Origin of the sequence: Zunongwangia sp. HGR-M22 (assembly GCF_027594425.1) — a bacterium.
Taxonomy (GTDB): domain Bacteria; phylum Bacteroidota; class Bacteroidia; order Flavobacteriales; family Flavobacteriaceae; genus Zunongwangia.
Genome location: NZ_CP115159.1, coordinates 2,352,128 through 2,409,798, shown reverse-complemented (window position 1 = coordinate 2,409,798; position 57,671 = coordinate 2,352,128). Strand labels below are relative to the sequence as shown.

53 protein-coding genes (2 of these 53 running past the window's edge) are annotated in these 57,671 nt (G+C 34.3%); 27 read left to right on the top strand and 26 right to left on the bottom strand.

The window, feature by feature from the left end:
• The 13 genes from hisB to PBT91_RS10490 form a co-directional block, all read left to right on the top strand.
• Positions 1 to 799, top strand: partial view of a bifunctional histidinol-phosphatase/imidazoleglycerol-phosphate dehydratase HisB gene (gene hisB, locus PBT91_RS10550; protein ID WP_270058430.1) — the 3' portion only. Its footprint begins 341 nt before the window's first position; 799 of the gene's 1,140 nt are visible here — the last part of the coding sequence; the start codon falls outside the window, past its left edge; its stop codon occupies positions 797 to 799.
• Positions 800 to 892: 93 nt separating this feature from the next.
• Positions 893 to 1,486 (top strand): imidazole glycerol phosphate synthase subunit HisH, encoded by a 594-nt coding sequence (gene hisH, locus PBT91_RS10545; protein ID WP_270058429.1) that lies wholly within the window; start codon positions 893 to 895, stop codon positions 1,484 to 1,486.
• A gap of 43 nt (positions 1,487 to 1,529) precedes the next feature.
• On the top strand, positions 1,530 to 1,877 hold the full coding sequence (locus PBT91_RS10540; protein WP_270058428.1) for a four helix bundle protein: 348 nt from the start codon (positions 1,530 to 1,532) through the stop codon (positions 1,875 to 1,877).
• A 42-nt stretch (positions 1,878 to 1,919) separates the two neighbouring features.
• A complete protein-coding gene (hisA, locus tag PBT91_RS10535) occupies positions 1,920 to 2,651 on the top strand; it encodes a 1-(5-phosphoribosyl)-5-[(5-phosphoribosylamino)methylideneamino]imidazole-4-carboxamide isomerase (RefSeq protein ID WP_270058427.1) in 732 nt (243 codons plus the stop codon).
• A gap of 538 nt (positions 2,652 to 3,189) precedes the next feature.
• Positions 3,190 to 3,945, top strand: coding sequence for an imidazole glycerol phosphate synthase subunit HisF (hisF, locus tag PBT91_RS10530; protein ID WP_270058426.1), 756 nt, complete (start codon positions 3,190 to 3,192; stop codon positions 3,943 to 3,945).
• 10 nt (positions 3,946 to 3,955) lie between these two features.
• Positions 3,956 to 4,573 (top strand): bifunctional phosphoribosyl-AMP cyclohydrolase/phosphoribosyl-ATP diphosphatase HisIE, encoded by a 618-nt coding sequence (hisIE, locus tag PBT91_RS10525; protein WP_270058425.1) that lies wholly within the window; start codon positions 3,956 to 3,958, stop codon positions 4,571 to 4,573.
• Complete coding sequence (locus tag PBT91_RS10520; protein WP_270058424.1) at positions 4,574 to 5,209, top strand: thiamine diphosphokinase; 636 nt, start codon at positions 4,574 to 4,576, stop codon at positions 5,207 to 5,209.
• Positions 5,210 to 5,452: 243 nt separating this feature from the next.
• The gene (locus PBT91_RS10515) at positions 5,453 to 5,995 is read left to right on the top strand and encodes an RNA polymerase sigma factor (protein ID WP_270058423.1); all 543 of its coding nucleotides are present in this window, start codon (positions 5,453 to 5,455) and stop codon (positions 5,993 to 5,995) included.
• Between the two features lie 73 nt (positions 5,996 to 6,068).
• A complete protein-coding gene (locus PBT91_RS10510) occupies positions 6,069 to 7,121 on the top strand; it encodes a FecR family protein (protein WP_270058422.1) in 1,053 nt (350 codons plus the stop codon).
• A 145-nt stretch (positions 7,122 to 7,266) separates the two neighbouring features.
• Positions 7,267 to 10,830 carry a SusC/RagA family TonB-linked outer membrane protein gene (locus PBT91_RS10505; protein WP_270058421.1) on the top strand — a complete coding sequence of 1,188 codons (3,564 nt, stop codon included), beginning with the start codon at positions 7,267 to 7,269 and terminating at the stop codon, positions 10,828 to 10,830.
• 9 nt (positions 10,831 to 10,839) lie between these two features.
• Positions 10,840 to 12,195 carry a RagB/SusD family nutrient uptake outer membrane protein gene (locus tag PBT91_RS10500; protein WP_270058420.1) on the top strand — a complete coding sequence of 452 codons (1,356 nt, stop codon included), beginning with the start codon at positions 10,840 to 10,842 and terminating at the stop codon, positions 12,193 to 12,195.
• A gap of 16 nt (positions 12,196 to 12,211) precedes the next feature.
• Entirely contained in the window at positions 12,212 to 14,260 is a 2,049-nt protein-coding gene (locus PBT91_RS10495) for a TlpA family protein disulfide reductase (RefSeq protein ID WP_270058419.1), read from the top strand.
• 4 nt (positions 14,261 to 14,264) lie between these two features.
• Positions 14,265 to 16,862 carry an alpha/beta hydrolase family protein gene (locus PBT91_RS10490; RefSeq protein ID WP_270058418.1) on the top strand — a complete coding sequence of 866 codons (2,598 nt, stop codon included), beginning with the start codon at positions 14,265 to 14,267 and terminating at the stop codon, positions 16,860 to 16,862.
• A gap of 101 nt (positions 16,863 to 16,963) precedes the next feature.
• Here the strand turns inward: PBT91_RS10490 and PBT91_RS10485 are convergent, their stop codons facing one another.
• The 4 genes from PBT91_RS10485 to PBT91_RS10470 all read right to left on the bottom strand — a co-directional run bounded on the left by PBT91_RS10485 (position 16,964) and on the right by PBT91_RS10470 (position 20,605).
• Entirely contained in the window at positions 16,964 to 17,869 is a 906-nt protein-coding gene (locus PBT91_RS10485; protein WP_270058417.1) for a pirin family protein, read from the bottom strand.
• A gap of 60 nt (positions 17,870 to 17,929) precedes the next feature.
• Complete coding sequence (locus PBT91_RS10480; protein ID WP_270058416.1) at positions 17,930 to 18,673, bottom strand: NYN domain-containing protein; 744 nt, start codon at positions 18,671 to 18,673, stop codon at positions 17,930 to 17,932.
• 129 nt (positions 18,674 to 18,802) lie between these two features.
• A complete protein-coding gene (locus PBT91_RS10475) occupies positions 18,803 to 19,675 on the bottom strand; it encodes a cation diffusion facilitator family transporter (protein ID WP_270058415.1) in 873 nt (290 codons plus the stop codon).
• 63 nt (positions 19,676 to 19,738) lie between these two features.
• Positions 19,739 to 20,605, bottom strand: coding sequence for a DUF1853 family protein (locus tag PBT91_RS10470; RefSeq protein WP_270058414.1), 867 nt, complete (start codon positions 20,603 to 20,605; stop codon positions 19,739 to 19,741).
• A gap of 246 nt (positions 20,606 to 20,851) precedes the next feature.
• Between PBT91_RS10470 and PBT91_RS10465 the strand changes: the two genes are divergently transcribed.
• Genes PBT91_RS10465 through truA form a run of 3 tightly spaced genes read left to right on the top strand, consistent with a single transcriptional unit; the run spans position 20,852 to position 22,376 of the window.
• The gene (locus tag PBT91_RS10465) at positions 20,852 to 21,268 is read left to right on the top strand and encodes a hypothetical protein (RefSeq protein WP_270058413.1); all 417 of its coding nucleotides are present in this window, start codon (positions 20,852 to 20,854) and stop codon (positions 21,266 to 21,268) included.
• Positions 21,269 to 21,273: 5 nt separating this feature from the next.
• Entirely contained in the window at positions 21,274 to 21,528 is a 255-nt protein-coding gene (locus PBT91_RS10460) for a hypothetical protein (protein WP_270058412.1), read from the top strand.
• 59 nt (positions 21,529 to 21,587) lie between these two features.
• Positions 21,588 to 22,376, top strand: coding sequence for a tRNA pseudouridine(38-40) synthase TruA (gene truA, locus PBT91_RS10455; protein WP_270058411.1), 789 nt, complete (start codon positions 21,588 to 21,590; stop codon positions 22,374 to 22,376).
• 6 nt (positions 22,377 to 22,382) lie between these two features.
• On the opposite strand, the gene recQ is transcribed toward truA, so the two are convergent.
• A complete protein-coding gene (recQ, locus tag PBT91_RS10450; protein ID WP_270058410.1) occupies positions 22,383 to 24,491 on the bottom strand; it encodes a DNA helicase RecQ in 2,109 nt (702 codons plus the stop codon).
• A gap of 98 nt (positions 24,492 to 24,589) precedes the next feature.
• On the opposite strand from recQ, the gene corA reads away from it, so the two are divergent.
• From corA to PBT91_RS10435, 3 genes are all read left to right on the top strand, one after another.
• Positions 24,590 to 25,678 carry a magnesium/cobalt transporter CorA gene (corA, locus tag PBT91_RS10445; protein ID WP_270058409.1) on the top strand — a complete coding sequence of 363 codons (1,089 nt, stop codon included), beginning with the start codon at positions 24,590 to 24,592 and terminating at the stop codon, positions 25,676 to 25,678.
• A gap of 41 nt (positions 25,679 to 25,719) precedes the next feature.
• Positions 25,720 to 26,892 carry a lactonase family protein gene (locus tag PBT91_RS10440; protein ID WP_270058408.1) on the top strand — a complete coding sequence of 391 codons (1,173 nt, stop codon included), beginning with the start codon at positions 25,720 to 25,722 and terminating at the stop codon, positions 26,890 to 26,892.
• 970 nt (positions 26,893 to 27,862) lie between these two features.
• Positions 27,863 to 28,300, top strand: a complete 438-nt coding sequence (locus tag PBT91_RS10435; protein ID WP_270058407.1) for a cold-shock protein — start codon at positions 27,863 to 27,865, stop codon at positions 28,298 to 28,300.
• 284 nt (positions 28,301 to 28,584) lie between these two features.
• On the opposite strand, the gene PBT91_RS10430 is transcribed toward PBT91_RS10435, so the two are convergent.
• The 6 genes from PBT91_RS10430 to PBT91_RS10405 all read right to left on the bottom strand — a co-directional run bounded on the left by PBT91_RS10430 (position 28,585) and on the right by PBT91_RS10405 (position 38,607).
• A complete protein-coding gene (locus PBT91_RS10430; protein WP_270058406.1) occupies positions 28,585 to 30,666 on the bottom strand; it encodes a glycoside hydrolase domain-containing protein in 2,082 nt (693 codons plus the stop codon).
• Positions 30,667 to 30,669: 3 nt separating this feature from the next.
• Positions 30,670 to 31,911: a YdcF family protein gene (locus PBT91_RS10425; protein ID WP_270058405.1), complete on the bottom strand. Its 1,242-nt coding sequence runs from the start codon at positions 31,909 to 31,911 to the stop codon at positions 30,670 to 30,672.
• A 61-nt stretch (positions 31,912 to 31,972) separates the two neighbouring features.
• Complete coding sequence (locus tag PBT91_RS10420; protein WP_270058404.1) at positions 31,973 to 33,637, bottom strand: RagB/SusD family nutrient uptake outer membrane protein; 1,665 nt, start codon at positions 33,635 to 33,637, stop codon at positions 31,973 to 31,975.
• A gap of 11 nt (positions 33,638 to 33,648) precedes the next feature.
• Positions 33,649 to 37,023 (bottom strand): SusC/RagA family TonB-linked outer membrane protein, encoded by a 3,375-nt coding sequence (locus PBT91_RS10415; RefSeq protein ID WP_270058403.1) that lies wholly within the window; start codon positions 37,021 to 37,023, stop codon positions 33,649 to 33,651.
• A 29-nt stretch (positions 37,024 to 37,052) separates the two neighbouring features.
• Positions 37,053 to 37,655, bottom strand: a complete 603-nt coding sequence (locus PBT91_RS10410; RefSeq protein ID WP_270058402.1) for an RNA polymerase sigma factor — start codon at positions 37,653 to 37,655, stop codon at positions 37,053 to 37,055.
• Positions 37,645 to 38,607, bottom strand: a complete 963-nt coding sequence (locus PBT91_RS10405) for a FecR family protein (RefSeq protein WP_270058401.1) — start codon at positions 38,605 to 38,607, stop codon at positions 37,645 to 37,647. The genes PBT91_RS10410 and PBT91_RS10405 overlap by 11 nt, the downstream gene beginning before the upstream one ends.
• Positions 38,608 to 40,043: 1,436 nt before the next feature.
• Between PBT91_RS10405 and PBT91_RS10400 the strand changes: the two genes are divergently transcribed.
• Together PBT91_RS10400 and PBT91_RS10395 are read left to right on the top strand one after the other, a co-directional pair.
• Positions 40,044 to 41,042, top strand: coding sequence for an IS110 family transposase (locus tag PBT91_RS10400; RefSeq protein ID WP_270058314.1), 999 nt, complete (start codon positions 40,044 to 40,046; stop codon positions 41,040 to 41,042).
• A gap of 111 nt (positions 41,043 to 41,153) precedes the next feature.
• Positions 41,154 to 42,125: an IS110 family transposase gene (locus tag PBT91_RS10395; RefSeq protein ID WP_270058400.1), complete on the top strand. Its 972-nt coding sequence runs from the start codon at positions 41,154 to 41,156 to the stop codon at positions 42,123 to 42,125.
• A gap of 99 nt (positions 42,126 to 42,224) precedes the next feature.
• On the opposite strand, the gene PBT91_RS10390 is transcribed toward PBT91_RS10395, so the two are convergent.
• Both PBT91_RS10390 and PBT91_RS10385 read right to left on the bottom strand, forming a co-directional pair.
• Positions 42,225 to 42,812, bottom strand: coding sequence for a hypothetical protein (locus tag PBT91_RS10390; protein WP_270058399.1), 588 nt, complete (start codon positions 42,810 to 42,812; stop codon positions 42,225 to 42,227).
• Positions 42,813 to 43,111: 299 nt separating this feature from the next.
• On the bottom strand, positions 43,112 to 43,372 hold the full coding sequence (locus tag PBT91_RS10385) for a hypothetical protein (protein WP_270061490.1): 261 nt from the start codon (positions 43,370 to 43,372) through the stop codon (positions 43,112 to 43,114).
• A gap of 27 nt (positions 43,373 to 43,399) precedes the next feature.
• On the opposite strand from PBT91_RS10385, the gene PBT91_RS10380 reads away from it, so the two are divergent.
• Together PBT91_RS10380 and PBT91_RS10375 are read left to right on the top strand one after the other, a co-directional pair.
• A complete protein-coding gene (locus PBT91_RS10380) occupies positions 43,400 to 43,945 on the top strand; it encodes a tyrosine-type recombinase/integrase (protein WP_270061448.1) in 546 nt (181 codons plus the stop codon).
• Positions 43,945 to 45,075 carry an IS91 family transposase gene (locus tag PBT91_RS10375; RefSeq protein ID WP_443089620.1) on the top strand — a complete coding sequence of 377 codons (1,131 nt, stop codon included), beginning with the start codon at positions 43,945 to 43,947 and terminating at the stop codon, positions 45,073 to 45,075. The genes PBT91_RS10380 and PBT91_RS10375 overlap by 1 nt, the downstream gene beginning before the upstream one ends.
• Before the next feature lie 249 nt (positions 45,076 to 45,324).
• On the opposite strand, the gene PBT91_RS10370 is transcribed toward PBT91_RS10375, so the two are convergent.
• From PBT91_RS10370 to PBT91_RS10315, 12 genes are all read right to left on the bottom strand, one after another.
• Positions 45,325 to 45,675 carry a RidA family protein gene (locus PBT91_RS10370; RefSeq protein ID WP_270058398.1) on the bottom strand — a complete coding sequence of 117 codons (351 nt, stop codon included), beginning with the start codon at positions 45,673 to 45,675 and terminating at the stop codon, positions 45,325 to 45,327.
• 81 nt (positions 45,676 to 45,756) lie between these two features.
• A complete protein-coding gene (locus PBT91_RS10365; protein ID WP_270058397.1) occupies positions 45,757 to 46,446 on the bottom strand; it encodes a helix-turn-helix transcriptional regulator in 690 nt (229 codons plus the stop codon).
• Between the two features lie 177 nt (positions 46,447 to 46,623).
• Positions 46,624 to 47,421 carry an SDR family oxidoreductase gene (locus PBT91_RS10360; protein WP_270058396.1) on the bottom strand — a complete coding sequence of 266 codons (798 nt, stop codon included), beginning with the start codon at positions 47,419 to 47,421 and terminating at the stop codon, positions 46,624 to 46,626.
• A gap of 92 nt (positions 47,422 to 47,513) precedes the next feature.
• Complete coding sequence (locus PBT91_RS10355; RefSeq protein ID WP_270058395.1) at positions 47,514 to 48,413, bottom strand: helix-turn-helix domain-containing protein; 900 nt, start codon at positions 48,411 to 48,413, stop codon at positions 47,514 to 47,516.
• 183 nt (positions 48,414 to 48,596) lie between these two features.
• The gene (locus PBT91_RS10350; RefSeq protein WP_270058394.1) at positions 48,597 to 49,568 is read right to left on the bottom strand and encodes an aldo/keto reductase; all 972 of its coding nucleotides are present in this window, start codon (positions 49,566 to 49,568) and stop codon (positions 48,597 to 48,599) included.
• A gap of 79 nt (positions 49,569 to 49,647) precedes the next feature.
• A complete protein-coding gene (locus tag PBT91_RS10345; RefSeq protein ID WP_270058393.1) occupies positions 49,648 to 50,217 on the bottom strand; it encodes a Crp/Fnr family transcriptional regulator in 570 nt (189 codons plus the stop codon).
• Positions 50,218 to 50,384: 167 nt separating this feature from the next.
• A complete protein-coding gene (locus tag PBT91_RS10340; RefSeq protein WP_270058392.1) occupies positions 50,385 to 50,699 on the bottom strand; it encodes a DUF3817 domain-containing protein in 315 nt (104 codons plus the stop codon).
• Positions 50,700 to 50,710: 11 nt separating this feature from the next.
• Positions 50,711 to 51,175, bottom strand: a complete 465-nt coding sequence (locus PBT91_RS10335) for a hypothetical protein (protein ID WP_270058391.1) — start codon at positions 51,173 to 51,175, stop codon at positions 50,711 to 50,713.
• Between the two features lie 56 nt (positions 51,176 to 51,231).
• Complete coding sequence (locus PBT91_RS10330; RefSeq protein WP_270058390.1) at positions 51,232 to 51,819, bottom strand: TetR/AcrR family transcriptional regulator; 588 nt, start codon at positions 51,817 to 51,819, stop codon at positions 51,232 to 51,234.
• A gap of 235 nt (positions 51,820 to 52,054) precedes the next feature.
• A complete protein-coding gene (locus PBT91_RS10325; RefSeq protein ID WP_270058389.1) occupies positions 52,055 to 52,402 on the bottom strand; it encodes a rhodanese-like domain-containing protein in 348 nt (115 codons plus the stop codon).
• A 266-nt stretch (positions 52,403 to 52,668) separates the two neighbouring features.
• Positions 52,669 to 53,571 (bottom strand): helix-turn-helix domain-containing protein, encoded by a 903-nt coding sequence (locus PBT91_RS10320; protein WP_270061454.1) that lies wholly within the window; start codon positions 53,569 to 53,571, stop codon positions 52,669 to 52,671.
• A gap of 12 nt (positions 53,572 to 53,583) precedes the next feature.
• Positions 53,584 to 54,348, bottom strand: a complete 765-nt coding sequence (locus tag PBT91_RS10315; RefSeq protein WP_270058388.1) for an SDR family oxidoreductase — start codon at positions 54,346 to 54,348, stop codon at positions 53,584 to 53,586.
• Between the two features lie 206 nt (positions 54,349 to 54,554).
• On the opposite strand from PBT91_RS10315, the gene PBT91_RS10310 reads away from it, so the two are divergent.
• Complete coding sequence (locus PBT91_RS10310) at positions 54,555 to 54,989, top strand: NAD-dependent epimerase/dehydratase family protein (protein WP_270058387.1); 435 nt, start codon at positions 54,555 to 54,557, stop codon at positions 54,987 to 54,989.
• Here PBT91_RS10310 and PBT91_RS10305 read toward each other — a convergent pair.
• Positions 54,975 to 55,607 carry a LysE family translocator gene (locus PBT91_RS10305; protein WP_270058386.1) on the bottom strand — a complete coding sequence of 211 codons (633 nt, stop codon included), beginning with the start codon at positions 55,605 to 55,607 and terminating at the stop codon, positions 54,975 to 54,977. The genes PBT91_RS10310 and PBT91_RS10305 overlap by 15 nt on opposite strands.
• Before the next feature lie 103 nt (positions 55,608 to 55,710).
• Between PBT91_RS10305 and PBT91_RS10300 the strand changes: the two genes are divergently transcribed.
• The 3 genes from PBT91_RS10300 to PBT91_RS10290 form a co-directional block, all read left to right on the top strand.
• Positions 55,711 to 56,586, top strand: coding sequence for a LysR substrate-binding domain-containing protein (locus tag PBT91_RS10300; RefSeq protein ID WP_270058385.1), 876 nt, complete (start codon positions 55,711 to 55,713; stop codon positions 56,584 to 56,586).
• Between the two features lie 452 nt (positions 56,587 to 57,038).
• Positions 57,039 to 57,398, top strand: coding sequence for a VOC family protein (locus PBT91_RS10295; protein WP_270058384.1), 360 nt, complete (start codon positions 57,039 to 57,041; stop codon positions 57,396 to 57,398).
• A gap of 235 nt (positions 57,399 to 57,633) precedes the next feature.
• On the top strand, positions 57,634 to 57,671 hold the beginning of the coding sequence (locus tag PBT91_RS10290; protein WP_270058383.1) for a MarR family winged helix-turn-helix transcriptional regulator. It continues 424 nt past the right edge of the window; 38 of the gene's 462 nt are visible here — the first part of the coding sequence; its start codon is at positions 57,634 to 57,636; the stop codon falls past the right edge of the window.

The window sequence follows — 57,671 nt, the reverse complement described above, 5'->3', positions numbered from 1 at the left end:
TTTGAATGCTGATAGCTACGATATGGCAAACTCGATTATGATTGGTGATCGGATGACGGATATTGAATTTGCTTATAATTTCGGCGGAAAAGGAATTTTTATCGATACCCACGAAGATTTAGCGACCGATGAATTGAAAAATGATGTTGCAAAGCTGAAAGAAACCATTGCACTGAAAACTTCAAGCTGGAAGGATATTTATGAATTTTTGAAACTGAAAGATCGTACAGCAGAAATCGCCAGAAAAACGAATGAAACGGATATTCAGATCAAACTGAATCTTGACGGAACCGGGAAATCTGAAATTTCTACAGGAATTTCATTTTTTGATCATATGTTAGATCAAATCGCGCGCCACGGTCAAATGGATTTAGAGATAAAAGTAAATGGCGATTTAGAAGTTGATGAACACCACACGATCGAAGATACCGCAATCGCTTTGGGCGAAATCTATACAAAAGCTTTGGGCAACAAATTAGGAATCGAGCGATATGGCTTTTGTTTGCCAATGGACGATTGTTTAGCGCAAGTAGCGATCGATTTTGGTGGTCGAAATTGGTTAGTTTGGGAAGCCGATTTTAAACGTGAAATGGTAGGTAAAATGCCAACAGAAATGTTCTATCATTTCTTTAAATCCTTTACCGATGGGGCTAAAGCCAATCTAAATGTAAAAGCTGAAGGCACTAATGAGCATCATAAAATCGAAGCCATTTTTAAGGCCTTTGCTAAAGCGATTAAAATGGCGGTAAAAAGAGATACCGAAAAAATGATTTTACCATCAACAAAAGGAATGCTTTAATAATATTGGGAATTGGGTATAGAGTATAAAGTAGTTAGTATGTAAATTCTATTCTTTACTCAATACTAACTACTAATTATCAACTACTAAAAAATGAAAATAGCAATTATAGATTACGGCGCAGGGAATATTCAGAGTATCAAATTCGCCATAAAAAGGCTTGGATTTGAAGCTGTGCTTACAGATGATGCTGAAGAAATTAAATCGGCAGACAAGGTGATTTTTCCTGGAGTAGGAGAGGCGAGTAGTGCGATGAAGATGCTAAAGTCAACCGGACTCGATAAAGTAATTCCGCAGCTAAAACAACCGGTTTTAGGCATTTGCCTTGGGATGCAATTAATGTGCGAATATTGTGAAGAAGGAGATACTCCAGGATTATCGATTTTTGATGCTAAAGTTGTTAAATTTGATAATACGGTTAAAGTACCTCAAATTGGATGGAATCAGATTTATGATCTACAATCAGATCTGTTTGAAGGTGTGAAGGAAAAAGAATATGTGTATTTAGTACATAGTTTTTACGTAAAAGAATGTGAGGAAACAATTTGTTCTACACGGTACGGAGTCGAATATACTTCAGCAATAAAAAAGAATAATTTCTACGGAGTACAATTTCACCCGGAAAAAAGCAGTAAAGCCGGAGAAAAGATTTTGGAGAACTTTTTGAAGTTAGAATTACGAAGTTAGAAGTACGGAATAGGATTCTTGAATTAGGAAAACAAAAAATATCATGTATGATTTAAAAGAAAGAACTAAAAAGTTTGCTATTGATGTTTGGTCGTTGTGTTCCAATATACCTAAAAATAGAGAGTTCGATGCTTATGTGAGGCAGCTTATTAGATGTTCTAGTTCTGTTGGTGCAAATTATAGAGCTGCCAGAAGAGCTAAATCTAACGCAGATTTCATAAATAAATTAAAAATTGTGGAAGAGGAAGCTGATGAGTCGATGTACTTTTTAGAATTACTGCAAATAGTTTATCCTAAGGAAATGAGTAAAATAAAAGAGTTGCACACAGAAGCTAATGAATTAGTAGCTATAATTGTGTCTTCGATAAACAGGGCAAGAAAAAATAAATAAAATGTGTAAATCTAACTTCCAACTTCTAAATTCTAACTTTAAATGCGTTTAATACCAGCAATAGATATAATTGACGGAAAGTGTGTAAGACTTTCTAAAGGTGATTATAACACCAAAAAAGTATATAATGAAAATCCGCTCGAGGTTGCAAAATCTTTTGAAGCTCACGGTATCGAGTATCTTCATTTAGTAGATCTTGATGGTGCAAAATCGAAGCATATCGTAAACCATAAAATTTTAGAAACGATCGCTTTAAAGACCAATTTGAAAATTGATTTTGGTGGCGGATTAAAAACCGATAAAGATCTTGAAATCGCTTTTGAATGCGGAGCAAAACAAATTACCGGTGGTAGTATTGCCGTAAAAGATCCGGAGACTTTTAAAAGCTGGTTGAAAAAATTTGGTTCACAAAAGATCATTTTAGGTGCTGATGCCAATAACGAAAAAGTAGCCGTTAGCGGTTGGCAGGAAGAGTCAGATAAAGAATTGATTCCGTTTATTGCTGAATATCAAAAAGAGGGAGTAAAGTATGTGATTTGTACCGATATTTCTAAAGACGGAATGTTGCAAGGACCTGCTTTCGATCTTTACGATCGTATTTTATCCGAAAATCCTGAAATCAATCTAACTGCTTCTGGAGGAATATCGAAATTCGATGAATTATTAGAACTTTCTGATTTAGGTTGTGAAGGGACTATTATTGGTAAAGCGATTTATGAAGGAAGAATCAGCTTAAAGCAATTAGAAAACTATATTCTAAATGACGGACAATAGAGAATAATTTGATAATGCGATGATGTGCTAATTTGGTAATGAAAATAAGTGAACCAAGAATCAGGGTTTATTTTGAATGCTAAATGTTGAAAACGATTAAAGTGAATTTTCTATATACTTAAAAGCCGGCCTATCGAAAATTGTTCGTTAAATTCGAAGTGAAAGAAGCGTTGAAATTTTAGGCTGTTTGAGCGTAGCGAGTTCCTAAAATTTAGCTTCAGAACGAAGAATTTAGATCAAGTTTCGTAAGCCTAGCCTTTTTTGTTTCTTTTTTCGGCAATGGAAAAAAGAAAGAGGTATCGTTAAGTAATTAAAATTAATCAATTGAAATAGGTTATTTGGTAATTTGGAGAAGGCGTGATGTAAGTTAAGTAATTATTTAATGCTAAATCTTAAATTCAAAAAGCTACAAGTGAGATCCCGGATCAAGTCCGTGATGGCAGAAGCTAAAAAAATTTAATTTTAAAAACTAAAAGATGATAGCTGATAGCCAAAAAAACTGTAAACCCTTAAACGTATACTGTAAACTAAAACAAAGATGCTTACAAAAAGAATAATCCCCTGTTTAGATATAAAAGACGGAAGAACTGTTAAAGGTGTTAATTTCGTTGATCTAAGAGACGCTGGTGATCCGGTAGAATTGGCCGCCAAGTATGCTGAAACCGGCGCAGATGAGCTTGTATTTCTGGATATTTCAGCGACAGAAGAACGTCGTAAAACTTTAGCGAATCTTGTTTTGCGAGTGGCAGAAAAGGTAAATATTCCATTTACGGTGGGCGGCGGAATTTCTTCCGTAGAAGATGTCGATATTTTATTGAAGAATGGTGCAGATAAGGTTTCAGTAAACTCTTCCGCAGTAAAAAATCCTAATCTTATTAACGAGCTTTCTCAAAAATTTGGCGCGCAATGTATTACTGTAGCTATCGATGCAAAACAGGTAATGGGGCAGTGGATCGTTCATTTGGTTGGTGGTAAAGTTCCAACCGAACTCGATCTTTTTGAATGGGCCAAGGAAGTAGAACAGCGCGGTGCAGGGGAAATTTTGTTTACATCGATGAATAATGACGGTACTAAAGATGGTTTTGCTAATATTGCACTTAAGAAATTATCTGAAGATCTAAATATCCCGATCATTGCTTCGGGCGGTGCCGGTAATATTCAGCATTTTGTAGACACATTTAAAGAAGGAAAGGCCGATGCAGCTTTGGCAGCAAGTGTTTTTCATTTTAAAGAAATAGAAATTCCGGATCTTAAAAAAGAACTGGCAAATCAGGGAATTCCGGTAAGAATATAAAATTATAAAGATGAATATCGATTTTGATAAAAATAACGACGGATTAGTACCCGCAATCATTCAGGATGCAACCACCAAAAAGGTCTTGATGTTGGGGTACATGAATGAAGAAGCTTATCTAAAAACCAACGAAACAAAAAAAGTTACTTTTTATAGTCGTACTAAAAACCGTTTGTGGACCAAAGGTGAAGAAAGTGGAAACTTTTTGCACCTGGTTTCTATAAAAAATGATTGCGATAATGATACGCTTTTGGTAATGGTGAATCCGCAAGGTCCAACATGTCATAAAGGAACCGATACCTGTTGGGGCGAAAAAAATGAAGCTTCTTTTGGATTTTTATCCGATTTAGAAGGGGTTATTGCGCAACGTAAAAAAATGAGTGAAGTAGAGCCTGAATTGCGTAAAGACAAGGATTCGTATGTAGTATCACTTTTTGATAAAGGGATGAATAAAATCGCTCAAAAAGTAGGGGAAGAAGCTGTTGAGGTGGTAATTGAGGCTAAGGATAACGACGAAAATCTTTTCCTTAACGAAAGTGCAGATTTGCTGTTTCATTATTTAATTCTTTTAAAAGCCAAAGGCTACGAATTAAAAGATGTGGTGAAAGTTTTAGAAGAACGCCACTAGATGAAGTTAGATCGGCAAACTTATAAAACCCAAGCGGAAGTTGTTTTATTTATAAACGGACAGTTTCCAAAACAAATTCCTGTTTTAGACAGTTTCAAAAAGATTTATTGCACCGATGGAGCTTATCAAAAACTTACCGCATTAAAAATACAGCCTGATGTTGTTTCCGGTGATTTTGATTCTGTAGATCGCGAGGCAATTGCTTCATCGGTTACTGTTTTGGAAACGCCAGATCAAAATGCGACCGATTTCGAAAAGATTTTAAAAATTATTATCGAAGAAGGCTATAAAAGTGTTGCAGTTTATGGTTGCAGCGGTTTAGAACAGGATCATTTTTTAGGGAATCTTAATTCGATGCTGAAGCATAAAGATGAAATTGAAATTCGCTGTTTTGATGATTTTGGCTTTTATTTTTTTGCTGAAAAGAATATCGAAATTATCGATTTTCAGGATGAAATTATTTCACTATTTCCATTTCCTGAAGCCAAAAATATATATTCTGAAGGGGTGAAATATCCCTTACATGATGAAGATTTAAGCATAACTACCAGAATTGGAACCCGAAATACAATTACCGAGAGTACTGCCCGTATTCGTTTTAAAAGTGGAAATTTGTTAGTGTTTGTACAGTCTTAGAATCAATCTTCAATACAAACAATCAAGTTCAAAAAGTTTTATAATAATCACCGGGTGTGAAAAATGTAATCAATAAAATTAGTGTTTTTCTATATAACTAGAGCTGATATTTTTTTATGTGTAATTTCAGGTTTTAAAATTGATAATTTATTAATATTTGCTTTAAATTAATTTGTAAGCTTTACCGTATATCTAAAATTTTTAGATTTGCTTTTTATTAACATAATTTTATAAGAGTAGTTCATGGAGGGTGAACCGGATAAAAATCATATTTTATGGAAGCAAATTAAAAAGGGTAACTTAGAGGCTTTCCAAAAGTTATATGATGACTATTCCGGCACTTTAATTTCTTTCGCACTCCAATATACCACAGATAAGAGCCTTGTTGAAGATGCTTTACAAGATGTATTTGTAAATTTGTATAAGTACAGAAAGAAACTTGGAAGTATTTCAAATTTAAGAAATTACCTATTTACGGCGATACGGCGAGAAATCTACAAAAAGCTTCAGCAGAATAGCAGGGTTTATAATATAGAAGAAGGGCGACTTTTTGATGATGAACCATCATTAGAGGATAAGATTATTAGTGATGAAATCCTTTTAGAACAAAAAATAAGATTAGCCAAAACGCTCACAACACTTTCCGATAAACAACAAAGAGCATTGTTTCTGCGCTTCAATGAAAATCGTTCTTACGAGGAAATAGCTGCTATTTTAGATATTTCTATAGAATCTTCTAGAACTTTGATATATAGATGTTTAAAGGAAATTAGAAAAAAAATTTAAAAAAAAGTTATTTTTTTTGTCTATACTTTCACTTTGGGCTTCTCTATTAGTTTAGAAATGCAAAAAGATAGTTTTGAATATTAATTTCGATAAAATTTCGCAACAAAATCTGCAAAAATCAAAAGATAATATCTTTAAAAAGATTGATTTGTTGCGAAAAGAAGAAAGGCGATTACTTCGTAGAAAACGTATTTATTCTGGTGTAGCCGCTAGTGTTGTTTTTTTGATTGTTACCGGACTATTATATGACTTCAAAACTACAAGTGTATCAGCATTAGACGAGTTTGTAGAAACAAGTATTCCGGAATCTTTAAGTAATGATAAAGTAGAATTGATTTTATCATCTAATGAAAAAGTGGAATTGGAAGACAGCACAAAAATTACTTATAGTGCATCTGGAAATTCTGTACGCTTATCTTCAAGAGCTCAGGTTTCAGAAATTAATACTGAAAATAAAATTTCTTTTAATACTCTAACAGTTCCTTACGGTAAGAATACAGAGATACAACTGGCTGATGGTTCTAAAGTTTGGTTAAATGCGGGTTCTAAATTAATCTATCCTAATAAGTTTGATGGAGATCATAGGGAGGTTTATCTTGAAGGTGAAGCCATATTTGACGTTTCCCACAGCGATAAAAAACCTTTTTTAGTAAAAACCAAAGCTTGTGTCGTAGAAGTATTAGGAACGTTGTTTGACGTTAAAAGCTATAAGGAAGATGATGTTGTTGAAACTACTTTGGCTAGAGGGAAAGTAAGAGTTAGTTATTTAGAGGAAGGTATTTTTGGGAATAAAAAAATTCAGGAAGATTTAAGCCCAGGTAACAAAGCGATTTTTTATAAAGGTAAAACAGGCTTTGATCTAGAGACTGCAGATGTTTCAGCAACCATGTCTTGGCGAGATGGATATATTGTATTTAAGAGCGAACCATTAGATGAAATTCTTGATAAATTATCTCGCTATTATAATGTGAAATTTTATACGAGCGGAATTATTAACGAAGATGCAAGATATTCTGGTTCATTTTATTTAAATGATGATATCTTGAATGTAACTAAAATTCTAACAAGTATAACAGATCATTACTGTTATTTGGATGCTGAAAATCAAACAATAATTATTGAATAAACTATTAACTTTTAAAATTTCTAGCGTATGCAGTGAATTTAACTATTCTTTTCTTTAAAATAAAAAAACCAAAAGATGCGCCAACATCCTTTGGTTGTATAAATCTGTAATTGAGCTCCAATTACGCTTAAATCAAAACAAAATTATGAATAAAAAACATGATAGTAGCGCTTTATTGCCAAAAAAGTGCACTAAGGGATTGTGTTTAAAATTCCTGAAATTATCTCTTTTTATATGCTTAGCAGTAACTTCTACTTTTAATATGTATGCTAAGCAATTTCAAGGCCCTATAGCAATTAACGTTAAAAATGTAAGCTTAGCTAATTTTATAAGCGAATTGGAAGCTAAGAGCGATTATGTTTTTTTGTATGATGATAAAGTTAATAGCTCAGCTGCACCAATTACCATAAATATTAGTGCGCCATTAGAAAGTATTCTTAAGCAGGCATTTAAATCATCTAATATTACGTATAATATCATCGATAATCAGGTGGTTATTAAGTACAAGGAAGCGCCACAGCAAAAAATGTATACTGTTAAGGGAACTGTTACAGATGAATATGGCATTCCTTTGCTTGGTGTTAATATTTTAATTGACGGTACAAATAACTGGGGATTAAGTAAGGAAAATGGAGAATTTTCATTGGAAATCTTTCCTGATGACATCCTAATATTTAGATATCTGGGATTTGAATCGCAGAAAATAGCTGTAGATGGTAAAAAAAGATTAGATGTCGTATTGAAGCAGGATATTACACAATTGGGGCAGGTCGAGTTAGTGGCTTCAAATGGATATACAAAAATTCCTAAAGAACAAACTACTGGTGCTTTAAACGTGATGACTAATGAAGAAATAGAGGAAATACCTACTGTAGATCTTAATCAGCGCTTAGAAGGAAAAATCCCAGGCCTTAAAGTAGACCCTAGAACAGGCGCTTTGAGTATACGAGGTTTAACCAGTTATAACGGTAATAATTCACCATTGATAGTGATTGACGGTTTTCCAATGCCTTTAGAAGATTTTAAACTTAGTAAAAGAGGAGTTTCAGGTAGTTCCATTTTAAGTTACTTAAATCCAGAGGATATAGAAACAATTACAGTATTAAAAGATGCATCTGCCGCTGCAATCTGGGGATCCAGAGCTGCAAACGGTGTAATCGTAATCACTACCAAACAAGGAAAATCTTCAGACCCAACGGTAAGTATAAGTTCTACAATTACCTACGGGGAGAAGATAGATTTGGATAAATTACGGGTAATGAATGCTGCACAGTATGTAGATTTTGAAACTGATTTAATCGAAAAGGGCTATTTGTTAGACAATAGTACTAATTGGCAATCTGAAAACCCAAGTGCTGCACAAAACGCGATCTTCCAATTCCAACGAGGAGAGATTACCGCAAGCCAGCGTGACAATATTTTACAAAACCTTTCCGGTAGAAATAATCTTAGCCAAATTAATGAATATTTGTTACAAAACTCGTTTACACAGCAGTATGATATTTCAGTCTCAGGCGGTAATAAACGTAATACTTATTTTATTTCAGCAGGATATAATGAAGATGATGCAACGATGAAGTCTAATGAATCTAATTCTTATAATGTTACGGTAAATAACACGTTTCAATTAAAAGATTTCCTTCGTTTGGAAACAGGGCTTAATTATGTTTCTTCAAAATATCAAGAAAACACTACAGCGAATGCTGCACTATCTAATGTAGATAAAAGTGCGCTTAGACCTTACGACTATATTGTTGATGAGAATGGAAAAAGTCTAGATAAGTATTTTTTGTTTTCCAACCAGGTAGCGAAAGATTTCGAGAATCAGGGATATTTACCATTTTCTTATAATTATTTAGATCAATTGAATTTTTCGAATGTTAGAAGTGATGGACAAAATATTAGAATTAATGCAAAGTTAACCGCAACTATTACTGACTGGTTAGATGTTGAAGGTTCTGGAATGTATACTTCTATTATTAATGAATCTGGTACTTTAAATGAATTAGATAGTTATTACACCCGTATTCTTTTAAACGAAGCTACTTCAATAGATCCTAACAATGGTAAATTGGTTTACGGGATTCCTTATGGAGCATATCTAAATACAGCAAGAGAAAAAAATGAATCTCAAAGTTTGAGATTTCAGGCAAACGTGAATAAGAAACTGTGGGAGGATCATATGATCGACTGGTTGGCAGGAGCTGAAATTAGGGAAGAGCGTAGGGAAGGAAGCGCTAGGGACTGGTACGGTTATGATGTAAATGTTAACACATCAAAAGATGTAAATGAGACTGAATATTATACTACTATTTATGGATGGCAAACACTTTTAGGAAGTTCTAATAATAGCATTCTAAAATATAGAGATAGGTATTTATCTTACTATAGTTTACTGTCTTATAATTATAAAGATCGTTTTCATCTTTCAGGAAGTATTCGTTTAGACGATTACAATTTATTAGGAGCCTCCCGTTCTAATAGAGCTTTACCGCTATGGTCTGTAGGAGGGAAATGGAATTTCAATAATGAAAATTTCATGAAAAATATTAATTGGTTGGATAATGGTGCTTTTAGACTAAGTTATGGAAAATCTGGATCGGCACCTGCAGGAGGTTTTGGTTTTAGTAATACAATAATTTCTGTAGGAACTAATGATTTTGATACAGAGCTTCCATTAACATCTATAAGTTTACCCGCAAATTCAAAATTAAAATGGCAAACAACCAATACTCTAAATTTAGGATTAGATTTTTCTATTCTTAAAGGAAAATTGTCTGGTAGTCTTGATGTATATACTAAAAAAACCAAGGATATTTTAAGCAACTTTCCTTTTAATCCTACCTATGGCTTTTCTTACCTACAATATAACACGGGAACTATGGAAGGTAATGGAATCGATATTGGGTTGAATGCAATTTTAGTTGATACTGATAATTTTAAATGGAACAGTAATCTGAATTTTGCTTACGCGGATAATGAAATTACCGATTCTAGATTCGAAATTACTAGTGCTTCGCAATTAATAAATCAATCGCAGATTTTAAATAAGCCATTGGGTAGTGTTTATGCCTACAGATGGGCAGGTTTAGATGCTACCGGGCAAAGTTTGATTTACGATAATGATGGAAACACCATAGATTCTTCAGAAGGTATTTTGAGTGTAGAGAAGGAAGATTTAAAATATATGGGCACTGTAAACGCACCTTACTTTGGTGGTTTTATGAATAATTTTAGTTATAAAGGAATTTCTTTAGGCGTCCAGATTACATATTATTTCGGTCATGTATTTCGCAATCAGGTGTTGCAAAATTATCCTTCTTTTAGCGGAGTTCATTATGGAGCTATAGGAAAGGATGAACTTATTGTGGATAGATGGAGAGCACCGGGCGACGAGGCGAATACTAATGTTCCCGGCTTAGACAATTTAAACTTCAATAGTATAAATCGATATAAACTAGCCGACATTAATGTGCTTTCGGCAGATAATATACGTTTACAACAGCTTTCTTTGGGATATAATATTCCTGCTAAATGGTTAAAAGATAAGTTTATAAACGCTGTTAACCTGAACCTGGCTGCTAGAAATATTGGGCTTATCTGGACAAAGAATGATCTGGATATCGATCCTATGTATCTTTCTACCAATAACTATAATACACTGCCACCACAGCGTTCATATACCTTTCAAATAAGTTGTAGTTTCTAAAAATATCTTATGAAAATTTCAAAAAAAATAGTTTTTATCATAGTTTCTATGATGTCCTTTATTGGATGTCGAGATTATGTAGAAGTCGAACCAGTAGGAAATAGTCGGGTATTAAAATACACCTCAGATTATAGAGGATTAGTCAATAATTATAATATGACTTCAGCTGCTGGAGGCATGTATGCTATATCTTCAGAAGATACAGAGTTTACAGAAGTTTTTGGAAATACTGTATCTGATATTTGGAAAAATGCTTACACCTGGCAAAACGAAATATTTAATAATGACCAAAGCGATACCGACTGGAACGCATTATATCTTGGTATCTATTATTCGAATGTAGTAATTGAAGGAGTATTGGAAAGTGAAAATGGGACTGCACAAGAAAAAGAAGCAATATTAGCGCAAGCTTATGTGAACAGAGCATTTTCTTATTTACAGTTAGTTAATATTTATGCAGAGCATTATGATCCGCAAGGAAATAATGATTCAAAAGCCGTTCCTTTATTATTAACGCCAGATCTTTATAGCTCTTTAGAAAGAAATACAGTAGCAGAAGTTTATGAGCAAATAATTTTTGACCTGGAAGATGCTCTGGATAATAATATTGTTGAAGAGCCGGAGTTTAATGTACTGCCGTCTAAAGCGGCAGTGTATGGACTGCTAGCCAGGACTTATTTATACATGGGTGCCTACGAATTAAGCTTAAAAAATGCTTTAAACGCTTTAGCACTACAAAATACCTTACTAAACTTCAACGCAATCCCTAGTGGTTTTGACTATCCTATATTATTTGAAAATCCGGAGGTTATCCTTTCTAAGAAATTGCTTAATACCTATCAGGGAGCGCCATTGGCAGCAGAATTATTAGAAAGTTATGATGAAGAAGATTTGCGTTACTCCATTTATACGGTAGATGGATCAAGCTTTTTTCCGCAGTTTGAGGGAAGGGGATATGCTATAAACTTTTATAGTTATACAAATGGAATTAACGTTGGCCCATCAGTGCCTGAAATGTATTTAATAGCCGCAGAAACTTCTGCTCGATTAGGGGAAGTTGAAAACGCTATTAATTATCTTAATACACTACGGGAAAAACGTTACGTTACCGATTCAGAATACCAATTAACGGCAACAGATGCTAATGAAGCATTGCGGTGGACTTTTGAAGAACGTAAAAAAGAGCTTATTGGTAGAGGCTTAAGATGGTTTGATCAAAAGCGCTTAAACCTGGATCCCAACTTTAGAAAAACGTACACGAGAACATTTCAAGGTTCAACATACACTTTAGAGCCAAATAGTGAAGGATATGTTTTTCCTGTCTTTCAAAATTATATTGATCTAAACCCAGAATTAGGTGAATAACCTATAAAATCTATTTATGAAATTAACAAAAACTCTAAGAGTACTACCAACTATTTTGGTAGTACTCTTATGCAGTATATCTACTATTAATTGTAAAGGTCAAAGTAACTCTGATGACCAGCAAGAGGGGCATACCGTAACTTTATCAGCTTCGAATGCAAGTAAAAAAGATACTATTTTAAACGGAATTACTTTACCTGTAATAGCAGGGCACACCTTGCATTTTACTTACACTCCTAAGGAAGATTTGCAAGACATTCAAAATATCCAGGGGCTTGCCTATACTTTTGAAAATTTTGAATGGAATATCAAGGATATTGATATGAAAAAAGTGGATGGAGATTGGGAATGCAGCTTCAAAGTTCCTGACAACTGTGGTTTTTTTGCCTTTAAATTTTATGCTAGTACCGACGATGGTTTAATAACCGATACTAATAATGATGCTGGGTATATGTATACCCCAATAAGCTCAAAGAATGAAAAAATACCGGGAAGTAGTTTAGCCTGGGGTTTATTTAGAAATAAAAACTTCAATAGTAATTTTGGTAATTATTTTGAGGATTTTTCAGCTTCAGATGAAGCTTCCGAATTTTGGCTTAAAAAGGAAGTACAAGACAATCCTGATCAATTACCAAAATTTATTGACACTTACATACATATTTTAAAAGTTAGAAAACCGGAAAAGTTCGAAGAAATTGCAAGTTCTATATTACAGAATTTTTCAAGGAATTTTAAAGATATTTCTGAAAAGCAATTAGTCACTTTAAAGAATATCTATCAATTCGAGTTGAAAAACACAAAGGTTTCAGACTCTATAAATAAAGTTTTGGAGCAACGTTATCCTAAAGGAATCGAAATGCGGTCTCAAGCATTTATGAATGCTAATCAACAGGGTAATGATGGGAATAGATATCACAAATTAGAACAATTTTTAAAAAACTATCCAAGCAACGAATCTGTACCTCAAAATCAGCAATTCTTTTATAATAAAACATATTCCTCTCTTTTTGAGCATTATTTTCTAGAAGAGAAATATGACAAAGCATTGAATCTAATCCCAGAAATGAATTTTGTTAGCATCAATGACAGTTATCACTTTACTATTTCTAAAGCATATCATTTTAAAAGTGTATCTACAGAAAATCTTCTAAAGTTATCCACACCAATGATAGCCCAGTTAAAGGAAAAAATAGAGGATCTATCGTATATGTCTGGTTTATATTGGTCGCCTAACCAAGCTACCGAGAATGCTAAAAATCAATTAGACCGAAAATTAAAGGTGCATATTAGAATACTAAATGAATTAGGAGCATATGAGAATGCATTAAATGCCTTTAGCCATTTATCTAAAAACGAATTGTATAAGAATTCAGATTTAAATGAACTTCATATTCATATTCTGCAAGAGCTTAATAAGGACATAAAACCTGTTTTAATTGCGGCTGCAAAAGCTAATGCATTAACGCCAAATCTTACCTATTTGTTAGAAGAGGAATATCGTAAGGAACCTCAGGCAAACTCAAATTTCGATACTTATTTATCTAATTTAAAATCGTCAAATCAAAGTACTGTAACTTCAGTAGAATTAATTTCATTAGAATCTCCGGTTTTAGTTTTTGAAGATTCTTCAGGAGAATCCAAAATTATCGAGGGTGAAAAAGATGAGATTATCATTTTAGATTTTTGGGCTAATTGGTGCGCACCTTGTAAAAAGGCCTTTCCTACCATGTATAGTTTAGATAAAAGTTATAGTGAAGATAAAAGTGTAGCGTTTTATTTTGTGAATACATCAGAGTATACTTCAGGTTATAGAAATAAATCCATCGAATATTTTAATACGAATGGTTATTCAGATTTAAATTTGGTATTCGATCTACAGGGGGAGAGCGGCTCCAATAATAAAACATTTTCGAGATTTGCAGAACTCTTTAATTCTAGCGGAATTCCAAGAAAAGTAATAATTAAAAACGGAGAAATTCGATATACTTCAGAAGGGTATAGCGGAAATCCTGGAGAGCTAAGGGACGAAATTAACAATGTGATTTACCTTTTAAAAAACGAATAGATTCATGCAAAAAACAATTCTAATATTAACTGTAGTATTACTTAGCTTACAGTCTCTTTTTTCTCAGAAACAGGAAGTGGATAGTACAGCTTACAAACAGTGGAAGCGAATTGAAGATGAAAAGATTTCTAATAATGGCAATTGGATAGCTTATCGAAAGGTTTTTCAAGATCCTTCTCAATCCAATAGTGCAGATGTGTATGTTGTTGATGTGAATTCTGGGAAAGAAAGAAAATTAGAACGTATTTACGAATTTGAATTTGTAGGTACAGGAGATTGGTCTTTTTATACCACAGATGCAGATATATTTCTTTATAATTTAAAAACAGAAGAAAAACGTACTTGGAAAGTTGCCGCTTATACTCAAAATTTAGAAGGTACAGACTATCTTTTTTATACAGAGTACGAGACTTCAACTTCAGGGGAAAATAGCCAAAAATTAGTTTTTTATGATTTAAAAACTAATAAAAGTACGGAGATAGAACAGGTTAAAAATTTTAAATTATTAGATAACAACGATATTATTTATGCTCAGCAAGAGGGATCAAAAATATATCTTAGATATTCTAAAATAAAAGGAGAAAGTAGGGTAATTTACGAACAGGATGCAGACAAGTTTGGCAATTTTATGTTGGTAAATAATACAGAAGGTACTTTTACTATAAAATTAGATAATGGTGATGAAATACTGTATCATTTCAATCTAAAGGAAAATACTAAACACGCCATTTTAAACTTCAGTGATATTTTAATTAATAATGCCGATTATGAAGTTTCCAATACTCCGTATTCTATAGACAGTAGCGATAAATATATGGAGTTGCAGTTGCAACCAAATTTTAATAAATATGGAAATGCACCTAAAAAGAACGAAGCCGTAGATATCTGGAAATGGGATGAAGGAACAATGGCCAGAAGACAATGGAAGCTAAGAGGCGATAAAGAAATTCCAAACGATCCTGTTTATTTCTATGATATAGAAAATAAAAAAACAACCAAACTACTTGATGGCGATGAGTATAGTATGATACTAAAATCACCACATGTAGGAGGGGACATTATTTTATATACCGATAATCGTTTATATACAAAAGATGTAGACTGGACCTTTGGCCAGAATAACGATATTTATGGAATATCAATAAAAACAAAAGAAAAATTTAAGTTAGCGGAAAGCACTACATCAATACCTTCTTGGAATGATCAAGGTACTTTAGCAGTGATTTTTGATAATAACACAGGAAATTGGAAATACTTAGATGCCCGATCAGCTCAACCAGAATTTAAAACAATTTCTGAAGCGATACCTTATTCTTTAACAGATCAGGAAACTGATATGGGAAATACAAAAACTCCCTATGGTATTGCTGGATGGTTAAATGATGGAACAACGCCCGTTTTTTATGGTAAATACGATCTTTGGGCAGTAAATTTGGAGGGCGAAGAAAAAGGTTCAGTATATTCATTAACTAATGGCTACGGAAGAAAACATAAGGTAAGCTTTAGATTACAAGGAGCCGATTTTAAACAAAATCTGGATGTTGATAGTTTATTATTTATAGGATTTAATAATGATACTAAATCTACCGGAGTTTACCGTTTAAAGAATAACGAAATGATAGCATTAGCAGCTAATGAAGACTACAATATAGAAGTAGTCAAGACTGCGGCTAACGGAGATTATCTTTTCACTAAAGAAAGCTATACTACATTTCCTAATTTATGGCATGCAGATCATAAATTTCAAAATGAGAAGAAACTTACCGATATTAATTCTCAAATAGAAAATTATAAATGGGGAAATGCTAAACTAATATCCTGGCAGAATTTTGATCAAAACGCAAATGAAGGTCTTCTTTATTTACCAGATAATTATGATGCCTCTAAAACCTATCCTGTAATTGTTCATTTCTACGAAAAACATAGCGGCGACCTTCACCATTATGTGATGCCAGAGTGGAGTACATGCAATATAAATATACCCACTTATTTAAGTAAAGATTATATCGTGTTTCAGCCAGACGTTCATTTTACTTATGGCGAACCAGGAGAAAGCGCTTATAATTCGATTATAAGCGGAGTAGAACATTTAATAGAAAAAGGAATTACAGAGAAAGGTAAAATAGGAATTCAAGGTCATAGTTTTGCCGGTTTCGAAACATCTTATTTAGTCACACATTCAGACATTTTTACCTGTGCTATTGTAGGATCTGGAGTTTCTAATTTTACAAATAACTATTTAAGCTATAGATCTAACGGCCTTTCAACAATGTTTAAATACGAAGTTGATCAATACAGAATGAAAGGTTCTTTATTTGAATATACTCAAGATTATATTAAAAACTCACCTATTTTTAATGTAAAGAATATATCAACTCCCATTTTAATTTTTCATAATGAAGATGATCTTTCTGTTCCTTTTGAGCAAGGGATGCAACTATTTTTTGCATTAAGGAGAAACAACAAGCCATCCTGGTTAATTAACTACACCGGAGAAAATCATACGCTAAGTAAAGAAGCTAATCAAAAAGACTGGACTTTTCGCATGCAGGCATATTTTGATAAATACTTAAAAAATAAAGATTCCAATTTTTTGAATTAGCCTATTCAGGATTTTAAAAAAGAACACCCTACTAAAAAATAAATTATTAGTAGGGTGTTTGATTACTAAATACCTACCTTCATTTCAGGTAGAAATTTTTTCTATTCCGTCCATCGTCCCATCTTTCCTGCCTGGAAGTCCTGATAAGCTTCGTCTATTTCCTGCATGCTATTCATCACAAAAGGACCACGAGCAACCACAGGTTCTTCAAAAGGAGTGGCGAAACCAAACAACAAAATGCTTTCTTCTGTTGCTGAAATTTGAAGTTTAGGATCATCGTTATTAAACTCAGCTAAATGTCTTTCCTGTACTGTTTTTCCGTTTACTTCTAAACTTCCTTTGATTACATAAAAGAATATATTCTGAGAAATAGGAATATCAATATTTAAACCTGAATTTGCTTCAAAAAATACGGTAGATAGATTAATATCGGTAAAGGTTTTAAAAGCACCTTTTATACCAATTAACTCACCTGAAACTACCTGAGCTTTTACTTTTTTATCTTCGGTAATTGCAACAGGAATATCATCTTTTTGTAAACCTATATATTTAGGTTTTTCCATTTTATGCTTTGCGCGAAGATTTACCCAAAGCTGTAAGATTTCAAGATCACCACCTTTTTTCTTAAATTCTTCCGAAGAAACTTCAGCATGTATAAGTCCGCTACCGGCCGTCATCCATTGTACACCGCCGCTTTCAATAACACTTTTATGTCCGCCAGAATCTTTGTGCGCAATATCGCCATCTAAAATAAAAGTCACGGTTTCCATACCACGATGTGGATGTGGGCCAAATGGCAAGCCATTGTTATTTTCAGGATATACCTGTGGACCATGATGGTTTAGGAAAATAAAAGGATCGATCATTTGCAAGCTCGCCGTTGGCAAAGGAGAATAAGTAACTAGATCTCCTATAGGACGCCATTCTGCCTGATGAATTTTCTTTAAACTTCGCATAATTTTTTTATTAAAATTAAAAAAAGGAAACCATAAGGCCTCCTTTTTCATTATAAATTTTAACTAACATGTGAGTTAGTAGCTTGGTTCAGCGTAAAATTATAGAAAAAATTACTCTTTATTTCTAACAAAAATAAGTTTGAATTTGCTGTTGTTATTATTCTCACGCGATTCTATTTCAAATTGGTCTATAGAAGCGATCATTGGAGTTAATTTTTGAAATCCATAATTACGGGAATCAAAATTGGGTTGTTTTTTCTGTAGCAAACTCCCTACGTCTCCCATAAAAGCCCAGCCGTCATCATCTGCAACATCAGATATGGTATTGGCAATGTATTTAATTACACGTGGTGTTAAGCGATCTACATTCGATTTTTTAGGTTGCTTTCCTTTTACTGCTTCTGGTTGTTCTTCTTCTTTATCTTTATTTTTCAGAATCTCTAGATATATAAAACGATCGCAGGCTACGATAAAAGGATCTGGTGTCTTTTTTTCTCCAATACCTATAACGCGCTTCCCGGCTTCTCTTAATCGGGTGGCCAGCCGTGTAAAGTCACTATCACTGCTCACCAAGCAAAAACCGTCAACTTTGTTAGAATATAAAATATCCATGGCATCGATAATCATGGCAGAATCGGTTGCATTTTTACCTTGTGTATAGCCATATTGCTGTATGGGACTTACAGCGTTTTCTAGTAAGACAGATTTCCATTTAGAAAGATGTGGATTAGTCCAATCACCATAAATACGTTTTATAGTAGGATTACCATGTTTTGCAATTTCTTCCATCATTTCTTTGACATAGGCCGAGGGAATATTGTCACCATCTATAAGTACCGCTAGATTATTATCCATTCATTTCAATTTTATACAAAGGTATTGTTTTATAAGAAAAAGTAATCCTTATTAGATTAGCTTTGTTTTAATGATGAGCGGAATTTGATTTAGTTGTATTTTACACTTTCCTGAAGCGATCAAGGAAATTTAATGTGATGGCTCTACATGAATAAGAACATCGGCAATTTCAGGAAGTTCAGCTACTAGAGTATCTTTTACCTCATGCGCAATATCATGGCCTTCTTTTACGCTTATTTGAGCATCAACATTAATGTGAAGATCCACATGAAATGTCATTCCGGTTTTACGAACAAAACACTTTTCAGTATCTAGCACTCCGTTTACAGATTCAGCAGATTTTCGAATATCTTCGATAAGATCATCATACATATGCTCGTCCATAATTTCGCCCAGAGCGGGTCGCAATATTAGATACGCGTTAAATAAGATAAATCCAGATGCTAGGAGTGCAGCCCAATCGTCTGCGCTTTCGTAACCATCGCCCATAATTAACGCAACGGTAATCCCGATAAAGGCAGTTAGAGAAGTGATAGCATCACTACGGTGATGCCAGGCATCTGCTTTTAGGGAAGTACTTTTAGTTTCATCACTTTTCTTAGAAACAATTCTATAAAAAGTTTCTTTGATAATAATGATTATGGCTAAAATGATAAGGGTGTATGGTTCTGGAATCTCATGCGGAGTTCTTATGTTTTCGATACTTTCGTAGGCAATTACCGTAGCAGATACGATTAAAAATCCAACAACACCAAAGGTTACCAATGGCTCTACGCGCCCATGCCCATATGGATGATTATCATCGGCAGGTCTTGCGGCGTATCGAAGACCTAAAAGGACTAGGATAGAAGAGAAGACATCTGCGGTAGATTCTATTGCATCTGCAATAAGTGCGTAGGAGTTTCCAAAGAAGCCTGCTAAAAATTTCACTACGGCCAGTACTCCATTTCCTGCTATACTTAGGTAGGATGTCTTAATCGCTTCTTTAACCTTGTCACTCATTTTGGAAAATTAGGACGCAAAGGTACAAGCAAAAGCTGTACTGCTTAAGTAATTCCTGAAAATTTACCACCAGACCACAAAAAACTGCTCTATACCTTTGTCTGTCTTCATCCAGACTAAAGGAGCTTTTTTATTTTTTATAAATTTCTTTATCTGCGGAAGAATTTCCTGATACGAAAACCATGCTTCATTTTTAATAGGATCTACCGGCCAAAACTGTTTTTGTGGGCTATAAAAATATTTTGTTTCGTATTTATTTGAAGCAAATTCTTTTAACGTAATATAATATCCTTTGATGCAATCGTTGTTGATTTTAGGAAAAGTGCTGCCTAGTAGATTCTTTGGTACAAATAAACTCGCCTTATAGCACACTTTTTGAATGATATTTTTAGTAGGTATATATTTCCCATTAAGGATATCCTGTGTTCTTTTTTTATAAAGTAGCGGAAGTTGCTTAGATTTCAGTTTATCGATTTTTTCGAGTAAAGAATCCCTGCGATTAGGGCCAATCCATCTGGAAAGTTCGTTTTTATAAGAAGGATCATACACATAGAATTTATACACTAATTCTACATGTATAGATTGATTCGTGTCTTTCTCTTTCAGAATAAAATCTAACTCGCCTAAAGTTTTTTTATCTTCGAAAATTTGCAGGTTACTAATTCTTAGATCGAAAATTTTCGAATTTAAAATCTGAAATTCGAAAAATCTTTCTACTCGCTTTCCCAATACATAAATATCCTTTATTTGATTTTCCAGTCTCGATAAATCGTTGAAGTTGACTGATTTTTTGGGTAACTCGAAAGCATGCAATCCAAAAAAAATAGTATTGGAATCCCAGATAGTGGGAGCTGCTAAAAAACCGTTTATTTCGTCTTTTAAATCGATAAATATCAAATTAGTAATAGCGCAAAAGTAGAGTTTATTCATTTGCTTACCTAATATAGCTTGTTTACTAATTTTTATATTTATGCTAAAACGTTATACTTTGTTAAATTATTTAATTTGTAAGATTTTATTTATTTTTGCGTAAATATTAGCATTTAACCCTATAAAAATTGCTTTTAATCGTTTTTTTTAAATTTAATTGTAAATGTAATTCGCGAAAACCTTAGACTTTGAAGTTTTAATTATAACTGATAGTCTATGAAAATTTTTAATTACTTTGTTTGTTTTATGCTGCATTTTAAGATGTGGGCACAGGTTGGTATTAATACAACATCACCCGATATATTAATGACGCTGGACGTTAATGGAAAAGTAAAGATTAGATCCATCGATGAAAAACTGAACCTAGAGCTTAGCGATCATATTTTATTGCCAACCGCTGATGGTGTAATAAAAAAAAATAACGTACAAGAATTATTAAATACTTTAAATATTAGTAATGTTAATGGTACGGTCTCCGAACTTGTTACAAATAATTCAACAACACTTGCTAATATTACATTATTGGGAGATTGGAGAGCTATTAATTTTGCACCAAGTGATGGCAAAATTGGTTCAGAGAATTTTGAATTAGCGAGGATTATTATAAAGTTCCCGAAGATGGTATTTACAGTATCAATTATTTTTACAGGTCTAATTCTTTAACTTCTTTGGCTTTTGGTGGTGGTGGGAGATTAGGAATTCTGAAAAAACCTGTATCAACTAATCTTGTAGAGCTTTTGGAAGAAGAAGCTTTAGCATTGCTTAGTAAAGGTACTAGTTTGTTTAAAGTGCATTCTGAAATTAACACACTTCAGCGCCCAAAAAAAGGAGATCAAATAACATGCGCATTATCTTCTGGGGTATCTGCAAGTTTATTAAGCATAGCAAAAGCAGCATTCAATATTTATAAAATTTCAGACTGATTATCTTTTAGATTTAGCTAAAACTGCAAAACTCTCTTACTTTTGTAGAAAATCTAAGAATGCAGAGAGTCCGTTATTATTATCTTATAAAAGTGCAATATTTAGGTTATCGTTTACACGGCTGGCAAAAGCAACCAAATTTAAAAACGGTAGAAGGTTTGATCACGAAAACGCTCCGTTATGTGATGCCTGAGGCAAAATATAAAATACTGGGTTGTAGCCGTACCGATGCTATGGTATCTTCAAATGGATCTGCTTTCGAACTTTTTGTAGATGAAGAACCTCTGGAAGATCTTGAAGCTTTCTTAGGGCTTTTTAATTTAAATTTACCACAAGATATTCGGGTTACTAATATTGAAGAAGTAGATGCAAATTTTAATATCATTCAGCACTCTAAGATCAAGGAATACGCCTATTTATTCTCTTTTGGAAGTAAAAATCATCCATTTTGCGCGCCATTTATGGCGAACTTTCAGTTTGATCTGGATATTGAATTGATGAAAAAGGGTGCAGATCTTTTTAATGGCATACACAATTTCAGAAATTACTGCGTTCGAGTTTCAGAAAAAAGTACGTTTGAGCGTGAAATATTAAAGGCTGAAATTGTAGAGAATGATCTTTATACCGCAAATTTCTTTCCGGAGAAATCATACATCTTCCAAGTTCACGGAAAAGGTTTTCTACGCCACCAGGTGCGCTTAATGATGGGCGCTATGATTCAGTTAGGACGAGGTGAATTTACTTTATCTCAAATCGAGCAAAGTCTTACTGAAGGTAATGATCATTTGCAAATGAATTATAGCGCACCGGCAAGCGGACTTATCCTAAACGACATGCAATTCGAATAAAATTATTTAGTCTTCATTTTCGATAATTTTAAGAGCAATTTTTATATTGTTGTAGGGAATTGCTTCTTCAAAATGTTCAAAATAAGGTTTTAATTTATCTGGATCACCAAGTTCTTTTTTTGCTTTTCTAACTGCTTTTATATCAGATTTTGATACAAACTTTGTTAAATCGATATTTTCGCCCTCTTCATAAAGCTTTAAAAGATGAGACATAATTGTAATTTCAGAAAGTTCTCGTTCTTTGGCGATTTCTTCAGGAGTTTTTCCTTCAGCATAAAGCTCACCTGTGATCTTATAGGTTTTTCCTTTTTTTTGTTTCTTGCGGGTTCTTTTTTGCTTAGAAAACGAGATGATTTCTTTTATGAAGCGATATCCATATTCTTCCATTTTCTTGCGGCCAACTCCATTTATGAGCAAAAATTCTTCATCGGTCATTGGTCGTGAACGTTCCATTTCTTTTAAAGTGGCATCGTTGAAAATAAGATAAGCCGGGATTTCTTCTTCCCTCGCAATCTCTAACCTAAGTTGGCGTAATTTTTCGAAAAGTGAATTTTCTGAAGCAACTTGATCTGAAGTTTGGGCAGATGTTGAGGTTTGGACTTTACGATCTGGAATTTTAGCCAAATGTACTTTACTTCCTTCAAAAAGAACCGCTTTGGCATGTTTAGTCAATTTTAAAGCATTACCCTGATGGAAAGCAATTTCAGCATACCCCAAATTAATTAACTGTAGTATATACTGTTGCCAGTTATTCCAAGAAATATCTTTGCCAACGCCGTAAGTTGATAGTTGATTGTAATTTTTAGATAGCGTTTGCTCATTTTGGCTACCACGCAGCACATCTACAACTGTAGTGATAGGTTCTTTGCCTTTTAGTCTATAAATACAAGAAAGTGCTTTTTGTGCAGCAACTGTCCCGTCAAAAAACTGTGGTGGATTTTTACAAATATCGCAGTTGCCGCAATCTTCTTGTTTGATCTCCCCAAAGTAACTTAGCAATATTTTTCGGCGACATGTTAGCGCTTCAGCATATTGTTTCATTCGGTCTAACTTGGCAATCTGGATATCTTTATTCTTAGTGTTTTCAGCAAAACGTTGTAGCTGTACAACATCTGCATAGCTATGAAATAACAACGTATCTGAAGGTAAACCATCACGCCCGGCGCGCCCAATTTCCTGGTAATAACCCTCCAGATTTTTAGGCATGTTATAATGAATAACCCAACGGATATTGGATTTATCGATCCCCATTCCAAATGCGATGGTAGCACAGATAATTTCGGTTTTATCGTTTATAAAATCGTCTTGAATGCTCTCGCGTTCTTCATGTTTCAATCCCGCATGATAAGCCTTTGCATCAAGACCTTTTTGCTGGAGTTTTTCGGCAAGTTCTTCTGTGTTTTTTCGGCTAAGACAGTAAATTATTCCGCTTTCATTAGGTCGGCTTTTAATGAACTTTGCGATTTGCTCAAATCGTTTGATTCCCTGCCGAACTTCAAGACTCAAATTTTTTCGATCGAAAGAAGAAATATGTTTTTTGGCATCAGGAATACTAAGCTGTTGGCAGATGTCGTGGCGTGTCGCCTTATCTGCTGTAGCGGTTAATGCAACTATTGGAGTTTTAGAAAATCGATTCTTTAAATACCCAAGTTGGGTATAAGCTGGTCTAAAATCGTGTCCCCAGCTGGATATACAATGCGCTTCGTCGATAGCAATTAAACTAACGGTTTCTTCAGTTAAAAATCGATCTAAAATCTGCAAACTTTCAGGAGCGATATACAGTAATTTCAGTTCATTCTTATCAATTTTCTGAAAAATGCTTTCTTGATCTGCCGAATCCTGGCTACTATTTAAAAATTCAGCTTCAATACCATTTGCTTTTAAACCATCTACCTGGTCTTTCATCAAAGCGATAAGCGGAGAAATAACGATAGTAAGTTTTGGTAATAAAATTGCGGGTAACTGGTAACAAATAGATTTACCGCCACCGGTAGGCATAATCACTAAATTATCATTCCCTTCGAAAATAGATTGAATGATAGTTTCCTGTAATGGTCTAAACTTGTCGTAACCAAAATATTCTTTTAGTGTATTATGCAACTGCTGTTTCTCCATATTGCAAAGTTAAAAAAGAAAGCAGCCTGGAAAAGCCAAAAATAAAAATCAAGTTGAAATTAAGGAATATTATTACATTTAGCTTCTAAACTTGTCTTATGTCGAAAACAAAAAGGAAACGACTCTCGCTGCGCAGACCTAAGTCTAGCAAAGCCCTAAACCAAATTCCGGGAACAGTAACCTATGTTGGAAATAAAGAACATACTGAAACTTTATTAGATGTAATTGATTATAATGCAAATCATTTTGAGCGTTTTAAATCAAAGAATCCACAGGATGCCTTAAATTTTGTAGATGAATCTAAAATTACCTGGATAAATATCGACGGTCTAAATAATACCGAAGAAATTGAAAAGCTTGGTAAATACTATGAGCTGCATCCTCTTATTTTAGAAGATATTGCAAATACCAATCAGCGGCCTAAAATAGACGAGTATCAAGATTATCTTTTTATTGTAGCCAAAATGCTTTATTATAATGCAGATGGAACTTTAGAAATAGAGCACATTAGTCTTGTAGTTGGTAAAGATTATGTTTTGACTTTTCAGGAAGCAGGAGGTGATGTTTTTGATGGCGTACGGGAGCGAATAGAGCAAAAGAAAGGACGTATAAGAAATCGCAAAGCAGATTATCTTTTGTTTGCGTTGCTAGATGCTATTATCGATAATTATTTTGTGGTTATAGAAGATATTAGTGAGAAAATTGAAGGATTTGAAGATCAACTTTTTCTTAATAATCAGGATGATGATCTGGTAAGGGAAATTCAGGAATTAAAAAGAGCCATTGTTAGAATAAGAAGGGCGGTTTTTCCGTTGCGTGAAGTACTTGGCAGATTAGAGAAAATTCAGCATCCCATAATCGAAGAAAAAACAGGGAATTATTTACGGGATTTAGTAGACCATATTATTCAGATTTCAGAAAATATAGATATTTATAGAGAGATGATCTGGAGTTTAATGGATATGTATATGACTACAATTAGTAATAAAATGAATGAAGTGATGAAAGTGCTTACCATCATGGCTTCTATTTTTATACCGTTAACATTTATTGCTGGTATCTACGGAATGAATTTCGAATATATGCCAGAATTAAAATGGAAATACAGCTACTTTGTTCTTTGGGGGGTAATGATCGTGGTTTTCTTTTTAATGCTTTATTATTTTAAACGAAAAAAATGGCTTTAAGCTAAAATTTCCAAATTACCTTTGTGATTAAAATAATGAATATGATCAATAAAAAATTGGCTATAGCCATGGTTTTTACAGGCCTCTCACTTACTGGTTGTAAAAATGAAAACAAAGAAAGTGAAGAAAATATTTCTAAAATGAATGAAAAGAACGCAAGTTTAAATACCGCATTCATAGGCACCTATACAAAAAAGGAAGGTCATGTAGATGGCAAGGCCGATGGTATTCTGTCCATAAAACAAGATCCTGAAACAGGTGAAATAAGATTAGAAAAAACATTAGCTGAAGTTACCAATCCATCCTTTGTAAAGCTTACCAGTGATAACAAATATTTATATGCTGTAAGCGAGTTAGGAGATAAAGACGGAACCTCTGGCTTTATACATAGTTTTCAGGTTCAGGATAATGATAGTTTATATGAAGTAGATAAAGTTTCTACAGAGGCCTTTGCACCATGCCATATCGAAATAGATAAAACAGATAATTTTGCTTTTGTATCTAATTACATGGGTGGAGTAGTGGTGATGTATCGCATTCAGCAGGACGGAAGTTTAGAAAAGCATAAGCAGCTTAATATGCCAAATTCGGAAAAATCGCATACCCATTCGGTTTCAATTTCTGAAGATAACAAGCATGTTTATATCTGTGATCTTGGTTTAGACAAAATTTGGATCTACGATCTTGATGCCGAAGAAAAAACAATTCAGAAAAATGAACAAGAATCGGTTTCTTTAGCAAAAGGTGCCGGGCCAAGACATTTCGAATTCAGCAAAGATCAAAAATTTGCTTACAGTATGAACGAATTAAATAGTACTATAAGTGTTTTTAAGGTGGAAGAAAATGGAGGTTTAACATTACTAAATTCGGTTTCTAGTATTCCCGAAGATTTTGAAGAAGATAATAGCGGCGCCGATATTCACATTTCGCCTTCAGGAGATTATTTATATGCTTCTAATCGCGGTCATAACAGTATTGCTATTTTTAAAATCAATAAAGAAAACGGGGAGATTAAGCAATTAGGTTTTGAAAGTACTAACGGAAAAACCCCGCGTAACTTCGCTATATCTAAAAACGGAAGTTATCTTTATGCAGCCAATCAGGATTCTGGCGATATCCAATCGTTTAAGATTGATGAAACAAATGGTACATTAGAAGCTTTGGGAGATCCAGTGGCCGTACCAACACCTGTTTGTATTGAATTTTTAAATTAAATCCAGTACAAACAAGATCAGGGATTATAGAAATAATTTTTCTGCGTGCCTAATGTATTAATACAAATCTTTAAAATTATAGTTCAGCGCTTATCTGAGTTTAGCTATTTAATATGCTGAAAAGAAGGAATTCAAATTTGACTTTTCTTTAAGCGCTTTTCCAAAAGATGTAAAATAATTTATGTCACAGCTAAAGCAATATTTCATAAAAAATTGAGTTATTTAAAGAGTTATAGTCGTTACACTATAAATAGCATATAATAAATCTTTAAACGAAAATTTTTAGGTTGATTTTACGGTCGCGATTAACCAAACCTTATAATTTCCAACTTTTAGCGGCTTAGAAAAAGCTTTAGTCTTTTGATTAAGGCTTTTTTGTTTTTAGATAATTCCAACTATGATAATATGTTGACTAATTAATAATTTAGAAATAAATTATTATTAATTTGTTAATATTGAATCTGTTAAGAAGTATTTCTTTAAATTTATATTTGTCGTAAATAAATTGAAATGGAAAAGAAGGGGGCAATTCTGAAATAATCGTCACACCCCCTTTTTATTTCAATCTATATAAGAATTAGCCCGGGGATGGAGTTTAGGGACTGCATCCTTTTCTTTTTTTAGATAATAAGTTGCTCTCCTTTATCGTAAAGAATAGAAGTAGATCAGAAAACATCAAATTATCCCAATAAGCTCACGAATAAATAGTATATTTGCAATATATTTCAAAAATGGTATTTGCTGACTTAAATAATGATTGATGTATTTAATCGATCTTTCAATTTTCATTTTTCAGCTACCAATTAGTATGTACAACCAATTCTCAGCATTATTCATTCACGCTGGGTTTATCTTTCTAAAAAGCACATTGTGATATTATATGTGCATCTTTAAGTACTATAATTCTAAGAAATATCGAATATGTTCAGCAATATTTGCTGAGTACTAAATATTAATCTAATTATTTTATATGGGAGACTCCTTTTCTAAAAAACAAAATGCCAAAAAGAAATTATTAAAGAAGAAGCTGAAAGCTCAGCGAAGAGAAGAACGCAAAACAGAAAATGACAAGGGTAAAAGCTTTGAAGATATGATTGCGTATGTTGATGAGAATGGAAATTTGACTGATACCCCGCCAAACGAAAGTAAAAGGCAGGAAATTAATGCGGAAGATATTAATCTGGATCACGATCGAGAAGAACGGGTAGAAACTCGTAAAACAGGTGTGGTAATTTCTTATTTTGATAGTAAAGGCTTTGGTTTTATTAAAGAGGACGAATCTGGAGAGAATATATTTGTTCACAGTAATGATGTGCTTAAGCCGTTATCTGAACGCGTAAAAGTGAGCTTTAAAAAGGAAATGTCTCCTAAAGGTTTTAAAGCAACCTCTGTGGATGTTTTAGACTAAATGAATAAATATCTAAGACGGAAATTGATTCAATTTCCGTCTTAGATATTTTTTAAAAATTATATGTATTCTATAAATTTTAGACTGAAATAGGCTTTGCTAGAAATACATCGAATATTGATAAACAGATTATAATATCCAGAGTTTAATTGAAATGCTTAATTAATTGGATTACCTAAAAAAGAATATTTTCCAGATATTTTACTAATCTTTAATTTATTCACAAATAGCTCCTTCTGGCAATAGATTAAGCCTAAAAATGTATTAAAATTTCGCACTTTCTCTTATAGCGGTTTTTCTAAATTCGAAATCCATTGATTTTTTATTCCCCATTTTTTATTTGGTTTAGAAGAAGTCTCTAAAATTAAATCCCCACCTTTTCTAATTTCATCTTGAGTTAGCCAATTTCTTTCAATTTTTACGCCATTTAGATAAGCTGATTGAATATAGAAATGATCCTTATGATAATTTTTTACCCTTATTGTAAATGAATTATCATTATCAACCTTAATCTTAATAGATTTAAATATTGGAGCCGTTAAGTAATAAATTGGATCTCCCACATTAGCAGGGGAGAGGCCCAAGCTTCTCATTACAAACCATGAAGACATGGTACCAGCATCATCATCCATAGTTCTTAGATAACTTTTTGGCTGTAATTTGTATATCCTGCCTACATAAGGATCTACTCCTTTACTATTATTATTAAAATAATTTTGAACTACAGTATCTAAAAGTAATTCTCTAAATAGCTTTTGCGATTTCCATGGTTGTTTAGTTGCATTATAAAGTCCGGGTACTTGTAAATCTGGCTGATTTGCATGATTATAATTATTATCATTGAAAAATTGGTCTAGCTGTTTTAAAAATTCATCCTCGTTTCCAGTCAATTTTTTTAAACCGGCTATGTCAAAAGGTACGAACCAACGATATTGCCAAATAGTTCCCTGGTATAATCCCCTAGCTTGCATATTATCTATGTCGGGTTTAGATAAATCAGCAAAATCATTTAACCACGCGTTTTTATACTCCGATGCTTTCTCTTTATACTTTTTGCTTATTAGTGTATCGTCAATAATCTCAAATATTTCAGAAATTGCCCAATTATCATAAGCGCTTTCCAATGCTTTATTTGGTGAAGAATAGTCGAGTTGATCTGCTTCTTTAATAAGGTGTTTTTTTATGGATTCAAAATCAATAGGATACCCTTTTTTGTAAGCATCTAAAAGTACTACGCTTGCATGTTCTGTTCTTACGGTTGGGGAAGGCTCATGTTCAGTAGCCCAATCTTTTTTACCAAATTTATATAAATTACCTATTGACTTTGCGATCGATTCAAATTTTTCTGGATATAATAAAGATAACATTGGTAATTGCTCTCGATAATTGTCCCAAATTGCCCATCCATTGTAAACCGGATGTTTAGATTTTTGCATTGAGCCGTCTATAGCCCGATAGGTACCATCGTTTTCAGAAATTAGGTAAGGCGCTTGAAGCCCTCTGTATAATAAAGAATAAAATAGTTTTTTACGTTCTGTTTCTCCTTCAACTTGAACTTTTGAAAGCAATTTTTCCCAAGATTTTGCAGTTTTCTTTTTTATGGTTTCAATAGAGTCAGAATTATTTTTGATTTGTTTTTGGGCATATTTCGTATTTACAGAAGAGAAACCTATTTTAACTTTCATATTAGCTAGTGTATCTTTTCGAGTGGCTAATAATACATGGTCATCAATTCCCTTAATCGTATCTAAATTATCAATTTCAATGCTATAATAAATACGATACTTTCCGGCACCGCATGTAGTTTTTGTATCGATAAATCCTGAAATCGTATTTTCGTTGATTGTATGCTCTTCTGCAACAAACCTGTTTTCGAAGGCATAAGATAGATCAATTAAAATACTACTCTTTTTTTGGGGAAATTGATATTCATGGATACCGAAATTATGGTTAACACTCATTTCAGCTTTTATTCCATTCTCAAAAGCAACGCTGTAAAATCCAGGAGTAGCTTCCTCTTTTATTTTACGTAGTATAGTATTTTTATTATCTTCTAATATTGGTTTAATTAAAATATTACCACCACTTCCTTTGCAACCAACACCCTCTATCCTTGTATGGGTGAAACCATCAAAATTTTTTGCATAATACTCATAGCCTGTGTGGGTATGAGGATTTGTTTGCGGTCCAATGCTCATCATATTAAAAGGAGAAGAAGCTGCGGGAGACATTTGACCATGATCCCCAGATGTTCCTAAAAAAACATTTACTTGATTTGTTGATGTTTCTTTTCTTTTTTTATTACGCTCTGAACATGCTAGAGTTGTGCATATGATTATAAATAATAGCAAGCAGTTTTTATTCATAATTTAAGGATCTAAGGGTTCTAATGGATTTTGTTGTAATGACGTTTTTAATGGTACAAACTCTACAGCCGTATTATTTATTCTGGATTTAATTTTAGCCGGTAAATAGCCTAATTCTTTTACACAACGGTCTAGAAAATTGTTACTGCTAACATACTGGCTGTGTCCATTGTTTGTAACAACAAGATGAGCTTTGCTCATAGGGATATTATATTGAATATATAATCTTGCGGTATTTCTTAGGTTAGTAGTGGTATGCCTTGCATGTGGTTCTATGATAATATGATCTTCAGGGATATGATATTCAGTAATTAATTCTTTTTTCATTTCTATAGCTTCGCAGTATTCAGCCCTAAAAGGATGGGCGTGACCACCACTTACTACTATTATTGGCGCTTTTCCATCAAGATATTCCTTCACTCCAAGTTTAATATTTAATTTCCCTAATGCCGAGAGGCGATCACGATAATTTTCAGGGCCGTTACCCAAAATTAAAATCGACGCGTAAGGGAATGCTTCAAAATCGATATTCTTAATATTTTCAACTGTTTTTTTGTTTTCTAATTTTTCTAAAGGTTCATAGCGAGCTGCTTCGTCACGATGATTAAGATACAACAGCGATAATGCTAAGTTTAGGGAAGGGCTAAACCAGGTTTGCTTCTCTTTAGTTTCAGAATAAATATGCTTACTCCACATTTTTACTGCTCCCTTATAATAATCGCTAGTTACATCATAAGAAACAGAATCTATGCTTGCATATTGAGGTAATTTTCCTTTTCCGTAGGTATTTAGAATGTGATTAATTCCTTCAGCATTAAGATTCCATATTTTTTGAATAAATTCTTGATCTTCCAAATCGTTATATAAAATATAAGCTCCAGAATTACGAATATCGGCATTTATAAAATTCCTGAATTTTTTGGAATCTTGAAAAATTCGGTATAGATTTTCGGTTATTTTTTTAGCGCTTTTTGTACTAAATATGTATGGAGATATAAGGCTATCTAGATTTTTCGAATCCTCTTTTAATACTTTTGAAATAGCATCTTTTTGGTCTTTAAATATTTCTGATAATATATCGTCCTTAATCAAAATTTCTTTAATCACATTATCATTTTGAATAGCATTTAGTAAATAAAAGTTTTTTTGGGATAAGGTATTATACACTTCAGGACTGGAATATTCCTGAGCATAGCTTGTAATATAAGCTATAAAGATTACTAAAAATAGCAGGTGTTTTTTCATAATTTAAAAAATAAAAACAGGGGCTGTTTCCAACCCCTGTAAATAATCAAAACAAATCAAACTAGTACCCATCGTTTTGGGTAACTAAACCGTCTTCTAAACCATCGATATATGCTTGTGGAATTGGCATATATTCGTTTTTTCCAGCAGAAAATTCTGCATTAGATAAATGTGATCTTCTATTTTTCTCTACTTCAAGATAATCGTTAATCACTTTGTCTGCGATTCCCCATCGTACAAGGTTAAAGAATCGATGTCCCTCAAGCGCCAATTCTAATCTGGACTCCATTCTAACAGCTTCTATGGCCGCGTTTTGATCTGTCCAAGGGGAATTATAAAGTTCTATTTGATAATTCCCGGCATCCTCAGATCCATCTAACGTTTTTACGTAAGCCGAATTTTTAGCTCTTTCCCTTATTTGATTCACCAACTGGCGTGCTTCTTCCAGTTTACCTAACTCTGCGGCAGCTTCAGCTTTCCAAAGAATTACCTCACCAAATCTTATAATATAGTAGTTTAAAGCACTTACATAAGGCCAAACTTCTAGATGGTAAGCTGAGTTAGCCGAAACTATTCGTTTTTTAGGGCTAAATTCTCCGTAAGTGGCCAGATCTCTTGCCCAATCAGCTTCGTAAAGAATATCAAGATCTTTATAAGGAACACCAGGTCTTCCCAATGTAATATCAATTCTAGGATCTACAGCATCACTATCAGTTAAATTTTCATTACTTTTTGCTGGCAAACCATTTGAATTTACCTTAAATGCATTAACTAAATTCTGTGATGGTCTATGAAAACCATATTGCGAATAAAAAGGGCCGCCTGGCGCTAATAAACGATCACCAATACTACCATTATAATTATCTGGTTGCCCATCGTTAATACTGTGTTGAACAGCGAAAATAATTTCTTTATTATTATCATTCTCAGGTAAGAATAATTCCTGAAAATCGTCCATAAGTCCGTAATTACTATTCATCACATCGCTAGTGGCATCATAGGCCAATTGCCATTTTTTCTGAAATAAATAGGTCTTAGCCAAATATGCCTTTGCGGCTATGCTGGTAGGTCTTCCAACCTCAGTTTGAGTTTCTGGTAATACGCTTTGGGCTGCCTGAAAATCTTCTTCAATTTTACCCCATAATTCTTCTGAAGTAAATTCTGTATTCGATTTTGCATAATCCTGAACCTCCGCAGCCGATTCGTCGATATAAGGAATATGATTGTAGATCTTTTTTAATTCAAAATAATAATGGCCACGTAAAAAGCGTAATTCTGCCTGGCGTTGGGTTTTAAGGTTTTCCTCGAAATTTTCTGAAGCGGCCAATAAACGCATAGCTTCATTTACTCTTTTAACACCTTCATAAAGCGCCATCCATTTGCGTTCTATATCTAGCGTGGTAGGGTTGGTATTAAAAATTTCCATTTGATGAATATTATTTTGGTCACCAGTTCCACCACCACCTTTATAAGCATCGTCTGAAATAACATCTCCAAAACTCCAATTTGAAGCAGGAGAGTTGTAAGCATTAGAAGCGCCGTCAAACTGGCCATTTAGAACACTATAGGCTGAGATTATGGCTCTTTCTACATTTTCGGGTTTAGTCATTTCTTCCGGCGAAACTTCTCCATAGGTTACTTCGTCCAGATAATCATCAGAGCATGATATAGTGCTTATACCTATAAATACAAGCACGAGTTTTAAAATTCTAGAATTCATTTTCATTTTAGTGCTTTTTAAAAGTTAAGATTGAAACCAAATACAAATGTTCTTGATGGTGGGTAAATTCCTCTATCAACCCCAATGTCAAGATTTCGGCTACTGCTGGAATAATTTTGAAGTCCGATTTCAGGAGTCATTCCACTATAATCTGTAATTGTAAATAGGTTACTGGCTTGTGCATATAATCTAAGGTTTACATCTCGGAATATATTTTCTGGTAGCGTGTAACCTATTTGCAAATTATTTAATTTTAAATACGATCCATCTTCTACGTAGTAAGAGGAAGGACGAATATTATTGTTGGGATCATCCAGACTCAATCTTGGAATATTTGAACTTGAATTTTCTGGAGTCCACGCTCCCAATAATGAAGAATCTTTGTTGTATGCAGATTGGTTGAAAAATTGAGTCTTATACTTGGTAAGATTATAAAGATCGTTACCAATACTTCCATTAAAAAACATTCCCAGATCAATGTTCTTATAATTAAGTTTAACATTAAAACCAAAGACCAAATCGGGATGAGGGGAGCCTATATAAGTACGATCATCATCGTCAATGACACGGTCATTATTAATATCTCTAAAGCGAATATCACCTGGTTGAGCATCTGGCTGAATACCGTAAGTATCGACTTCTTCTTCGCTTCTAAATAGACCTTCTGCTTCATAACCAAAGAAAGATGCGATAGGTTGACCAACCGTACTTCTAGAAACTTCTTGATCGAAATTTACACGATGTAAAGAAGAACTCGGGATTCCTAAATAAGCTACGCTATGTAGTTCTGTTAATTCATTTTTATATCCAGAAAGATTCAATCCCAGATTATATCCAAAATTATCCTTTTTATCACTATATTCAATATTGAGTTCATAACCTTTATTCTCCATTTTGCCATCGTTGATCCATTGGCCATCGTTGGTACCACCGTAAGTTAGAGGCACTGCATTGTACACAAGAATATCTTCAGTGACTTTATTATAAACTTCAGCAGTAACATTAAGCTTATTATTTAGGAAGCCAAGATCTACACCAATAGTGCTTTGCGTGGTTGTTTCCCACTGCAAATTTGCATTTGGTACACGTGTTTGGGTTAAACCGGTAGAAACTGAATTCTGCCCGCCACCTATTGCATAATCGCTGTAATTCGAATTGTTGCTATAACTATCTACGGTAGAGTAGGAAGGAACCTGTTGGTTTCCTGTTTGGCCCCAACTGGCACGAAGCATCATACTTGTAAAACCATTTCCAAGATCGAAGAAATTTTCTTTATCCAAACGCCATCCTAAAGAGAATGCCGGGAAAGTTCCCCAATTATTATTTGCTAATCTAGAAGTACCATCACGTCTTACGGTAGCAGTTATCAAGTATTTTTCATCAAAATTATATTTAACACGGCCAAAATAAGAATTCAACTTCCATTCGTTTGCACGACCACTATTCAATTGATTTTCTGTACCAAAACTTAAATATCTAAAGTTTGGATCTTCATAAAGAAAGTTTTGTCTTGATGCTGAAAAGTTTTCCTGATAATATTCTATAGCTTCCTGTCCTGCTAAAACATCTAAATTATGATCTCCGAAAGATCGCGTATAATTGATCGTATTGGTAAAGGTGAACTGATAATTGTAACTATTTTCAGTACCTAGGCTGTTTATTGTGTTTTGTGCAAGAATTTCGTCATAAACGGGACTAAAACTTCTGTAGTTAAAATTGTTGTAGTCTAAACCAAATGAAGATTTAAATTCAAAATCACCAAAATTAAGGCTAGCAAAAGCATTACCAAAGGCGCGAACGTTTTTACGATCATTATCTTTACTTCTGTATAAACTTCCTAAAGGGTTACCGATATCGTTAATAGGATTACCCGCAAAGTTTCCATTATTATCCTTTACAGGAATAATAGAGGGGAATTGAAATGCATTATATACAATGCTCCCTAAAGAGCTGTTGGTACCTACCGAAACTTCTTTGGTATATGAACCAGAAAAATTTTCTCCAATAGTTAACCAATCTGTAACATTATAACTTGAATTAAATCGTGCTGAATAACGTGCAAAATCGGTATATTTTATAACTCCTTCTTGGTCGTAATACCCTAGAGAGAAAGAATGTTGTCCTTTTTCGGAGCCTTTTTGAATAGAAATATTGTAATTCTGAATTAAAGCAGGACGCATAATTTCATCAACCCAATCCACATCACCACTTGGTATCGTTTGCTCGTCGTCTAGCCATTCTGGAATTTCAGCTTGATTTGGATTGTTTCCATAAATATCGTGAGAAGGAGTTTGGCCGTCATTCTGATAAGCTTGCCATAAAAGATCCCCGTATTGTTGCGCATTAAGCATTTGTGGTAAATTGAAGGCAGATTGTATACCTGCATAACCATCCATGCTTACCGAAAATGAATCTTTGTTCGCCCCTTTTTTGGTGGTGATCACAACTACACCATTTGCTGCACGAGAACCATAGATAGATGATGATGCAGCATCTTTAAGAACCTGTAGACTTTCTATATCTTGCGGATTAATACTACTTAATCCATTTGAGGTAGGTACACCATCAATAATAACTAATGGATCATTGTTGTTAATAGTGCTAAAGCCACGTACTCTTATCGAAGTTCCACCACCAGGACGATTATCACTCATCACCTGTACACCTGGCATTCTTCCCTGTAACATTTCAGTTACGTTTGCCTTTGGTAAAGATTGAATTTCTTCAGGAGCAACCGAGGAAATCGAAGCAGTTATATTTTCTCTTTTTTCAGTACCATAACCAACTACCACTATTTCATCTAATGTGTTGGTGTCTTCCTGTAAAGTAATGTCGAATTCAGTTTGATTAGAAATAGCGACGTTTGCTCTTTGATAACCTACAAAAGTGATACTTAATGTTTCTGCATTTGCAGGAATTGTTAACCTGAAGTTTCCATCAAAATCTGTAGCAGTTCCAATGTTTGTATCTTTAACGTATACACTGGCACCAGGAATAGGCATGTCGTTATTGTCTTTAACCACACCGTTTATTTCATATTGTTGCTGGTTACTGCCATTAGTTTCTTTTACCAAAATACCACTATCGGTTATTTTGAATTGCACAGCAGTGATACGCGTAAGTTCAGATAAAGTTTCTTCAAGATTTGCATTATTAATATTTATGCTAATATTTTTTTGCAAGAAAGCTTGGTCTGATCTGTAAATAAATCGTTTTTTAGCTTGTGATTCAATAAGTTTAAAAACTTTTTCTACGCTAACATTTTTAAGGTTTAAATTGATAACAATCTCAACCTTTGTACTGCTAGCTTTTTTTTGTTCAGTTTCGTTGGCCTCTACAGGAGGGACTAAGGAAAATGAAGCAAGAGCGAGTAATAAAATTTTGCGTTTCATTATTAAGATTAAAGCATTATTTATTTTAGTTAGTAATTCTTTTGATGAAAATCTCGTAGACCTTTACTAATGTATTTCATGGCTAGAGCAATATGGTTTTCTACAGTGCGAGGAGACAGATCCATTAATTCTGAAATCTCACGATATTTAAATCCGTCTATTCTACTTAATTCAAAAATTTGTCTTGATTTTTTAGGAATGGAATTCAAAATCGATTGAATAATCTTTGCATTGATTTCTTTTTGTTCTTTGTCTATAATCTCTTCTTCTGTGCTGGGAGAAAAAAGAATATTGTTCTGTTGAGCGTCTATCGAAAAATTTAAGTGTGATTTTGTAGGTTTTTTTAAGCTGTTTTTTGCGATGACATAGATGTAAGATTTAGGTTTTTCTATTTGTTTTAACTCATTTTTTTTATTCCACAGGATTATAAATACATCGGCAATCTTTTCTTCGACAATGCTGATATCTTTTTGATAGTTTAAACCAAATCGACAAAGCGCCTCATAATATTTATTGAATAAAACCTCTATTGCAGCATATTGTCCTTCAGCTATTTTCTGAAACAAATCCAGGTCTTCCTTGAGCGTGCAATTGGAACTTTTGGGAAGTGGAAGTGGTTTTTTAATTTTCATTAGAAGCTATGATTAGATAATTTTTAGGACTTTTCTTTACCACTTTTACATTGGTGATAAATTCCATAGAGTTTATAAATTCTTCTAAGTTTTGATCTTTAAATGCTCCGGTTATTCTTTGGTTTTCCAGATTTTTATCTTGAATAATAAATTGAACCCCAAAAAATGTTTTGATCTTAGGTAAGGCATCTTTTAAAGAAAGATTATCCAGTAATAAGATATTTTCTTTCCAGGCCAGGGTTTTCTCTGGATTAAAATTTCGTTTGGTAATTTCATTTGTATTCCTATTCCAGCTAAGTTGTTCTTTGGGTAGCAGATTCACTTCGTCATTAGAATGTTTAAATAGAACATTAACTTTTCCTGTAGCTAAGGAGACGGTTTGTTGATCGTTATTAGTATTTATTTCGAAACTGGTACCTAAAACTTTAATTACCATATTTTCGGTATGCACTAAAAATGGTCGTTTTTTATCTTTGGTAACCTCAAAAAATCCTTTGCCTTCCAGCCATACTTCTCTGGGATTTTCGAAATTTTCAGCATATTTTAATTTAGATCCCGAGTTTAAGATCACCTCGCTACTATCGGGCAGTGTAAAGCGAAGACGTTCACCAGCTTCAGCAGTTTTAATATTGGTATAGTTGCTTTCATCTAAAAAAGAAAAGATATAAACACTGGAGGTGACTAGGATAATTATTAAGGCAGCGAAAGCGTAGAGTTTTCTATAACTTGATCTTTGCTTTATTTTGCCTTCAATTTTTTGTTGACTAACTTCATAATTCAATGCTAGATCATTGTCGGGGTATGTCTTCCAGATAGATAAGTATTCAAGATATAATTCTTTAAGTTCGTTATCGATGCTTAGTTCAATTTCAAAAACCGATCGATCTTCCTGAGACATCTCATTGGTTAGATATCTCACACATTTCAATTCTTTAGGAGTAATGTCCTGCATATTCAATTTTCACGTTTACTAATAGGAGCGTGGAAATTGAAAAATCCCCTAGTCGTGAATGTCACGAAAAGGTAAAATCAAAAAAAAGATTCTTAATATTATTTTAACCTCCCCTAGTAAAAACTGAATCAACCAGTTTGGTTATATCTAATTGTGTAAGTAGAAAAATTATGTTTATGCTATTTAAATTTCAGGTAGATGAAATCTTTAGGAAAACATGGATTGTCCGGTGTGGAGTTGAGAAGTAAAGATTGATTTAGTATTGAAAGACTATAGAAAGTATTTATGGATTGTTTTCTTCTAAAAGAGAATGTAGATTACTCATTATTTATAAGATAATTTTCGATGTTTTATTAGTTCAATTTAGTAAATCTAAAAGTTGTGATTTGTTGCGCTGAGACATTGAATCTAGGAGCGTTTTTTTCGTATTGTGCCTGACGGTTACGTTTAACGCTAGTGTGCGGAAATTAGCACACGAAGTTGTCGGCTTATTGTTTTGTTGCTTGGAGTTCTAATTTATCGATTTTGTTGGAATAGCGCATATTGGCCGTTAACCGGTGTTGTGCACAGTACTTCAGATTACTTTTGTTATAATTTTACGTTCCAAGGGATATTTGTTAATCTAGGCATTAATCCCACATAAAATATATAACAATCAAAGTAAACGAATATTTGAAATAGCAATTACTGCTAAAATTATAATTGGAATAAAAAGGCACCATATTTGTATTTTAATAGCATTTGGGTAGTCTCCCAAGTAAAGTTATAGTTCTGTTCTTAATTTGTCACTTATTATCCGTATCTCTTCTTTGTTCGACATTTTGTGAGTATTGTGCACAACTAGTTTGTATATGAAAAGTAGCGTGAAGTTAGCGATTAACTTTCCGACATAAAACAAGCCAAAACTTTTGCATTTTGATTTTATCTTTACTTTTCAAAAGGCAAATCAAAAGATTTGGCGACTTACCAAATATACCAAAATTTCCAGTTTAGAAAAGACGTAGCTATTTTTTATATACATCTTAAGTTTGATTCTTATTAGATTTATAGTATAAATCAGAAAGAACAAAGAGAGGATTAAGGTTATGATATACGGTGAAGCGTTAGACTTCGACAACATTGATAACCCCCTCTCTTTAACTACTTCAATCACGTTCAGTTCCTTTAGATTTGAACCTATAAACAATATACAATTATTCAATAATTATGTTGTTGAAAAGAGGGGGTCTGGGGGAGACTCATAACTAATTAAATTGTTCATATTTTTATTAAAAAAGAACGGGGTGAACTTGGTTTGGTTCTAGAGCTACATCTCTATTCACAGTATTAGTCCCCGCTCTTTTATAACCGGTTACAAAGGACCAAATAGAATACTAATTAGTAATAAGTTACTAAAGGTTTTAGTCAAAGTAACCATTAATTTAATAATTAAAAGTATGGAAATTTTAGAAACTGTAGGTATCGATATTAGTAAAAAAGTGATCGATACACACCTTCACAAAAGAGATCTTTACCAGCAATTTGAAAACAATAAGATAGGGTTCAAACAAATGCTTAAGTGGTTGGAAAAGAATAATGATATTCCTACAGAAAACTTGCTGTTTGCAATGGAGCATACAGGAATCTACGGTTATAGATTATCTCTATTTTTGTTTGAAGAAAACTTTAATTATGTGATTTTACCTGGATTGGAAATTAAACAATCCATGGGAATGACCAGAGGAAAAAATGACAAAGCAGATGCTAAAAGAATAGCTCTCTACGCTTATGAAAAACGTGATCGATTAAAACCTCATGTCCAAAGTTCTGAGAATACCGTTAAATTAAAGCGATTATTCTCACTACGGGAGCGCATGGTAAAACAAAGAGCCGGCTATAAAATGAGCTTAAAGGAGCAATCAGAAATACTTTCAAGAACTGAAAATAAATTACTATTAAAAGTTCAAAAAGACCTTATCAAATATTTGACAAAAGAAATAGATATCATTGAAAAGGAAATAGAAACCATTGTTGCTGAAGATGAGAACCTTAAAAACCAGTACGAGCTAATAATTTCAATAAAAGGAGTAGGAAAACAAACTGCGCTCTATATGATTGTAGTTACAGAGGGCTTTAAAAAATTTGACAGTTGGAGGAAATTCGCCTCTTATTGCGGAATAGCTCCTTTCCCCAATACTTCTGGTTCAAGTATTAGGGGAAGGACCAAAGTAAGCCATTTAGCCAATAAAAAACTAAAAAGTTTATTGGACTTATGCGCTAAGTCTTCTATCCAATACAATGAAGAAATGAAATTGTATTATCACAAAAGAATCGATTTGGGAAAAAATAAAATGTCAACAATAAACATTATCAGAAACAAAATATTAGCTAGGATCTTTGCTGTTATTAATAGGAAATCTCCTTATGTAGATTTAATAAAATATGCAGCAAATTAACATTGAAAATGTGAAATATAATTTGGTTTAGTCATAGAATACTGTGAGGCTTAACCTCCTTTTTAAGTTGTTGTGATCACGGTAGTATGCTCTTTCATCAAATCAGTTCTTATGGATAAATATAAAGAAACTTTTGGAGTTGACATCAGTAAGGATGTCTTTGATGGTTATGGTAGTGTTTGTGGTTATTCTCAATTTAAGAATGACACTTCCGGCTTTAATTTATTTCTAAAGTCATTATCTCAAGATAGCCTTGTAGTGATGGAAGCCACAGGTTATTACTACTATCGACTTGCACAGTTTCTTTACAAAAACGGTATACCGGTATCGGTAGTAAACCCTTTGTCAGTCAAGCGTTTTCTCCAGATGAAACTGGCCAAAGTAAAGACAGATAAAAGCGATTCCAAGGCTATCTGTGATTATGGGTTATCTAATGAAGTTCCACAGTATAATTCTCTCACAGGGGTACAGGCAGAATGCTTGCAACTCTTCGGACTTATGGATAGTTATCTTAAGAAGCGTACGGCTACCAAGAATAAACTTCACGGAGAAGAATCATTGGGTATTCCCTCTAAGTATGTTTATAAGTCTTTACAGCGCGATCTCAAGCACTTAAACAAAGAGGTCAAGGGTATTGAAGAGCGTCTACTTGCACTTGTCAAACAGGAGCAGCAACAACAACTAAGTTTACTTACCAGTATCCCTGGAATAGGAATCAAGACTACTTTATTTTTAGTAATGATTACCGATGACTTCACTAAGTTTGAGAAGGCATCAGAACTCTGCAGTTATGTAGGAATTACTTCAACGATCCGTGAATCAGGGAGTAGTGTAAGAGGAAAAAGTAGAATTAGTAAAGTAGGTAACCAGAAGTTTCGGAACCTTTTATTTTTTTGTGCCTTCAATGCTTGCAAGTACAACAGGGCGTGTAAGGGCCTTTATGATCGTATTGTAGCCAAGGGCAAGATCAAGAAACTTGCTTTGATCGCCGTGGCCAATAAGCTTTTAAAACAAGCCTTTGCTATTGCTAAATCAGGTTTACCCTACGATGAAAGCCATGTGTCTGTTTTAGCAAAAGTATAGGTCAAGAAAAAACAAAAAATGAAACAGTTAAGATCTGATGATACAGGTTTTAGCATGGATCATTTATGTCTCAAATTTAATGTAGAAAAAACTTGGTTTTTACCTCAGTTCTTTGTTAGGGCACGTTTTTTTTTTTTTTAGTCCAAGAAAGTCCATTGTATCCATGTTCACACTAATAAAGAAATCGTCCATAAGTTTGTTAATGAACGAGTCATAATCATTAAATACTTCTTTAATTTTATTAAAATCAGTTTCGTTTGATTCGTGTAAATGTTCCACTTTCTTTGGATGAATTAATTCGTCCCTTTTTTTCTTTAACTTTTTTAAGTCGGAATATTTTTCGTCAAAATACTTTTTTTGAGTTTCTGTTTTATTCCAAGTTTTGCATACTTGTTTAAAAGTCTTTTTGAATTTAGTTTCAAAATCATTTTTGTCCGAATAGTTTTCGTATTTGTCCAGATTATTTAATCCAAAAATATCCGCTTCAATGATTGAGAACAAACCTTTCAAGCAAGCTCTGTATAAAGCATCAAATTGAGTTTTTTCCGTTTTATGTTTTTCGGTCACATTGAGCAATTCCATATAGTCTTTCCGGATTATATTATGAATTTTCTGATAATTTCCCATAGCCACTCCAGCTTTGAGGAATTCAGCGTAATCGTCATATTTTTTAGAATGATTTCCCATTTTTTGTTCAAATGTGCCCTAACGTGTTTGGCTATGGTTTCGTTGCGTGAAAATCCGCGATGATTTTCCTCCGAAAACCGAAGATAGCAAATTTGCGAGGACTTTCCGAGAGGAAATTCAGAAGCAATGAACTATAGCCGGTGTTGAACGAATCCTCCCTACCGGTCGGAAGCTTACTAAGCCAAAATACAACAATTTTTATATTTAAGATAAACTAAAATTTACCGTTATGTATAAAAAAAAGTAAAACGATAGTAGAGACCGCTATCGCAGAAGTTCCTGGCTTTGAAAACCTATGCTTACAACTTGGTAAGAGCTTTTCGATCAATGAGAAAGCCGCAAGTACCCTGAACAACTACAAGCGATGCCTGGCTCACCTGGGCCTGCACTACAAGCAAAGCCCGGAGACCCTCTCTACTGAAATGATCAATGATTATCTTTTTCATTGCCAAAACCTGCACAAAACCCCATCCGAAAGTTTTTTCAAGCACACTATTTTCGGCCTGCGGGCCATCTACAAGATCCTGGGCTTGAATGATAAGCAGGTCAAGCTTCCCCAAATAAAGCGACAGAACCAACTCCCTGTAGTGCTTAGCAAAGCTGAAGTACGTACCTTGCTCAAAGCACCCAAATATCTCAAACACCGATTGATCCTGGGGATGCTGTATGGGTGTGGACTAAGGAGCTATGAACTCTGTGCCCTACGGCTCTGCGATGTAGACTTTGACCGACAGACTGTTTTTGTAAAAAAGCAGAAGGGCAAAGTAGACCGTTATGTGCCACTTAGCAAGCACTTGGCACGTGGACTTAAAAAATACATTGCAACGGAATCTCCAAAAACCTTCCTCTTCAACAGCCAGGTAACCGATGATGGCGCCCCCCGGCCCATAACCCCCACCGCAATACAATGGGTCATCAAAGAGAACCGAAGTAAAGTAAATACCCACAAGACTATTACCGCCCATTGCCTGCGTCACACTTACGCCACGCACTTGCTGGAGGCAGGACTCAATATTATGAGCCTGAAAGAACTTTTAGGACATGCCTTTATCGAGACAACGCTGGTATATTTACACGTTGCCAACACTGGGAGTTCACGCAAGTTTAGCCCCCTGGATACCCTTTTTCAATAATGCGCAGTCACCTTAAGGTGGCCGATGTGCTGGAGATGGAGCAGGATTATATCTCCTCACGGGCATTTACGAGCTGGCACAGGCGTACCCTTCATGCCATCCGTAAATGCCGCACCCCTGCTATGGGCGGACATATCGATAAGTGCGATTGCTGTGATAAACTCCACATCAGTTACAACAGTTGCAGGAACCGGCATTGCCCTACCTGTCAAGGCCATAAACGCGAACATTGGATACAGGCACGGGAAAGTGAACTGCTCAATGTTCCTTATTTTCATGTAGTCTTCACACTCCCTTCGGAACTGAATGCGTTTGCTTTATCCCATCCCAAAATAATTTATGGGAGCTTGTTCAAAGCGGCCTGGTCCACCCTTAGACAGTTCGGGGAGAACCCCAAGCACCTGGGCGGGCAAATGGGCATGATAGCCATACTGCACACCTGGGGCCAAAACCTGAGCCTGCACCCGCACTTGCATTGTATTGTTCCTGGAGGTGCGGTAAAGAGGTCAGGCAAATGGAAACCTGCAAGGAACAAGGGAAAATACCTGTTCAACGTGAAATCCATGGGGAAGGTATTCCGCGCAAAATATAGTGCACTGCTTCGAGAGCAAAAGATAGCCATACCACAGGAAATCTATGATAAGCTCTTTGCTAAAAACTGGGTAGTCTATGCAAAGCAGCAATTCCACACCCCAAAATATGTAGTAGAATATCTGGGCCGTTACACCCATAAGATCGCAATAAGCAATCACCGGATAAAACAAATAAACAACTCCCAAAGGAGGGTAACCTTCCAGATTAAGGACTACAGGAAAGCGGGCCAAAAAGGACAACTAATACTGGATACCCGTGAGTTCGTGCGCCGATTTGCACTGCACGTACTGCCCAAAGGTTTTACAAGGATAAGGCATTACGGCATCCTAAGCAGCAGTTGGAAAAAGCATAAACTACCGGCCCTACAAAATATCCTTGCAGGGGTGCCAGTAAAACCTGTCGAAAAAAAGCCTCCATTGCTCTTGGGCAAATGTCCAAGTTGCAAAAAGGGAAAACTAGTCACCGCTCTAACTTTCGATAAGCGTGGACCGCCAGATAAATGGAGAAAACTACTTTTATCCATTAATAGCTTTTAAAAACTGGCCTGCACCATGCGGGGCGGGAGAGTTATGTCCTAAAGCCAAGGATTTATTCAAAAAGGGACCGGAAAAGGAGGCTAATCGATACGTAACTAGATTTAAGTAACTAGAAAAATGTTGGAGCCTAAAAAACTCAACAAAAATTGTGGCTCATCTGCCCCAATAAAATTCCAGAATAATACAGGGTAAAAAGGTATTCCCCATAAAGGAGGAAACGGATCCGTCAACAAAATATTCAGCCCTGGCCTATCGGCGGGCCGAATACTTAGTTATTGTGGCTTGTTTTATACCATACTTTTGTAAGAAAGGCACATATACATCCATACAAGTTGTGAAAAAATCTTGTGTTGAAGTAGTGTAAACATTCAATCTTACAATATTTTTGCATTCATAACCCGATGCGTTGATCAGCTTTTCTAAATTCTGAATAGTTTGGATTAATTGGGAACGCATCTCTGCATTGCTTGGTACACCATTCTCGTCTATTGCAGCCTGTCCGGAACAATACAACGTTCCTTCTACATTTTTCACCGCTACTGCTTGAGCTGAATTAGTTTGCTCGCCCCATTTCCAGGGGTCAATTGTTCTTTTTTCCATTTTAATAATAGTTTACTTATTGAACTTGAAGCAAAAGTAAAAAGGCGTGGTGACAGCCTTATGTCAGGGGTGAAAATGAGTCTAATAAAATTTATCAAAGTATTCCTGCAAGGTCATTTTATGCGGTTCAAAATGTTCGTCTAGTACTTGCAGTTTTTTAATTCTATCTAAACGGAAAAAACGAAATTCTTCACGTAATTGGCAATATGCAATTAGCAACCAATTTTCCGTACTTAGTAAGGCAAATGGCTCTACAATACGAGTGGTCAATTTCTCGTTAGCATTTACATAGTCTATTTGGGTTAGACGAAAATTGGTTAAGGCAAATTGGAGTTCGGAAAGATTGTTACTGTTTCTTTCCCGGTTTAGATTTTGGTCATACCTTGTCCTTTCTGAAAGCAAATTCACTTTGTCTTTGTGACTGTATCTTAAAACCGCTTTGATTTTTTCAATCGCTTCTGAATAATCTTTTATAAATGAAGCATCCTTGTTATTTAGCACTAATTGCTCGGCTATGATTAATGCATTGGCTTGGGCTTCCGTAAACATTACAGGTGGAATTTTATATCCTTCCATTAATGAGTATCCTTTGCCTTCTTCTGTGATAATGGGAACTCCGGCCTGTTCCAAAGCTCGAATGTCTCTGTAAATCGTTCTAACGCTTACCGAAAACTTATTCGCTAATTCTGTAGAAGTCAAAAGTCGTTTCGTTTGCAACTGTGTTAGCATTGCAGTGAGTCGTGAAAGTCGTTTTGTTTCGTTTTCGTTCATTCTTGATGTCTCTGGGTTTTAGTAACACTGAGATCTGTTTTTTTTTGCTAAAAATTGTAATCTCAAATGGTGAATTTACTTCTACGAAGTTATGTGATCTCTACTCACTTTCCATCCTTTTAAGCAATTTTCAAACTTTAAATGCGGAGGGTTAAATGAAATTTCCTTACTGTCGAGTTATTTTGAGCTCAGCCAATTTAGACGTTCTGTTAATGCCGCTTTTACATTGGTATTGGCCACATTGCCTATGGTTAGCCGAAGTGGAGGAAGGTCTTTCTTTGTACTTTCTATAATAGCCTGCGAAACATCATTTACATCATCTAACTCTCCAAAGCTGTCTTCTTCAATCAATTTTAAGAGCTCGTGTACTGGTGTGCCTTCATATACCTTCATCGATTTTCCTGTTTTTATACTTGTTCCAAAACTAGTTCCCGTAGGTCCCGGTTGGGCAATGGTGCAATAGATACGGAAAGGTTCCAGGTCTTTAGCTATCGATTCTACAAAACCTTCTATTCCCCATTTAGAGGCGTGATATAAACTAAAACCGGGATAGGCATATTGCCCGCCTTCAGATGAAACTTGTATAATATGACCTCCTTGCTGAATTCTGAAATGCGGAATCACTGCTTTAATAAATCGAATAGCACCTAAAAGATTGACTTCGATTTGATGTGAAATCATCTCATCAGTTAATTCTTCTACCGCTCCAAATAATCCATAACCGGCATTACTAACAACGACATCTATCTTTCCGAATTCATTAAAGGCAGCATCTACCGCAGATTGGATCTCAATTTTATCTGTTAACTCTAAATGTTCTACCTTAAGTTGTTCAGGATATTTTTTCTGAAGATCATTTAGTGTTTCTGTATTTCGTAAAGTCGCAAAAACAAAATCTCCCTGGGACAATAACTTTTCAGTCATTACCCGTCCAATTCCGTTTGAAGTTCCGTTGATTAACCATTTTTTGTGCATCACCTAATGTTTTTTGATAATTAATTATAAGGCAAATTAAAGCCAAAAACACTCGTAAAGGGTAATGAACATCAAACCGATAGTTACAAAAATCAAACCTTTCTAAAATCAGAGGGAGCTATTCCTTCTGATTTTTTAAAAAAATTAGAAAAATGAGTAACTTCTTTGAAACCTAGCAGGTAAGCTATTTCAGAAATAGTAGCAGAAGAGTGCTTCAATAATATCTTGGCTTCTCTTACTATACGGTCGTGAATCAGTTGTGAAGTAGAGCTGCCCATTGTTTTCTTTAGTATTCTGTTTAAATAATTAACGTGCAGGGATAATTTATTGGCAAAATCTGAGGGGGAAGACAGGGTTAATTGTTGATCCATTGCTTCAATGGGGAATTGGTGTTCCAGCAATTCTAAAAATGCCCGGGTAATACGTTTCGACGATTCTCCGTTACTTTTATAATTGTTGGTTTGCGGCGCAAGTTTGGTCCCTAGGTGCACTATTTCAAAAATTAAGTTGCGCAATTGGTCAAATTTGTGCGCATAATTGGAGCTGAAGGTTTCTTCCATTTTTTTAAAACAATTCTCTACTTTTAGAAACTGCTCCTCTTCCAATTCCAATATATGGTTACCATTAGCCTGAAAAACCGCATAATCATCAAGCGTCCCAAATTGATGAAAAAATTCGGGCGTAAACAGGCAATATGCCCCACTATGTTTGCCTTCAAGAGGTATCCAGTTGTAGGGGATGGAAGGATTTGAAAATACGAGGGCTTGTTTTTGAATAGTATATGTTTTATCTGCATAATGTACTTTGTACTTCCCTTTTAAAAGGCTTACTTTATAATAATTCCTTCGAATGTAGGGGATGGGTTCCATAAAACAATTGTCCAAATCTTCAATAGTCGATATATTGAAATGCCCCAATTCGTTAGGAGGTATAATATCCTGTTTGCGATAAAAATCCTTAATGGTTTCGTTTTGGAGAATCTTAGTACTCATAGCCACATAATTTTATTCTATGATTTATAAATTTATAAAAATCAAACTTAAGGTTAAGGCTAAAGATGAATTTAAAGCTACCAATGTAAAATTATTGGTAGCGGGCAGCAGTCAAAAAGTACTGATGCCCGCCTGTGTCAATTTTTTTTAATATTATCAAATACTTAAGTTACAGATGATAAATTATTTACCTATCTTTTTTTGGACTTGTTTTGGGTAACGATCTCCTACAACTTTTATGGCTTCCAATGCAGAGTTGATTTTGCTTAATTCGTAATTTGTTAATAAAACAGTAGTAGCCCCAATGTTTTCTTGCAAGCGATGTAATTTTGAGGTTCCCGGAATAGGTACAATGAAAGGTTTTTGAGCTAAAAGCCAGGAAAGTGCAATTTGCGCTGGTGTTGCATCTTTATTTTTAGCAACGGAGACTACCAGATCTACTAACTCCTGATTAGCCTCTCTGTTTTCTTTAGTAAAGCGTGGCGACATATTTCGGCTATCGGTTTCATCAAATTCAGTATTGGTATTAATAGTTCCCGTCAAAAAACCTTTACCTAATGGACTGAAGGGCACAAGGCCAATGCCCAACTCTTCTAATGTTGGAATGATTTCTTCTTCAGGTTCCCGATAAAACATTGAGTATTCACTTTGCAAAACTGTCACAGGTAATACAGTATGTGCTTTACGAATAGTTTTGGCATCTGCTTCACAAAGTCCAAAATGCTTAACTTTTCCTTCTTGTATTAAGTCTTTTACCGTTCCTGCCACCTCCTCAATCGGTATATTGGGGTCTACCCGGTGTTGATAGAATACATCAATATAGTCGGTTTTTAACCGTCTAAGGGATGCTTCGGCAGTAGCTCGTATGCTTTTAGGGCTGCTGTCCATTCCTAATCTTGTATTACCTTCCTTAAAACCAAACTTTGTGGAAATGACTACCTTTTCTCGAATGGGTTCCAGCGCTTCGCCGACCAATATTTCGTTTTCACCATAAGCTTGTGCCGTATCGAATAGGCTAATGCCATTTTCATAAGCTGAACGTATTAATTTTATGGATTCGTTTTTTGTAGGGGCATTGGGAAAACTTAATCCCATACATCCATAGCCTATCGCCGATACTTCCAATCCGTTGTGTCCTAATTTTCTTGAAATCATTTTTATTTGCTTTTAAATTAATGAGACAAAGGTTGTTCATTATAAAATGAGATCATTTGCCATATGGCAAAAAGCGAATTTAGCGGATGTTTTTTCTAATTCTGCTCAGGGAAGATTGTGTAATGCCCAAATAAGAAGCGATGAAAGATAAGGGTATACGGTTTAGTAAAGTCGGAAAATTCTTGATAAACTCTAAATAGCGGGTGGTGGCATCTTGTTCCACCAGGGGGCTTCTTCTTTCTAGTTTTTCTCGATGCTGTTTTGCGGTGATTTTTTGAATAATGCTCTCCCAACCTACAATGGCATCTGAAATCTCTTTCCAATCTTCTTTAGAAAATACAATGAGTTTGGAATTTGTGATAGCTTGTAAATATTCGGAAGGTATATAATTGACCTCTATATCGTAGCCATATAGGATTAATAGGTTCTCCGTAATAAAATACCGCGTTATTTCGTCACTTGCATTGTTGTAATAATATACCCTTAGCACGCCTTCTATTAAAAAACCTACCTGATTTATCGTTTTTCCAGCCTGCCAAAAATAATCATCCTGATTAAGCTCAATTTCCTTCGATTTTTTGAGGACTAGATTTATTTGCTGTTGGTCTAAGCTACCAAATCGGAGAATGTATTCAATGAATTTTTCCATAACTGCAAGATAACCAATATTGTTTTTCTAAAATTCTTCATTAGGAAATAGTAATGAAAGATTACCCACTCGAATGTTCTTCAAAACACCACGACTCGGTTGGTAACGGTTTTTTTTACTATTAAAATGAGATATGACTACCTATAAGCTTGCCTTAAGCTAGTTTCTTAAACTTTATGTTCTTCTGTTTTTGATAATATAGTTTTATCAATATAGAAGGTTCCAAAGGGTACCATACAAGCAATTAAAACTTTCCAGGTTGTTTTTGAAAATTTCCATTGTTGATCTACACCTACGCTAAGCGTGTTAAATATAAACAGGAGGAACAATGCGCCGTGAATAGGCCCCATTGTTTTTACTAAATCGGGATAGTCAAATCCGTATTTTAGGGGGACGGCCAAAAAGATTAAGATAAGTAAGGAAATGCCTTCCAATAGGCCGATGAGACGAAGTCTTCCAACATTTGTTTTTAAATAATTCATATTTATAAGGTTTAAAAAGTTCTTAGTAAGGGACGATTTCCGAGAGGAGAAAAAGGCCAGGGAATCGCTATTAAAATGATAATTAGTGCTAATGCAAAAAATATCAACATAGTCTTGAATTTTTGGGAGCTAGGTTCTTTTCGCTTAGCAGATGCCGAGCCAATAGTGATGAGCACAATTGCGGTGAACATTAATAGAATATGGAACATTCCAAAAAAAATGGCTTCGTTCCATCCTTCTGAAAAACGATAGTATTTAAAAAAATGTGTTGTCATTGGGCTTTGTGTATATCCTAATATTCCTAAGATTAATTGTATATGTGCTATTGTAGCCGTCCAATGGCGTACGGTATTATCTTTTTTTGTAAAATTTCTTTTTAAATAATAGCCTGTGATGGCTATAAAAATGGCATAGCCCAGGCTTAATAGAACAAGCCATCTAAAAATTGAATGAAATTGTAAAAGTGTTTGGTACATAAATGATAAATTTTTTAAATAAACATACTAACTAGTATGTTTTAATGGTAAAAAAATTATAGGAGTGTTTTTAAATAGTTTTTTAATTCCTTGAGGTAAATTCTATAAACTGTAGCTCCTAATATCTTTCCAGAATTCCTTATGCCACTGTATCCGGAAATTATAAACGTGGCTACTTGATTTGGGTTTACATCCTTTTTCACAACCCCTTGTGAAATGTTGTTTTCAATACATATTTCGATCGCTTTTTGCCAGTCGATTATTATTTCAGCCAGCGCTTTATTGAATGTAGGGTGAACCGCTGCCATTTCTTCAATTAAATTGACAGCAGGACATCCATATTTTACATTAAAAAAAGAATTGTGTATTAAAAGGCCTTCCATCATTTCATAAAGATCCTGTACGGCGTTTTTAGATAGCATAAGAGGCTTTACCATTGCATTGTGCATTGCCGGGTGAAGCACTTCTTTGATAAGGGCAATACCCATTTCATCCTTATTTTTAAAATGATGGTAAAAGGCGCCTTTGGTTACTGAAGTACTGGCGATAATCTCATCTACACTAGTGGTTTGATAGCCGTTTTTATAGACCAATTCAAATGCTTTACTTAGAATATTTAACCTTGTTAGCTTTCCTTTAGACATTCTTTTATTTTTTAAATTAGTACAGCTCAATGCACAAATAACCCATTTTTTGAAGATTTTGTGAAACTTTAGCTGTAATTGTGTTATCCCGGCTCTCAATTCTTAAGATATTGTCACAGTCTTCCAAATCAAAATTCCATTGGTCAATTTCTTTTATACCATTAAGAATGCCTTTAACCCGGCGTATTTTCCTGTTGGTATTTATGCTTGTTTTAAAAATTGTGATGTGTCCCATTTATAAATATTTTTTTAAGTCCTGTAGTGCTCCTCCATTGTAAACAGATGTACAACCTCTGTTCTGTAAAATACTTTTTGCCTTTACACTTCTTAAGCCGTGGGAACAATAGACCACTATGGGTTCTTTTTCAAATTTAAGCGAACAGGTTCTCAGTTTCCCCAAAGGTATATTGATGGCCTTAGGGAAAGCTCCAGATTTAAACTCTCCAGTTGTTCTTACATCTATAATAATCGGATTTTTCTTTAAAATTTTACGAATGGAATTATCGAGTTTTTTGTACCTATAAACGCGATAAAAACTATAGGTTACAATGACAAAAGCTAAAATAAAAAAGGAGTAATACATATCTTATACTTCATAACTTCAGGAAAATTAATCAAAATATTAAAAAACATACTAGTTAGTATGTTTTTAATTTGCAAAATAGTTTTTATCACTATAGCGTGTGTTGGTTCTTAAGTAATTTATTTAATTAACCAGATGAAAATTGAATGGAAAATCAAAATAAAGCACGGGTATTTACTACATAACAAGTTCAAGACGATCAAATAAATCCTGATCTAAATCTGTTAAATATAGAGAAGACCGTTTATAAAGAAAACGGGAATTTATTAATTAAAATCCGCTCGGAATTCTGATGGGGTTTGATTGGTTTTAGATTTAAAGAGTTTACTAAATGATTGAGAATGCTCAAATCCCAGTTCAAAAGCAATTTCCCCTACAGACGCGGTTGTTGTACTTAGTTTTTCTTTGGCTTTTTCAATCAACAGGTCGTGAATATGTTGCTGTGTGGTTTGTCCTGTTAATGTTTTAAGCAGGCCGCGCAAATACGATGGCGAAATATTTAAGTGGTCAGCGATGTATTGAACTGTCGGCAAGCCCTTAGTAGCCAAATCATCACTGTTAAAGTAGTCCGAAAGCAATTTTTCCAAAAGGTCAAGAATTTGATGATTGGTTATTTTTCGGGTAATAAATTGTCGCTCGTAAAAGCGTTCCGCATAGTTTAAAAGTGTTTCCATATGCGAAATAATGATGTCTTGGCTGAATTTATCAATATTCGATTCATATTCGTTCTGAATATTCTTGACAATGTCATTTAGGATTACTTCTTCTTTATCAGAAAGAAACAAAGCTTCGTTTACAGAATAATTAAAAAACTCGTATTTCTTGATTTTGTCCGCTAATGATGTTCCCCACAAAAGGTCTGGGTGAAAATGAATAATCCAGCCCGAGCGAGCGATGTTTGCATTATTTTCAAACTTTAAAACCTGATTTGGTGACATAAAATACATCAGTCCTTCATCAAAATCATACTGCTGTTGGCCATAAAAAATCTTTTCTACACCTCGTTTTAAACAAATCGTGTAAAAATCAAAACTTACGCTTATATCATTATAATCGGAATGACAGGTTTCTGCAAAATCAATAACGCTAACAAGCGGATGTTTAGCCGGAGCTAAATCTAAAGCTTTGTGATACTCAGAAATCGATTTTATTCTTATGGGTGTTGTCATATACAAAGGTAATTATTTCTTCTTTTCAATGCTTTTGTTCAAGAAATTTAAAGTCGTATTTGGAGCAAGACGGCTCATCAACTTGAGTATATTGCTTAATCCTGGACGAATTTCTAACTTCCCTTTCTTTATTCCCTTAATCGCAATTCGTACCATTTTGTCCACTTTCATATTCTGTTCGCCATCAGCTTCTGTTCTAAAGTTATCCATCAAGGGCGTTTCAGTACCGGGAGGAGCAAGCTCAAAAACCCTAACATTTGTTTTTTTTAGTTGTAAACGTAATATTTGGGTGTAGGCGTGTACCCCTGCTTTTGTCGCGCTATAAACCGGTGAGGCAGGATAGGGGATAAAGGCCAAACTTGATGAAACATTGACAATGGCAGACGATTTTTGTTTTTTTAAATGCGGTAAAAACTGATGAACCATTCGAATAGTCCCCGATAAATTGATGTCAATTTCGGTAGTGATATTTTCTAAACTCATCGAAGTGTCCTGCAAATCCATATTTCGCATAATCCCTGCATTGTTAATGATCATATTCAGCTCAGGAAATTGCGTGGTAACAGCTACAAAAAGCTGTTGAATGTCTTCAGGTTGGCTCACATCACTAGCAAACGTGTGAACTTTGGGGAACTGTTTTTTTGTTTTGTCTAAGGCGTTAAGGTTACGCCCTGTAATGATGATATTCGCTCCTTCTTCCGTAAGTTGTTTTACAAGCTCTAAACCAATTCCACTTGTTCCTCCTGTGATCAGGATGGTGCTGTTTTTTAAGTCCATACTTCTGTATTTTTAGATGATACAAAGTTGTAACGATTTTAGAAGAAAGATTTAGCCAAAACGACTTTTGTGGTAGTCAAAAGTGAATTTATAGGGAAATATAGAGTCATTCAGTTCATTTTTTAACGAAGCTCATTTCTTATCATTTGGTAAGTACTTTATGCTTTTCAAAGGGCATATTTGTTTGGAATATTAGACTTGTCACAATGAACACAAATAAGAAAATTTTACTCACGGGAATAACGGGTTTTGTGGGGATGCAAACGGCAATTCAGCTATTAGAGAAAGGGTATCAGGTAACCGGCACCTTACGGGATGCAAAGAAAATTCCGGCAACTCAAGAGGTAATTGCCAGACATACTTCGAACATCGAAAACCTACACTTTGCAGAAGCGGATTTGAATGATGAAAATATATGGAAAGACTTGATGAGAGGTATGGACTATGTGCAGCATATCGCTTCGCCATTCCCCAAAACCATTCCGAAAAATGAAGACGATTTAATTTTACCGGCACGCAAAGGGACGTTGAGCATAGTATCGGCTGCCGCCCAAAATAATGTAAAGCGCATCGTTAGCACCAATTTGAAAAAAAACACCCGACTAAACAAAAGACGGGTGTGGAATTTAATTTTTGCTTAATGCAATTTTTATTCCCATTAAAATAAATACAAATCCACTTAATTTATTTATCCATAGACCAGCATTTGGATTGTTCTTAATTTTTTGAGAAAAAATACTGGCAAATACCGTCAATATTAAAAACCAAACAATTCCAATTAGTGCATAAGCAAGGCCCAATAGAATAAACGGAGCAGGGTTTTCCATTTGAGTCGGATTGATAAATTGAGGAAAAAAAGCCAAGAAGAATAATGCAACTTTCGGATTTAACATATTTGTAAAAAACCCAGACCAAAAATCATTTTTTCCCTTTTTTTGAATTTTCTTTTCATCATTTGTAGGCAAGAAATCCTTTCTATTTTTAAACTTCAAAAATCCTAAATAGATTAAATAAAAAGCACCTACATATTTAATTATTGTAAATGCGTATGCTGAATTGGCAACAATGACAGACAATCCCAATGCGGCAAATAATGTGTGAATTAAAACACCTGCATTTATGCCCAAAGTTGCATAAATCCCTGATTTACGACCTTGAGCTATGGACTTGTTCAAAACAAATATCGTATCAATTCCTGGCGTCATTATGAAAAATAAAGCCGTTAGCATAAAAGCGAATAAATTTTCGATTCCCAACATTTCTGTTTTTTTAATTAAACTAAAACTTTCAGCAAATAAACTATTTGGGATTCAATTTAAAAATACATATTTTTGATTGATTAATGCGAAAATTGCATTAATTATGACAATTCAACAAATTAAATACTTTTTAGAACTAGCTAAAGAACTCCACTTTTGGAAAACAGCGGAAAAAGTTTTTATCTCTCAATCTTCATTGAGTCGACAAATTCAGGCTTTAGAAGATGAATTGGGAATAAAGCTTTTTGAACGGGATAAAAGGAATGTGAAATTAACAAATGCGGGCAAATTTCTTCAAGAACATTGGACAGATAAAATAAATGAATTTGACCAACTACTAAGGCAAGCTAGAAAAATTGATGCGGGTAATTTAGGAACTGTTTCCATAACGTATCCCGGTTCTATAACCTTTGAATTCTTACCTAACTTTTTAAAGATTTTAAACGTTAATTTACCTGACCTTAAATTAGAGCTGACAGAACCGACAGATGAAAATCACGAAAAATTATTATTGGACTATCGAACGGATATAGCTTTTAGTAGGGATAAAATTAGAAATGGAAATATTGATTCTTTAAAATTATATTCAGAACCCATTTGTTTGGTTGTGCCTAATAATCATTGGATAAAGAAAAAGACGTTTAATAACATAGCTGACTTACAAAATGAAAAATTTATTATTTCAGGCTTACATCAAACAACATTTTTTGCTTCTTTGTTGAGACGCTTGTTTGATAAATATGGATTTGAACCAAGAACAACAGTGGAATCAGACTTTGGCGGTATGATATTAAATCTAGTTTCCAAAGAAATAGGGATTTCCATTCTACCACTTTCATTTAAATCAGCCAAAGTCGAAAACTTACGATTTATTAAACTAGATGAAAAAATAGACTTATATGTAAATTGGAGAAAGAACGAACTCAATAAAACGATAATAAAAGTAGTTGAATATGCTAAATTTACAGAGATAAAATAAAAAAAACAGGGCTAACATTGTATAAGCGTAATGCGGGCGAAAGTGCTAAAAGTAAAGTAAGTGAATATTAACAAACATATGTTTAAACCGAAAAGGAATTGCTTCTAATCCCTAAATAAGCTTATACTGTACCGTTATAACTGGTTCCAGTGCTTCCTTATTGATTTTGGCAATGAAAAAGAGGAAGCGGCCAATCAGCGTTACATTGGTTCTTCAGGGGTTATGGATAGCGGCATCGTCTTTTGCCAGCATCCTTGCACCATTAAATTGAAAAGATGTCCCTTCTAGCTTTGAACTAGGTAATGCCTTTGCCACCAAATTAGAGCTTCGCGTTGTTGCTTAAGTAAAGAATATGCTGAAGTAGCTACAATCCCAACTGATATAAAACGTTAAATACCTATTTTTTGTTGTCGAGTATATTATATTTGCAACAACATTTAAAAATTCATTTTATGAAACAGCTAACATTTGCATCGTTACAAGTAAAGGACTTGGAAGCATCGAAAAACTTCTATACCCAAAAATTAGGATTCGAAATTGATAACGCAAACCCACAAGCCTGTGTTTTCAAGTATAACAAAGGAGAGGCGAGTTTTGCCATCCGTACTCCGCTTGAGCCCCTTAATGGGAAGGAATTGGGGACTGGTGTGGCACTTTGGTTTGCCGTTGATGAAAATCTGGAAAAACTAATCCAAAAATTTAAGGACAACGGAATTACAGAGGTAGTGGGAATTTTTGAGACCCCATTTGGACGGGCCTTCCACGTAAATGATATTGACGGCTATAAACTTACTTTTTTGGATCCAAAATAAACAATACCAAAAAATAACAAATTGGTTACTGGAGCCAGAGTGGCTTGGGAAGTAAGGGTATACAACTTTTAAAAAATAAAGCGAGCTTTTGAGGCCTTGCTATTCTGGTAAGAGAAGAGAAATCTGAATCGGTATATAAAGTAAAGTTGATGGATCGTTTTAGGTTAGTTTACTGGAGTTAAGAATCCCGTACCTAAAAAAGTTAGTCGTTTACATACAAAATTCTAAAGTTGATATGAAGAAGCAAATCGATTTTAAGTTCAAAAGCCCTAA

Coding starts and splice junctions, on each gene's coding strand:
- PBT91_RS10350 (WP_270058394.1), bottom strand. CDS start 49,568: ATGATTTCAAGAAAATTAGGACACAACGGATTGGAAGTATCGGCGATA.
- hisA (WP_270058427.1), top strand. CDS start 1,920: ATGCGTTTAATACCAGCAATAGATATAATTGACGGAAAGTGTGTAAGA.
- PBT91_RS10425 (WP_270058405.1), bottom strand. CDS start 31,911: ATGAAAAAACACCTGCTATTTTTAGTAATCTTTATAGCTTATATTACA.
- PBT91_RS10300 (WP_270058385.1), top strand. CDS start 55,711: ATGACAATTCAACAAATTAAATACTTTTTAGAACTAGCTAAAGAACTC.
- PBT91_RS10485 (WP_270058417.1), bottom strand. CDS start 17,869: ATGAAAAAGGAGGCCTTATGGTTTCCTTTTTTTAATTTTAATAAAAAA.
- PBT91_RS10415 (WP_270058403.1), bottom strand. CDS start 37,023: ATGAAACGCAAAATTTTATTACTCGCTCTTGCTTCATTTTCCTTAGTC.
- PBT91_RS10360 (WP_270058396.1), bottom strand. CDS start 47,421: ATGCACAAAAAATGGTTAATCAACGGAACTTCAAACGGAATTGGACGG.
- PBT91_RS10355 (WP_270058395.1), bottom strand. CDS start 48,413: ATGAGTACTAAGATTCTCCAAAACGAAACCATTAAGGATTTTTATCGC.
- PBT91_RS10515 (WP_270058423.1), top strand. CDS start 5,453: ATGGAGGGTGAACCGGATAAAAATCATATTTTATGGAAGCAAATTAAA.
- PBT91_RS10500 (WP_270058420.1), top strand. CDS start 10,840: ATGAAAATTTCAAAAAAAATAGTTTTTATCATAGTTTCTATGATGTCC.
- recQ (WP_270058410.1), bottom strand. CDS start 24,491: ATGGAGAAACAGCAGTTGCATAATACACTAAAAGAATATTTTGGTTAC.
- PBT91_RS10470 (WP_270058414.1), bottom strand. CDS start 20,605: ATGAATAAACTCTACTTTTGCGCTATTACTAATTTGATATTTATCGAT.
- PBT91_RS10295 (WP_270058384.1), top strand. CDS start 57,039: ATGAAACAGCTAACATTTGCATCGTTACAAGTAAAGGACTTGGAAGCA.
- PBT91_RS10435 (WP_270058407.1), top strand. CDS start 27,863: ATGGGAGACTCCTTTTCTAAAAAACAAAATGCCAAAAAGAAATTATTA.
- PBT91_RS10325 (WP_270058389.1), bottom strand. CDS start 52,402: ATGTATTACTCCTTTTTTATTTTAGCTTTTGTCATTGTAACCTATAGT.
- PBT91_RS10395 (WP_270058400.1), top strand. CDS start 41,154: ATGGATAAATATAAAGAAACTTTTGGAGTTGACATCAGTAAGGATGTC.
- hisIE (WP_270058425.1), top strand. CDS start 3,956: ATGAATATCGATTTTGATAAAAATAACGACGGATTAGTACCCGCAATC.
- PBT91_RS10520 (WP_270058424.1), top strand. CDS start 4,574: ATGAAGTTAGATCGGCAAACTTATAAAACCCAAGCGGAAGTTGTTTTA.
- PBT91_RS10420 (WP_270058404.1), bottom strand. CDS start 33,637: ATGAAAATGAATTCTAGAATTTTAAAACTCGTGCTTGTATTTATAGGT.
- truA (WP_270058411.1), top strand. CDS start 21,588: ATGCAGAGAGTCCGTTATTATTATCTTATAAAAGTGCAATATTTAGGT.
- PBT91_RS10365 (WP_270058397.1), bottom strand. CDS start 46,446: ATGAACGAAAACGAAACAAAACGACTTTCACGACTCACTGCAATGCTA.
- PBT91_RS10330 (WP_270058390.1), bottom strand. CDS start 51,819: ATGTCTAAAGGAAAGCTAACAAGGTTAAATATTCTAAGTAAAGCATTT.
- PBT91_RS10370 (WP_270058398.1), bottom strand. CDS start 45,675: ATGGAAAAAAGAACAATTGACCCCTGGAAATGGGGCGAGCAAACTAAT.
- PBT91_RS10410 (WP_270058402.1), bottom strand. CDS start 37,655: ATGAAAATTAAAAAACCACTTCCACTTCCCAAAAGTTCCAATTGCACG.
- PBT91_RS10305 (WP_270058386.1), bottom strand. CDS start 55,607: ATGTTGGGAATCGAAAATTTATTCGCTTTTATGCTAACGGCTTTATTT.
- PBT91_RS10345 (WP_270058393.1), bottom strand. CDS start 50,217: ATGGAAAAATTCATTGAATACATTCTCCGATTTGGTAGCTTAGACCAA.
- PBT91_RS10320 (WP_270061454.1), bottom strand. CDS start 53,571: ATGACAACACCCATAAGAATAAAATCGATTTCTGAGTATCACAAAGCT.
- PBT91_RS10465 (WP_270058413.1), top strand. CDS start 20,852: ATGCTGCATTTTAAGATGTGGGCACAGGTTGGTATTAATACAACATCA.
- PBT91_RS10405 (WP_270058401.1), bottom strand. CDS start 38,607: ATGCAGGACATTACTCCTAAAGAATTGAAATGTGTGAGATATCTAACC.
- PBT91_RS10310 (WP_270058387.1), top strand. CDS start 54,555: ATGAACACAAATAAGAAAATTTTACTCACGGGAATAACGGGTTTTGTG.
- hisF (WP_270058426.1), top strand. CDS start 3,190: ATGCTTACAAAAAGAATAATCCCCTGTTTAGATATAAAAGACGGAAGA.
- PBT91_RS10400 (WP_270058314.1), top strand. CDS start 40,044: ATGGAAATTTTAGAAACTGTAGGTATCGATATTAGTAAAAAAGTGATC.
- PBT91_RS10335 (WP_270058391.1), bottom strand. CDS start 51,175: ATGTACCAAACACTTTTACAATTTCATTCAATTTTTAGATGGCTTGTT.
- PBT91_RS10480 (WP_270058416.1), bottom strand. CDS start 18,673: ATGGATAATAATCTAGCGGTACTTATAGATGGTGACAATATTCCCTCG.
- PBT91_RS10540 (WP_270058428.1), top strand. CDS start 1,530: ATGTATGATTTAAAAGAAAGAACTAAAAAGTTTGCTATTGATGTTTGG.
- corA (WP_270058409.1), top strand. CDS start 24,590: ATGTCGAAAACAAAAAGGAAACGACTCTCGCTGCGCAGACCTAAGTCT.
- PBT91_RS10315 (WP_270058388.1), bottom strand. CDS start 54,348: ATGGACTTAAAAAACAGCACCATCCTGATCACAGGAGGAACAAGTGGA.
- PBT91_RS10430 (WP_270058406.1), bottom strand. CDS start 30,666: ATGAATAAAAACTGCTTGCTATTATTTATAATCATATGCACAACTCTA.
- PBT91_RS10390 (WP_270058399.1), bottom strand. CDS start 42,812: ATGGGAAATCATTCTAAAAAATATGACGATTACGCTGAATTCCTCAAA.
- PBT91_RS10475 (WP_270058415.1), bottom strand. CDS start 19,675: ATGAGTGACAAGGTTAAAGAAGCGATTAAGACATCCTACCTAAGTATA.
- PBT91_RS10505 (WP_270058421.1), top strand. CDS start 7,267: ATGAATAAAAAACATGATAGTAGCGCTTTATTGCCAAAAAAGTGCACT.
- PBT91_RS10375 (WP_443089620.1), top strand. CDS start 43,945: ATGCGCAGTCACCTTAAGGTGGCCGATGTGCTGGAGATGGAGCAGGAT.
- hisH (WP_270058429.1), top strand. CDS start 893: ATGAAAATAGCAATTATAGATTACGGCGCAGGGAATATTCAGAGTATC.
- PBT91_RS10440 (WP_270058408.1), top strand. CDS start 25,720: ATGATCAATAAAAAATTGGCTATAGCCATGGTTTTTACAGGCCTCTCA.
- PBT91_RS10340 (WP_270058392.1), bottom strand. CDS start 50,699: ATGAATTATTTAAAAACAAATGTTGGAAGACTTCGTCTCATCGGCCTA.
- PBT91_RS10495 (WP_270058419.1), top strand. CDS start 12,212: ATGAAATTAACAAAAACTCTAAGAGTACTACCAACTATTTTGGTAGTA.
- PBT91_RS10490 (WP_270058418.1), top strand. CDS start 14,265: ATGCAAAAAACAATTCTAATATTAACTGTAGTATTACTTAGCTTACAG.